The organism is Actinomycetospora sp. (genome assembly GCF_036497585.1).
GTDB lineage: Bacteria > Actinomycetota > Actinomycetes > Mycobacteriales > Pseudonocardiaceae > Actinomycetospora.
In genome coordinates, this window is record NZ_DASXJD010000111.1 from 1 (window position 1) to 56294 (window position 56294).

Here is a 56294-nt window from a genome sequence, read left to right on the forward strand (position 1 = left end):
GCTAGCGGTGATGCACGAGCGGGCCGATCATTCGGCGTCCTGGTCTGCGGGTCCTTTGCGGCTGGTCACGGAGCGCTTCGCCCACGACCCCGGCGTGCTCCATGTCCACACCCCGGGCGGGACCTCGACGCCGGTGTTGCTCGTGGTGACCCACCACGAGGTGCTCCAGGAAGTCCTGCCCAGTGGACGGGCGGCAGCGGGCTCGGCCCGCTTCGAGCTGGCGCGCCTGGCCGACACCGTCACCACCCACCATCACGTCGAGCTCGCGCTCGACCTCGGCCACACCCGCTGCGTCGTGGCAATGATTCGGCCCCGCCGTCTGGCCAGCGGCGCCGATTGGGCGGGCGAGGCGATACAGCTCCGGGATGCGGTGGCCGTCGCCGGGCTGACCGCGGCGATCTACCCGAAGTGGGCGCCGTGGCGCCCCCCGACCGTGGCGGTGGTCGGCGCCGGCGGCACGGTGGTCGTGCCCGAGGAACTGCGTCACGCCGGGCCGTTGGCGCTGGAGCTGGCCGTCGATGATCCGTGGGCGCCGGTGGTGTGGCCTCGATGGCCGCGCGAGGAGGCACTGTGGGTCCCCGCCGCCGGTTATGTCAGCAGCGATGATCCCGACGAGACGGCGCTGTCGCGGTTCGCGGCGGGTTTCGGTGAGTTCCCGACCAAGGTGAGTAATCTCGGGAGGTGCTGGGAGTTGCTGCTCCAGGCGCCTCGCCTGTATCGGCGGCTGCAGGCCGATCCTGTGGTCGCTTGCTGTGCCCGTGCGCTTCGGTCGCGCCCGCAGGACGCCGTCACCGCCCTCTCCGAGCTCGGGCTCGGGTCCGATGCTGTCATCGCGGCCCTGATCGAGTCGGGGCTGGTCGCCGTCGGGTTCACCGGGGACGCGGACGTCGCCGCGAAACTGTGGGTCACCAGCCCGGCGCTGGGGGCGCTGATGGGCGGCCTCGGCGAGGACACGGTGCGCGAGGCCGCCTTCGAGCGATGCGGGCCGGTGCTGGAGACCCTGCTCGACACAAGCGTCGACCCGCACGCCGCGGTCGGCCGGTTCGGACCTGAGGCGATGGCCATGGCTGCCATGCAGCCCCACCAGATCGACGGACTGTGGGACGCCGCTCAGGTGGTGCCGCAGTCGATGCTCGACCCCGACACCCGCGCGGTGGCCGCGCGACGGCTGTTCGACCGGCGCATCGACCCAGGGGTGCTGCGGGTCAGCGGCTCGGGCGCGTTGATCGTGGGGGATGCGACGAGGGTGCTGACCGGCACGCGACACCTTCGCGGTCAGGTCGAGGCGCGGCGGGGCGTCAACGGCCCGGACTGGCTGTCGCTGCCGGCCGCCTCGGCCGCACTGGCGATCCTCGCGCGGCTGGCGGCGCGCGGGCACCCCGAGGCTGCGCGACTGGCGCAGCGCTTCCGCCGCCAGTGGGTGCACCTCGCCCGCGCCGCACCGGATTTGGTGAGCATCGACCTGGTCCTCGCCGAACTGCTCGTCCGCTCCTCGGACACGGAGTCCTACTAGGGCGTGTCTGGCGGATCATGAGAGCCAGTCCAGGGTGGCGTTCAGGGTGATCCCGCCGGCGTAGTTGATGGCGAGTTTGTCGCTGCGTTGGGCCAGTCCGCGCCACTGTTTGAGCGCGCCGAAGCCACGTTCGACGACGTTGCGCTGCTTGTAGCGCTCGGCGTCGAACTTCGGGGGGCGCCCGCCGCGGGACCCGAGCTTGCGGCGTCGGGTCTTCTCGTCCTGACGCTCGGGGATGGTGTGGGGGATGCCGCGCTGGCGCAGCATCGCGCGGTGGCCCTTGGAGCTGTAGGCCTTGTCGGCGAGCAGGTGATCGGGTCGGGTCCGGGGCCGTCCCGGCCCGATCCGCTCGACCGAAAGCTGGTCGAGCAGCACCGGCAACAGCGGGCTGTCGTGGGCGTTTCCGCCGGTCAGGGTGATGGCCAGCAGCCGCAGGTGGCCGTCGACGAGGGCGTGGACCTTGGTGTTCAGCCCGCCACGGGAGCGCCCGATCCCGTGGTCGTCGGGCTCGTGCTTCCCGGCCCGCGCGCGGACTTCAGCTAAAGATCCCGGACGGGCCCCCTATATGGACCCCAGCGACCGCGACGACGTCCTCCCGGTCCGCGTCATCGGACTCGGGGTCATCGGCGGGCTCGCTCGCGACCGGCTCGGCGGTGGCGGCGTTGCCGGCCAAGCGGCGCAGCGTGGCGCCGTGCTGGTGAAGCTTCGCCGCGGTGGAGTCGGCCGCGACCTGCCAGTCGATCTCACCCCGGGCGTCGGCCTCGGCCTGAGCGCGGGCCAGCAGCCGGTCGAAGGTGCCATCGGCGCACCAGCGGTTGAACCGGTCGTAGACGGTCTGCCAGGGCCCGAAGCGCTCGGGCAGATCACGCCACGGGGCGCCGACGCGGAACCGCCACACCATCGCCTCGAGCATGGTGCGGTGATCCCGCCACCGGCCCCCGCGGCGCGGGGTGCGGTCGGGGAGCAGCGGCTCGATCCACTCCCACTTCTCCTCGGAGATCTCCTGCCTGATCACAGCAAGATCTTCCCCCACGAACCCCTATCGATCCGTCAGACACGCCCTAATCCGTCCTATGACACGGATCAGTGCTCACGAGCGCGGAGCGCACCTACTCGGCGTGGTGCGAGGGCTGCAGCCCGTACACCGGGGTGTCGAGACCCTCCTGGCGCGCCTTGAGCTGCAGCGCCAGGTAGAGCGAGTAGTGCCGGCTCTGGTGCAGGTTGCCGCCGTGGAACCACAGGTTGGGCTGCTGGGTGGGCTTCCACATGTTGCGCTGCTCGCCCTCCCACGGCCCGGGGTCCTTGGTGGTGTCCGAGCCCAGGCCCCACACCTTCCCGACCCGCTCCGCCATCTCGTCGCCGATGATGTCGGCCACCGAGGTGATCATCGAGCGGTAGCCGGTCGCGAGGACCACCAGGTCGGCCTCGAGCTCGGTGCCGTCGTCGAGGCGGATCCCGGTCTCGGTGAACTCCGCCAGCTGCCCCTTGACCAGCTTCACCTTGCCCTCGGCGACCAGGTCCGCGGCGCCGACGTCGATGTAGTAGCCCGAGCCGCGGCGCAGGTACTTCATGAACAGGCCGGACTCGTCGTCACCGAAGTCGAGGTCGAACCCGGCTTCGCGTAGCCGCTGGTAGAAGTCGGCGTCGCGGACCTTGGCCTCGTCGTAGGCCGGCTTCTGGAAGTCGGCCATGATCCGGTAGGGCAGTGAGGCGAACGTGAGGTCCGCGGTCCGGGTGTCGACCCCGGAGCGGACCGCCTCCTCGGAGTACAGCCCGCCGAGCGCGAGCTCCATCAGCGTGTCCGACTTGATGATGTGCGTGGACGAGCGCTGCACCATCGTCACGTCCGCGCCGGCCTCCCACGCCGACCCGCAGATGTCGAAGGCCGAGTTGTTCGAGCCGACGACGACGACCTTCCTGCCCTCGTAGCCCTCCGGCCCGGGGTGCTCCGAGGAATGCTGGATCTCGCCGCGGAAGCGATCCATGCCCGGGAACTCCGGGCGGTTCGGCTTGCCGGAGACGCCCATCGCGAAGACGAGCTGCCGCGGCCGGAGCACGACCTCCTCGGGCCCGTTGCCGCGGTCGCGCTGGAGCTTCACGGTCCAGCGGCCCTCCGCCTCGTCGAACTCGGCGGATTCCGCCGTCGTCGAGCCCCAGTAGTTGATCTCCATGACCCGCGTGTACATCTCGAGCCAGTCGCCGATCTTGTCCTTCGGCGCGAACACCGGCCAGTTGTCCGGGAACGGCAGGTAGGGCAGGTGGTCGTACCAGACCGGGTCGTGCAGGGCGAGGCTCTTGTACCGCTTGCGCCAGGAGTCCCCGGGCCGCTCGTTGCGCTCGACGACGATCGTCTCGACGCCGAGCTGGCGCAGCCGCGCCGCGAGCGCGATGCCGCCCTGGCCGCCGCCGATCACCACGACCTCGGGCTGGCGCGAGTAGCCCAGCTCCTCGGCCTCGCGCTCGCGGCCCTCCTTCCAGGTCTCGCGGTCGGGGTCCGCGCCGTGGAACGTGCCCTTCGGCCGGTTCTCCCCCTTGCTCTCCTCGTGGCCCTTGAGCTCGTCGAGGCTCGTGAGCAGCGTCCAGGCCTTGCCGTCCTTGAGGCGCACGTGCCCCGTGCCGCGCCCGACCGCGGTCTCGAAGCGCAGCCACGCCTCGTCGACCCCATCGGCGCCGGTGGCCTCGCCGCTCACCGCGAACCCGGTCGGGTCGATCCCGTCGAGGACGCTGCGCAGCAGGTCGGCGACCTCGTCCTTGCCCTCGACGGTCTTGATGTTCCAGGTGAAGGAGACCAGGTCTCGCCAGTAGCACTCGTCGGCGAACAGCGACACCGCGCGGTCGACGTCGCGCGCAGACAGCGCCTCCTGGAACGACGACACCCACTGCTCGACGCGGGCCCCCACGTCGCTCCCGGGACGGTCCAGTGTCTGGGTCACGGCGCACCTCTTCCTCACTTCGTGCGGGCCCGGGGGCCCCGCAGGCTGTCGGTGACCACCGTCACGCCCGCGCGCGCACGCGGCAAGGGTTGCAGCGGTGTTGCGACGACATGCGGCACACCGAGGACACCGGGAGCGGAACAGCGTCCCGGATCACACTGGACGTCGAGCGCACTCGAGGTCCTAGCGTGAAGGCCGTGACCGACTCAGCACCCCTCGCCACGACGCGCCGTTGGTGGATCCTCGCCGTCATCGGCGTGGCCCAGCTGATGGTCATCCTCGACAACTCCATCGTGAACATCGCGCTGCCCTCGGCGCAGGCGGACCTCGGGTTCAGCGACGCGCAACGGCAGTGGGTCGTCACCGCCTACGCCCTGGCGTTCGGCAGCCTGCTCCTGCTCGGCGGGCGGCTCTCCGACCTCTTCGGGCGCAAGGCCGCGTTCGTCGTGGGCCTCGTCGGGTTCGCCGTCGCCTCCGCGCTGGGCGGGCTCGCCCCGGGCTTCGGGCTGCTGGTCGGGGCCCGCGCGCTGCAGGGCGCCTTCGGTGCGCTGCTCGCCCCGGCGGCGTTGTCATTGCTGACGACGACGTTCCCGGCCGGTCGCGACCGGGCCCGCGCCTTCGGCGTGTTCGCCACGCTCGCCGGCTCCGGGGCGGCGATCGGGCTGCTGCTCGGCGGCACGCTCACCGAGTACGCCGACTGGCGCTGGTGCATGTACGTCAACGTCATCTTCGCCGCCGTCGCGCTGGTCGGCGCCCTGGTCCTGCTGCCCGCGCACCCGCGCCGGCAGCGTCCCCACCTCGATCTCGCGGGCACCCTCACCGCCTCCGGCGGGCTGTTCTGCATCGTCTTCGGGTTCGCGACCGCCGAGACCAGCGGCTGGACCTCGTGGGTCGTCTACGCCTTCCTCGCGGGCGGGGTGATGCTGCTCGGCGCGTTCGTCGCGATCCAGCGGGGTGTCAAGGCTCCGCTGCTGCCGCTGCGCGTGCTGCTCGACCGGCACCGCGGCGGCTCCTTCCTGACGATCCTCGTGCTCACCACCGGCATGTTCGGCGTGACGCTCTTCCTCGCCTACGTGCTGCAGCAGTACCTCGGGTTCACGCCGGTGATGACCGGGGTCGCCATGCTGCCGATGGTCGCCGCGATCATGTCGGCGTCCACGACGATGCCCTCGCTGCTCCTGCCCCGCGTCGGCCCGAAGCCGCTGATCTTCGTCGGGCTGCTCCTCGGGGCCGGCGCCCTGTTCTGGTTCTCGTTCCTCTCCCCCGGGTCGTCCTACGCCGGGAGCGTCCTCGGGCCGCTCATCGTCATGGGCCTCGGTATGGGCACCGCGATGTCGACCTCGATCAACACCGCGACGCTGGGCGTGGACCCGCAGGACGCGGGCGTGGCCTCGGCGACGGTCAACACCATGCAGCAGGTCGGCGGCTCGGTCGGGACGGCGCTGCTGTCCTCGATCGCCGGGACCGCGACCGCCGCCGCGCTCGCCGTCGCGGGCACCTCGCAGCGCACGGCCGCCCTCGCCGGCTACGACCGCGCCTTCGTCGTCGCCTCGGTCATCTTCGTCGTCGGCGCCGTGGTGTGCGGGCTGCTCGTGCCCGCGGGCCGGCCGCACGCGACGCCGTCGTCGGGACCCGCCCGGGCGACCGACGACGGACAGGCCGCGCGGGAGCTGCCCGCGGGCGCCGACGCCGACGGTGCCTGGGGCGGCCCGGACACCGTGACCACCCCCGTCCCGGCGACGGTGGGCGCGCGGGCGAGCGGCGGGCTCGTCGGACGGGTCCTCGACGGAGCCGGCTCGGACCGCGGCCAGCGGGCGGCCACGGTGACGCTCATCGACGCGACCGACGGCGCCCAGGTCGGGCGGGCCCGCACCGAGGCCGACGGCTCCTACGCCCTCGCGGTGCCCCGCCCCGGCGACTACCTGCTGGTCTGCTCGGCGCCGGGCAGCCGTCCGGTGGCCGAGCGGGTGCGGGTGGCGACGGTCGACCTCGAGATCTCCCGCGACCTCTGGGCCCCGGCCGGCTGACCCACCGGCCGCTACTCCGGGTCGTTCGGCGTGTCCGACCCGGCCCGGTAGGGCGTCGTCACGCCCTCGTACATCAGATGCGCGACGAGGCCCTGCTTCGGGTGGGCGAGGTTGTGGCAGTGGTCCATCCAGAGGCCCGGGTTGTCGGCGACGAACGCGACGTCGAACGTCGTGCCGTCGGGCACGTCGAGCGAGTCGATCCACCAGGGGCTGCCGGTCGCGGGGACGCCGTTGCGGGCGAGCACCACCGCGTGGTGGCCGTGCAGGTGCATCGGGTGGACCTCGCCGGAGGTGTTGCTGATGCGCATCCGGACCACGTCGCCCTCGCGCACGACGAACATCGGCACGTCCGGGTAGAGGTGGCCGTTGATCGTCCAGTACAGCCCCGGCACCCCGCCGATGAAGCCGGGCCGCCGCCCGATGGCGTAGTCGAACACCCGTGCCGGGGTGGTCGGGCCGAAGCCGATCGTCGTGGGGTCGAGTGGGGTCGGGGTGCCGTAGGTGAGCAGGTCCACGACGGCGTTCGGGGCGGGCGCCGGGGGTGTCGTGGGGTTCCCGACGACGACCGCCACCCCGCCCAGCTCGATGCGCGCCGGCGCGGTGACCTCGAGGTCGGCGCGGCCGCCCGCGGTGACCTGCGTCGCGGCGCCGACCACCGGGGTCGGGCCCCGGACGTCGGTCCCGTCGACGGCGAGGACCCGGTAGGGCGAGGCCGACCACGCCCGCATCGGGCCGCTGTCGGTGTTGGTCACCCGCACCCGCACGGCGGTGCCCGGGGCCGCCCGGACCGCGAGGTCGCCGTCGACGCCGGAGACGGTGCGCCGGCCCTCGTAGAGGTGCACGAGTGCGGAGACGTCGGTCGGTGACGGAGCCGCGGACGTCCCCCGGGGGACGACGACGAGCGCCCCGAAGAGCCCGCCGCGAACCTGGTCGTCGGCGACCTGGTGGGAGTGGTACCAGAAGCTCCCGACCTGGTCGGCCCGGAAGCGGTAGACGAACTGGCCGCCGGGCGGGACCGCGTCCTGGGTGACGCCCGCGACGCCGTCGTCGCCGGCGGGGACGTCCACGCCGTGCCAGTGCAGGGTCACCCCCCGCGGGACGTCGGCGTCGACCAGCCGCACGCGCACCGTCTGGCCCTGGACCGCGCGGATCTCCGGACCCGGCGTGACGCCGTTGAGCGTGTAACCGGTGACCGTCCGGCCCCCGGCGAGCCGCACGGTCTGGGCGCGCGCGACGAGCGTGACGTCGACGTCGGCCGGCCCGTCGGGCAGGCGCAGGGTGTCCACGGACCGGCCGCCCGCCCCGGACATGCCCGCCATGCCCGCCATGCCCGCCATGCCGGGCTGGCCGGCGGTCGACGCCGGGCCGCCGCCGTAGTCCGGGTAGCCCATGTCGGCCACCGAGTAGTCGCCCGCCGGGAGGCTGGTCGCCCAGAACCAGGCGATCGGGGCGAGGACGACGATCGTCGCGAGGACGGCGACGAGGGTGCGACGACGGCCGGGGCCGCGGCGGGCGGGGGCGGGAGGGGGTGCGAGCGGGGGCGCCCCGCGGGCGTCGTCGGTCCCGAGCACGTCCGTCCTCCCGCCCCGCGCCGGTCTGCCGGGGGTCGGCTCAGACCTGGGCGGCGTGGGCGCCGGTCGACGTGTCGGCCGGGGCCGCCACGGGCGCCGAGGCCTTCCGGGCCGCGACCAGCGCGACGACGAGCAGCACGAGCGCGACGGCGCCGTGGAGCAACCCGAGCGCGGGCACCGAGTGCGAGAAGATCCCCAGGGCAACCTGGACGATGACGGTGCCGAAGGCCGCGCCGGCCCACGCCACCGCACCGGGGAAGCGGGCGAAGAACGACACCACGAAGAGCAGGAGCCCGACCACCGGGACGATCATCTGGCCGTTGAGGCCGTGGATCATGAAGCCGGCGACGCCGTCGAACACCAGGGAGTCGCTCTCCATCCCCGCCTTGTCGAGGACCCCGCCGTTCTCGATCCACGTCGAGAGGCCGAAGAGGGCCCAGGCGATGGCGGCGGCCTGCACGACGACCTCGAGGGCAAGCAGGTAGGCCAGGACACGATAGATGGCGCGCATCGGGTTACCCCCGGGATCTCACGTGCGGTGGTGGTCGCGCGGCCGCCACGGATCCTCTGGCCCAACGCCGTCGGGACGTCTCACGCGTGTGGTCACTCTAAGTCCACCAGTGAGGGGAGGTCTTAATTCTTTCGAGTGAGAAGTCCGGATCGCGACTCCGCGCCGCGATCTGTGGGATTCGCCGCCCCGGGCCGGGCACCACCCATGAGCCCCGGCCGTGGTGGGTACCGTCGGGTCATGGCCGACAGCCTCACCGACACGACCTCGGTCCCCGAACTCGTCGGGCTCGCCGCGGCCGACGCCCACGACGCCGCGCTCGACGCGCGGCTCCTGGCCGTCCCGCAGAACGCCGCCCACACCGGCGCCGGGCGCAGCACCGTCACCAACCAACGCCCGCGGGCGGGCGCCTCCGCCACTCCGGGCGACACCATCTCGATCTGGGTCGACGACCCGGCCGCCGGGCCCCCGTCCGACGAGGGCCCCGACGACGACGGCTCGGGCGGCGGGGGCGGCGGCTCCCGCGTCCCCGAAGGGCCGAAGCCGACCCCGACCGCCGGCGCCGCGTAGATGCCCTCCGGGCTCGTGAGCACATGCGCGAAGCGCACCTAGTGCACGAACTGCAGCCCGGAGCGCACGGCGACCCGCGGCTTGATGTGCTCGTCGATGATCGCCCGGTGCTCCGGGTGGTCCCGATAGCGCTCGTAGGCCTCCTGGTCGACGAACGTGGCCGACACCCCGTACGCGGCATTGCCCGCCGCGAGGCCGAGATCCGTCCCCGCCTGCCACGACTCGAGGCCCTCGAGCCCCTCCCCGCGGTCGACCCAGGCCTGCAGGCGGGCATGGATGTCCGCGACCGCCTCCGGCGTCGTGTCCTCGGTCCAGGTGAACGTGACGACGTGCGTGACGGCCATGTCGGTCATCCTGCCAGCGACGTCATCCCCGGCACCGGTCCCGCGAGCGCCGAGAGCTCCGCGTCGACGAGGATCCGGGCGAGCTCGGGCACGAAGGTGCGCGGCCGCCACCCCAGCTCCCGCGCGGCCCGGGAGGCGTCCCCGACGAGCGCGTCCACCTCGGCGGGCCGCAGCAGGCGCTCGTCGAACCGCACGTGGCGGGTCCAGTCGAGCCCGACGTGGGAGAAGCACGCCTCGGCGAACTCCTCGACGGTATGGGCGGTACCGGTGGCGAGCACGTGGTCGGCCGGCTCCGGCGCCTGCAGCAACGACCAGCGGGATTCACCCGAGGCGGGGGCCCGAGGGGACTCAGCCGGCCGGCGGGGCCGGCGGCGCCGCGACCTTCCCCGTCGAGGACACCAGCGAGATCGTCTGCCCCTGGATCGCCTGCCCGCTCCCGCCGGCCGGGGTCTGCCCGACGACGGTGCCCGCGGGCGCGCGGCTGTCGACCGTCGACGTCGTCACGACGAACCCGGCGTCACGCAGGTCCGCGGTGGCCTGCGCGAGGGGCTGCCCGATCTCCTGGGGCACCGCGATGCGGTGGCCGCCGGTGACGTAGCGCGGGTCGGTCGGGGGCAGCGGGAGCACCGGCTGACCCGCCAGGTACTGGTTCATGGCCTGGTAGAAGGTCTGCGCGGGGGTGTTTCCACCGAAGAGGTTGCCGGTGGAGCAGGACGTCGGCGGTCTCCCGTTGCAGATCGGGCGCGGGCTGGACGAGTCGTCGAACACGATCGACGCGGCCGAGATCTGCGGGGTCGCGCCGACGAAGGCACCCGACTCCGAGGTCTCGGTGGTCCCCGTCTTGGCCGCTGTCGGCCGGTTCCACCCCGCGGCGCTCGCGGCGGCGGCGGAGGTGCCCCCGGGCTGGTCGTCCTTCGACATGCCCGTCATCAGGGTGTCCGCGAGCGGTGCGGGCAGCGCCTGGTGGCACGCCGTCGACGGGATCGTCACCGGCGACCCGGTGGCGTCGGTGACCGACAGGATGGGGTTCGGCGGGCACCAGGTGCCGTTGGATGCGAGCGTCGCGTCGACGTTGGCGAGCTCGAGCGGGCTCGTCGGCGTCGGTCCGAGCGTGAACGACGCCTGGTTCTGCGCCTTCATGGTGTCCGCGATCGACGGTTCCCCGGGCCCCGCCGACTTCGCCAGGGAGGTCATGCCCAGGTTCACCGCCATGTCGACGACCGGCGCCACCCCCGTCGTCTCCTCGAGCTTGACGAAGGCGGTGTTGGGCGACTGCGCGAGCGCGTCCTGCAAGCTCAGCTGCCCCGGGTAGTTGCCGTCGTTCTTCACGACGAAGCCCGGCGAGAGCGGCGAGGCGTACCCCGACGGCGGGACCGGCAGGATGTTGGAGATGCCGCCACCGCCCATGAGATAGGTGGCCGAGGTGAAGATCTTGTAGACCGACCCGGCGCCGAGGTTCTCGGGCTCAGCGGGCAGGTCGTAGGTGGTCTGGCCCTGCGAGGCGTCCAGCCCGTAGCCCCGGTTCGCCGCGAGCGCGAGGACGGGGTGCGCCGTGGCGCCGGGCTGCACGACGGCGAGGGTGTCCGCCACGTGCGGCTGGGTGGGCGGCACCTGCGCGTCCACCGCCTGCTTCGCCGCCGCCATCGCGGCCGGGTTCAGCGTGGTCTTCACCGTGTAGCCCCCCGCGCGCAGCTGCTCGGGGGTGATGCCCGCCTGGTCGAGGTAGTCCAGGACGTAGGAGCAGAAGAACCCCTCGTCGCCGGCGCCCACGCAGCCGTTGGAGACCCCGTGCAGCGGCGCCTGCACGCCCAGCGGCGCGGCCTGGGCGGCGGCGGCCTGCCCCGGGCTGAGCTCGCCCTGCTGGCGCATCTGGTCGATGACGACGTTGCGCCGACCGGTGGCGGCCTGCGGGTGGTTCACCGGGTCGTACGCCGAAGGGCTCTGCACCATGCCGGCGAGCAGCGCGGCCTCCGGGATCGTCAGGCGGTCCGGGGTGGTGTTGAAGTACGTCCGGGCGGCCGCGGCGACCCCGAACGACTGGTTCCCCAGGTACACCACGTTGAGGTACCGCGTGAGGATCTCGTCCTTGGACAGCGTGTGGTCGAGCTGCTCGGCGACCCGCGCCTCGCGCAGCTTGCGGCCGAGCGTCGCCTCGGTGGCCTTGAGCTGCTCGGCCGGCGTCTTGGCCGCCACGTACTCGTCGTAGTTCTTGACGTACTGCTCGGTGAGGGTCGACGCGCCCTGCGTCGAGCCACCGGATCCGTTGTTGAGGACGGCCCGGACGATGCTGCGCGGGTCGAGCCCGGATTCGGAGAAGAACCGTCGGTCCTCGATGGCGACGATGGCGGCCTTCATCGCCACCGAAATCTGCTCGGAACGGACGATCTGACGATTCTGGTCATACAGGTACGCGATCGGCGCGCCGGCGTCGTCGGTGACCGTCGTGATCGAGGGCATGTCGCCCCCGAGGACACCCGGAGAGGTGTCCTGCGCACCCTCGATCGCCTGGTTGGACAGCAGTCCCACGCCCCCGACCAGCGGGAACGTGATCCCCGCGACGAGGATCCCCGCGATCACCGTCACGGCCAGCAGCCGCACCTTCGCCGTCATCGACCCCAGACCCGCTCAATTCGGACAATGCCGTGGTGGCCCGCGCCGCCGCGTTCCGTCCAGTGTCCCCGCCGAACGCGTCAGCTCCCGTGAGGGGCCGGTGCCGCCTTCCTCACGACAACCCCGGCGAGCCTCGCACGTCACCAGCGCACGGGCAGTGAATGCTCTCCGTACACGGCCATCGTGTCGCGGAACGGGATGTCCTCGAGCGCCGCGTCCACCCGCAGGTCGGGGAAGCGCCGCAGCAGCGCCGAGTAGGCGACCTGCAGCTCGTGGTCGCCCCCGGGCTGCCCCCGGCCCTGCGCCAGGGCCGGCTGGGCGGGTCGCAGGCCGGGCAGGTGGTGGGCGTGCTCGTCGTCGTCGGCTTCCTCGGGGCCGCCCTCGTGATCGGGTTCGCCGCCGCAGCGAACGTCGGGTGAGTTCCTCGTCCGTTCGGGTGGTGCTCGTAACGACCGGATGCCGCAGCACGACGACCCGGGCGACACGCTTCGTCGGGGAGCGTGCAGAGTTCGGGGGGACCACCATGATCGGCACCATCATCGTCGGCAGTGCTGCGCTCGGCGCCTGGCTCGCCGCGCCCTTCGTCGCGATGGCCCGCCAGGGCACGCTGGACGACCGGACCCGCGCCGCGATGCGCGAGGAGGGTCGGCGCGCCGAGGCGATCCGCCGGGCCCACCACCGTGAGACCCTCGTCGTCGCCGCCACCATGAGCATCCCCGCCCCGCGCGGCGCCGAGCACGACGAGCTCCCCCGGCGCAGCGCCCTCGTCGGCGTCTGACGGCGGGGCGGCCCCGCTCACCGGCCGCGAGCGCCCCGCAGCGACCGACCCGGCATCGTCGGCACCGCCGGGGTGCGGTCAGGGGGATGATCGGGGCGATGCGTGCTGACCTGGTACTCGAAGGCGGCGGGGTCAAGGGGGTCGGCCTCGCCGGGGCCGTCGCCGCCGTCACCGACGCCGGCTATGTGCCCCAGCGGATCTCCGGGACGTCCGCCGGGGCGCTCGTGGGCGCGATCGCGGCGGCCGGGGCGCGCGGCGCGCAGCTCGGCGACATCATGCGCCGCCTGGACTTCCACGCCGTCGCCGACCGACACGGGCTCGGCCTTGTCCCGCTGATCGGCCCGGGCCTCGCGCTGCTCTCGGGCACCGGGCTCTACCGCGGCGAGTACCTGCTGGAGTGGATCACCGACGAGCTCGCCACGCTCGGGGTCCGCACGTGGCGGGACCTGCGTCTCGACGACCCGTCGCTCCCGCCCGAGCAGCGCTACCGCCTCGTCGTCACGTGCTCGGACCTCACCCTCGGCCAGCTGGTCCGGCTCCCGTGGGACTACCGCAGCGTCTACGGGCTCGACCCCGACGCCCAGCCGGTCGCCGAGGCGGTCCGCGCCTCGATGTCGATCCCGTTCCTCTTCGAGCCGACGACGCTGACCCACGCCGACCCGTCGGTGAGCTCCACGCTCGTCGACGGCGGCCTGCTCTCCAACTTCCCCATCGACTCGCTCGACCGCACCGACGGCGCCACGCCGGCCTGGCCGACGTTCGGGGTCACCATCACGACGGCGCCCAAGCCGGGTATCGGCGACCGGGTCGCCCTCTTCCACTCGCGGATGTTCGACTGGCCGCAGCCGACCGCCCTGCGCCTGCTCGAGCAGCTCCTGACGACGATGATCCTCGGCCGCGACCAGGCCTACCTGAACCGGCCGTGGGTGCAGGCGCGCACGATCCACGTCGAGGCGGGCGAGGTCGGGCTGCTCGACTTCGGCATCACGCAGGCCCGCCGGGACGCGCTCTACCGGCGGGGGTACGACGCGGCGTCGGGCTTCCTGGCGGCGTTCGACTGGGACGCCTACCGGGAGCGCTTCCGCAGCGAGGTGCCCGCGCGCTCCTAGCTCTCCCGGCCGGCCGCGCAGCGTGGCTGGTCGTCGGTGCGCAGCCCGAACACCGTCAGCGGCTCGAGCCACGGCTCCGGGTCGCCCGCCCAGCGCCACGCGCGCATCTGGTCGACGCTGCGGCGGCTGAACACCGCGCGGAAGAACTCCCACGGCGCCACCTCGACCGCCGCCACCGGGCCGTCGTCGCCGGTGCCGCCGGTCCACTCGTCGTCCCCGCAGCGCACGGTGAGCGTGCCCGGCCGCTCGAGGCCCCGGACCTTGCCCCGGCACAGCAGCCGCGCCGCGTCGCGCCATCCGTCCTCATGGGGCACCGGGTCGGCGAGCGCCTCGGCGATGTCGCCCTCGTGGACCAGGACGTCGGCGGCGGCGGGTGGCGGGATCGTCCGGGCGTCGAGACCGGCGGCGATCGCCTCGACGTGGGGGGCCCACTCGGCGAGCACCTCCTCGACGGGGACACCGAGGCGCTGGTCGACCTGCCCGGCGGTCCACTCGTCGTCGGGAACACCGCCCAGGCGCCCGGCGACGATGTCGGTCGCGATGCCCGCGAGGTGGGAGACCACGCCGTGCACGGTCCATCCGGGGCACGCCGGGACCTGGGTGTCCAACGACGACGGGTCCGTGGCGGCGAGGGCGCGCAGGCGGCCGTCGAGGCGGGAGTACCCGCCGCGGTAGGCGTCGCCCAGGGAGACCGGCATGCCGCGCAGCATGTCACTCGCCGCGCAGCGCCGGCGCCACCTCCCGCGCCAGCAGCTCGATCGAGCGGACCGCGTACTCGGCGGGCATGCCGGGCCAGTCGGTGCGCAGGACGAAGTGGTCGACCCCGAGGTCGAGCCAGCCCGCGAGGGCCCTGGTGCAGTCGTCCGGGGTGCCGATGACGAAGCGGTCGTCGGCCAGGGCCTCGAACCCCATGCGGAAGGACTCCTTCCCGGGCATCACGCGGTCCTGCCCCCAGTCGGCGTACACGTCGTACTTGGCCTCCAGGAACGGGCGGGCCCGCGCGAGGGCCTCCTCCCGGGTGTCCGCGCAGAACACCTCGCGCATCAGCGGTCGCGCCCTCGCCGCGCCCCGCCCGTGCGCCGCACGCTCGGCGTCGAAGAGCCCGAGCTGGCGGCGCACCGTCGTGGCGGTCGCGTGCGGGTTGATCAACCAGGCGTCCGCGAGGCGGGCGGCCCGGCGCACCGCGGCGTCGGCGTTCGCGGTGATCCAGATCGGCGGGCGCGGGTCGGCGGCGGGGCGGGTCAGCAGCCGCGCCTCGTCGAGCCGGGTCCACGGCAGGTCCCGCGTCACGGCCTCGCCCCGCCACAGCGCATCGACGATGGCGAGGTTCTCGGTGAAGCGACGCACCTTCTCCCCGGGCGGGACCCCGAACGCGGCGTACTCCTCGGCGCGGTAGCCGAGCCCGACCGCGAACACCGACCGTCCCCGGCAGACGACGTCGAGGCTCGCGTAGGCCTCTGCGGTGTCCACCGGGTGGTGCACGGCCAGCAGGTGGCAGCCGGTCCCGACGGTCATCTCCCCGGCCTCGGCGGCCAGCCGCGCGAGCCAGGGCAGCGGCTGGATGTGCGCGAACGAGTCGGCGAGGTGGTGCTGGCCCGCGAACACCGAGTCGAGCCCCTCGTCCCGCGCGACCCGCACCAGCCCGAGCTGCTCGTCGAGGGTGACGACGGGGTCCTGCTCCGGACGGCGCTGGTGGGTCAGGTGGATTCCGACCTGCACGTTCGGCATGGGCTCCCCTTCGACGGCGACCCATCGTGGTGTGCCGACGGACGCTACGCACAGGGCCGACCGGCCGCCCACGCCCCGGTCACCCTCCGTGCCTACCCTGGGGTAACGAGTGAACCTCGGGCCTCCGCAGACCCGGACGGCCCTTCCGGCTCGAAGATCTCCCGAGGTGCGACGCACAATGCGGGTTCGACGTCGGGGGACGGACGGACACGGGAGCCACTCGATGACGGTGGACGCCGGCCCGCGACCCGACGCGGGCTCGCCCCTCGCGCACGCGCTGCACGTCGCGGACAACGAGCACGCCCAGCGCGTCGGGACGGCCGCGTGGGTCGACCGGGAGCTCGCCTTCGGTGCGAAGGTCTACTACAAGGGCTGGCTCGGTGACGACGGCCGCGTCGAGAAGCACTGGATCGCGGGCCCCGAGGGGACCCGGCGCACCCGGGAGGCCCTGCGCTCCGGGCAGCTGGAGTTCCTCGACTTCCCGACGCTGATCGAGCGCTGCGCGGAAGCGCCCGAGGGACTCACCGCGGGCCTGCACCGCATCCAGGCCGAGGAGCTCGACCGCGCCCTCGCCGAGGGCTGGCCGTCGGTGGCCATGACGCAGGAGAGCTCGCGCCGGGAGCTCGCCGACGACGCCGAGGTCGCCGAGTTCGCCCGCCAGGAGGGCGGCTACGACACGCTGGTGGGCCGGGCACCGCTGCGGGTGCTGTGCCAGCTGAACTCCTGGGTGGAGAACGAGGTCCACGTCTTCGAGTCGCTCGGGGTGCACCATCGCCGCGTCGTCGACGTCGGGTGGGACGTCGCCCTCGAGGACGGGCGCTGGCGGCTGCGCGGCGACCTCGACGCCCACGTCGCACGCCGGTTCGGCGGGGCGCTCGCCGGGGCCCTGCGCGAGAAGGTCACCGGGGGCGACCTGCACATGGACCTCACCGAGGTCGGCTTCGTCGACGTCGCGTGCGCCCAGCTCCTGGTCCACGCCGCGCGGGCCGAGCCGGAGTGCCGGCGCATCGTGCTGCACGACCCGCCCCGGCTGCTGCGCCGCCTGCTCGACGTCCTGCAGCGCCCGGCGTCGATCGAGATCGTCGACGGGGACAGGCCGTGACCCCGGAGCCCGACGCCGGCGAACCCGACGGCGGGGAACCCGCCGGCCTGCTGCACGCGGCGGTGCTGTCCGGCGACCCCGACGAGCTCGCCCGCCGCGTCGAGCCACGGGTGCGCGCGACGCTGGCCGCCGGCGGCTCCGTGCGGATCGTGCTGGACCGGCGCGGTGCCCGCGCCTTCCGCGACGTCCTCGGCGACGACGGCGACCGCGTCGACTTCCCCTCCCCCGCCACCGTGGCCTCGACACCGCCCGCCCGCCGGCTCGCGGGACTCGCCGGGACCGCCCGCAGCCTGCTGCTGGGCCGGGTGTGCGCGGACGACCCGGGCCCGGACGGCGAGCTCGGGGAAGAGGCGATCACCCTCCTGCTCGGCGACGAGCCGGCCACCGTGCTCTGCGTCTACGACCCCGCCGACCGGGACCAGCGTGCCCGGGCGCTGCGCACCCACCCCTGGCTGCTGACCGACGACGGCCTGCGCCGCAACCCGGACTTCCGCCCGCCGTCGTCCACCTCGCCGGTGCCCGTCGGCCTGCTCGGCTCGTCGGTGGCGACGTTGCCGGTGCCCGACGGCGCCGCGCTGGCGGCTCTGCGCGAGCGGGTGGCGGCGGTCGCCCGCGAGGCCGGTCTCGAGCCCGAGCGCGCCGAGGCGATCGTGCTCGCGGCCCACGAGGCGATGCTGCTCGCCTCGGGGGCGGACCTGCGCTCCGACCTGCCGCCCGGACAGCACGTGCTCGACGTGCGGGTGACCTCCGCTGCCCTCGTCACCGAGTGCCGCGGGACACCGCCGTCGGGAACCCGGATGGGCCCGGCGCCGGGCGAGGACCCGCGCTTCGCGCACCTGCGGCGGTTCTGCGATCGCGCCACCGTGCACGCCGAGGCCGACGGGCGTCTCGTGCGCGTGCTCACCGGCACCCACTGACGCGGCCGCGGTCCCGTCGTGCAGCTCCGGGTCGTCGCCGCCTCGGTCCTGCTGGGCCTCGCCGCGGCGGCGGTGGTGCTGGCGGTGGTGCCGCCGGAGCCGGAGGTGCGCCAGGTCCACCACGCCGCGGCGGGGGTCGACCCGGCGGTCCTCACGACGGCCCCGGGGCTCGACGCGGACGCCTCGGCCCTGCTTGGCGGCCGACCCGACGCGGCCGGGATCGCGGACTCCGTCACGGCCGGCGAGGGGACGCTCGAGGTGCGGTCGCGGGCCGAGACCACCGCCGACGCCGTCGTGGTCGCCGGGGCCGTCGGCACGGTGCTGTCGCGGCGGGCGGCGACGGGCCCAGAGGTGGGCCGCACGACGGCCGGCCCGAGCGCCGGCCCGGTGGAGGACCTGGGGACCCGGCCACCCCCGGGCGCCGTGCTCGGCGGTGGCGCCGCGGTCGCGCTGGTCATCGGCGTGCTCGCGGGTGGCCTGGCATCGCGGACAGTCTCCTCGACCGAGTCGCTGGCCCGGCGCACCGGACGCCCCGTCCTCGGCCGGGTCCCGGCCCGCGGGCTGCCGCGCGACCCGGCCGTGCTCGCCCCCCCTCCCGGAACGCGCCCGCCGTCGCGACCCGGTACGCCGTCGGGCGGCGGCGGTGCGGGAGCTGGCCGGGGCGGTCCGGGAGGCGGCGCGCGCGGCCCGTGTCCTCGTCGTCGTCGCAGTCGAGCCGCAGGCGACCACCGTCGCCGTCGCGACGGACCTCGCGGTGGCGCTCGCGCGGGACGGAGAGCGGGTCCTGCTGGCGGAAGGCGGGCCGGGCTCGGCGGGCTCCCCGGTACAGCGGGTCGCGGACCCGACTCCGGGCGTACGCGAGATCCTCGCCGGCTCGGCCAACCTCGGGCGGACGGTGCAGCGTGGTCGCGGGGCGGGATCGACGTGCTGCCGGCCGGGGCCTCCGCGCACCGTGGGGCACCCCCGCTCGACGGCGACGACGTCGCCTCGGTGCTCGGGCGGCTGCGGGACCGCTACGACCGGATCGTCGTCGACGCGCCGGGCGACCCGGGCGCGCGGGCCGCCGTCGAGCCCGCCCGGGCGGGCGAGGTGACGGTGCTCGTGGTGCGGCGCCCCGGCCGCCGACGAGGCGACGGCGCTCGACGCGGCCCGGGGTCGAGGTCCGCGGGACGGTGCTCGCCGGGGCGTGAGGCGGAGCGGCCGCCGGGTTCGGGTCTCGAACCGTCCTTGGCGGACGCTTCGACGTGCCGTCAAACTCTCACACAGCTCCCGCCCGGCTGGTCGCAGAACGGGGTGCGCACCGAGGTGACCTACGGCGCCTCGCACGCGCCGCAGCGGACCAACCATGTATCGACATCGACGTGGTCGAGAAGCGCGGCCTTGTGAGCAACCCACCGTCGGATCGCTCGGCGCAATAGCGCGACCGTTGATCGCGTCACGGGCGCCGTTCGGCGATTTCCACACGATCAGGCATGCCCTAAACGGATCCAACTCGTCGGTAGCAGTGACGCCGATGGCCTCGCACCCGATATAACCTCACGTCAATCGGAGATGCAAGCCCCGGGGACTGCTCGCGGTCCCCGGCGACTCGGTCTTCTTGCTGGCCAGGCCTAATGAGGGGGACGACGGAACGTGCGCATGTTGAGCGGCATCGGCAACTACGGGATTCCGGCTGTGCTTGGCCGCGAGGTCCCGGTACGGATGCCCGGGGGCGGAGCGTCGGACCGTGCTCGACACGAAACTGCTCTCCACCCTCAGACCTCGATCCTCGGACTCCCGAGGACCGACAGGATCGTTCATCTTCCTGGTGGAGGCGCCGCGGTTCGGCGGGCGCCCGGGGGCGGCGCCTGAGGTCAACGACTCCTAGGCAGGTCGCCAGACCAAGGCCATGCCATGGCCTGCGAGCATCCAAACTTGCAGGTCCACGTTGGCCACCTCGTCGGAGGTCTGCCACGTCGGGGCCGCTGCTTCGGAAGAGATCGTGAACGGCTTCACCATGAACCTCAGTTCACGATCGGACGCGAGGTCGAAGGACTTCGTGTCGAAGCCCATCCGCTCCACGAAGCACGGGTAAGGGGCCTGCCACCAGCAGAATCCGTCTTCGATCAGCTGCAAGGTCGTCGAGCGGAGCGTCATCCGCTGGATCAGCTCCATCCCGGTCCGCTGATCGGCGAGGCCCAACAAGTCGATCTTGAAGATGCGTAGTTTGTCCAGGTAGAGCTGGCGGTCGATGATCGAACCCTGGGTCGTGTCTCGTCCGAAGAACGTGAGGTAACGACTCCACTCACCGACTTTGACCTCGCGAATGTGACGTCCGGGATGACGAGCCGGAACATCATGAATCTTGCCGCGCTCGTCGACGTACTCGATCCCGACGTTCACCGAGTCTCTCATACTCTCCACTGAATCTTCGAAGAGAGTGCTCGATTCGTCCTCGCGAACGAACCAAAGTTCGAAGAGAGGATATCGGCAGCCCGCCACGATAGAGTCGCGAAGCGTCGCATCTGACGTCGCGAAAACGATCAGTTCCCGCGCGGGAACACGGTTGCGAAACGAATACCGAGTTTCCATGACGAGATGGTAGTTTGAATCGTCCACCCGGGTCAGCGTGTAGTCAATCTCGGTGTGCTCGCTGATCGTGAGGTCGGAGCCGACATTCGATGCCCCTTCGCCTCCGAGTAGCGCCGTGACCACCGTGTCATTGAATGGCGACACCCCGTATACGCGTTCGAGCAGACGCTCCGCGACGCGGCGGGGAGGTAGGACGTCCAGGAGTCCCCTTTCCACGGCCTCGTTCACGAACTCCGCGTGCCTGCGCAACTCGCGTCTCACGATCCCCGCCAAGACTGCGGTCACGAAGCTCAGGGATCCTACGAGCACCAGCACCGAACCCAGGGCAACGTTCGGCCACCGCGGTGGTGGTAGGACCAGAACGAGCGTTCCGACAGCCGCGACGAGTAGGCCGCCCGCAGCCCACCGAGGCAGGTGCAAGCGCCCAAAATCAACTTGGCCGATGTTCCCCCCAGTCACCACCACATCCTGTGTGGCTGAGGTGGTCGTGACAACAGGCTCGGCCTCGAACGCCTACTCAGAGCCGTGGAAGTCGCCCTCGTACATCGGCCGGTCTTCGACGTCGATGAAGGTGGACAGGCCTGCGAGCAGCGAATCGGACTCTGGCAGACCGTCCTCGCTGCGCCGCTTCCGCGTGATGCCCTTGTAAAGCCCCAGCAGGTGGCTCGTCATGGACAGTCGCGCTCCAACCTCATCCTGGCGTCGAATCTGCATCGCCACTTGCCGGTGATCCAGTGCCGACCTGTCGTGCACCTCGGCGCTGGTGAAGCTCTCCCGACGCCATTCCTTCACCAGCGGTGTGAGCATGCCGTAGAGAGTTTGAAGGTATCCGTTGCCCGACGCATCGATGATCGCCTCGTGAAACTCCTCGTCCGTCGCCAGCAATGCTTGGGTGTCGTGATGGTCCGCGGCCTGGTGGGCCTTGCTGAGCTTGAGGATATCGTCCCTCTGCCCGGCTGACGCGCGAGCAGCGGCCAGGCCGGCCGCCGCTCCTTCGAGCGCGATCCGTACCTCCATGACGTCCCGGATGTCGAACTCCCGCGCCGCCACGCGCTCCTGCATGAGCTCGGCGGCGTCGCGGGCGGATGACGACGAGACGAACCAGCCGCGGCCACGCTCGACCGCGACCACCCCCTGGGCCTGCAGACGCTGCAGCCCGGAGCGCACCGAGCTCCGGGCGACCCCGAACCGACGGGCGAGCTCGGGCTCGGTGGGCAGGCGCTCGCCGGGAGGGATGGTGCCGGCGCGGACCAACTCCAGCACCCGGTCCGCCACCAGCGCTGGGATGGGCTTGCGGGAATCGGGCAGCGTCCACGGGTCCTCGCCGTCGGACGGCGTGGCGTCCTGCTCATCCGCGACCATGACCTGATCCTCGCGACGCGCTGCTGGTTCGGCGACCCGCCGCCCGGTGGTCGGACGACGGACAACAAACCGTAGCACGGACGGACAAGAGTTGTCCGACAGCAGAACAGTGTTGACAGACATCAGGCTACCCAGGAGGCTCTCTCCTGTCTGACAACGCTATCTCGGGGGAACGACATGGCGGGTGTGACGGCAGGGCAACTGGTCACGGTCCTGGTGATCGTGATCTTCCTGATCATCGTGTTCTGGCGGATCGCGATCCCGCTCCTCGCGGCGTTCGTGCTGGCCAAGGTGGTGGTCGCCGTGATGAGCACGATGGCGGCGATGCAGGGGGCGGGAGCGCCGGCGGCGGCGGTCTTCCTCCCGCTGCTGATGTGAGGAGTTGTCGGACAACCCCGGCAACGGACCCGACGGCGTCAGGCGTGGCTCGTCATCACCTCGATGAGCCCCGCCGGCGCGTCGGCGCGGAACGCGATCTCGAGGTTCGCCGCCGACTCCCCCGCCGCGGCCGCCGCGCGGGGGACCATCGCGGTCTCGTACTCGGCGAAGGCCGCGTCCACCGCCTCCGGCGACCCGATCCCGTAGGCCACCAGCGCGGACGCGAGCTCGGCGCCGTCCTGCATCGCGAGGTTCGCGCCCTCCCCCGCGAAGGGCGACATGAGGTGCGCGGCGTCCCCGATCAGCGTGACACCCGGGGAGCGGGGCCAGGAGTGCCCGGTCGGGAGCATCGAGATCGGCCGCGGCACGTACTCGTCGTCGGACCCGGCCACGAGGGCCCGCAACTCCGGGGCCCAGTCGGCGAACTCGGTGAGCAGCAGGCCGCGCAGGTCATCGACCCGCACCGCGGCCTCGGCGGTGCGCAGCGCGGCGTAGACCTCGATCGTCGCGTCGGGCTCGCGGTGCGCGAGGATCCCCTTCCCGGCGGACAGGGCCATCAGGCTCCCGCCCCCGACGACGGCCGCGGCCGCCGGGTGGGCGCGGTCGACGTCGTGCAGCCGCGTGGTGACCAGCGCGGTCCCGCTGTAGGACGGCACCGCGCCGGAGACCAGCGGGCGCACCCGGGACCAGGCGCCGTCGGCCCCGACGAGCACCGTCGAGACGACGACCTCGCCATCGGCGAAGGTCAGCTCGTGCCACCCGCCGCGGACCGGGCGGACCCCGACGAGCTTGCGCCCCCACCGCACGGTCCCCGGCGCGAGCGAGGAGAGCAGCAATCGGCGCAATACCTCCCGCGCGATCTCGGGCCGCCCGCCGTGCCCGTCGTCCTCCTCGACCAGGTGGGCCCTTCCGTCGCGGTCGACGACCCGCAGGGCCTCGCCGCCGGGCAGGACGTGCTCGCGGAAGGCGTCGTACAGCCCGGCGGCCCGCAGCGCGGCCTGACCCGACTCCTCGTGCATGTCGAGCATCCCGCCCTGCAGCCGGGCCTCGGGGCCGGCGTCGAGGTCGTACGCGGCGACGCGGACACCGTGCCGCTGCAGCACGCGGGCCAGGGTCAGACCACCCAGGCCGGCGCCGATGACGGTGACGCTGCTCATGAGCTCTCCTTCGCGGGGCGGGGGGTGGTGAGCGTCCCGGAGAGCAGGACGTCGACGAACCACCGGGTGCGCTCGGGCCCGCTGCCGGACAGCAGGTCGTCCCCGAGGGCAGCGATATGGGAGTGGACGGTGGAGTCGGCCTCGGCGAGGGCGGCGACGAACTCGTCGTCCTCCGCCGGCGCGGACGGTGCCACGTCGCGCGTGCCGTGCTCCGCGGCGGTCGCCGTCGCGACGAGCAGCAGGACGTCGACCACGAACACGTTCGTCGCGAACGTGTTCGTTGCTTCCCCCGGACGCCGTCCACCAGTGGTTGACGAATTCATGTTCGTCAACCCACAGTGGACGCCATGAACGCTTCTCTCCCGGACCCGCCACCAGTCCGGCTCGACGACCTCATCCGCGCGATCACCACGGTCCACGACGACGCCCTCGACCAGCTCTCCGACGCCGTGCTCGCCGCCGAGCACCTCGGCGAGGTCGCCGACCACCTCATCGGCCACTTCGTCGACCAGGCCCGGCGCTCCGGGGCGTCCTGGACCGACATCGGCAAGAGCATGGGCGTCACGAAGCAGGCGGCCCAGAAGCGCTTCGTCCCCAAGGGCGCGGCGTCCGACCTGGCCATGGAACAGGGCTTCAGCCGTTTCACCCCCCGCGCGCGCAAGGTCGTCGTGGCCTCGCAGTCGGAGGCCCGCGCGGCCGGCAACCTCGAGATCACCCCCGGCCACCTCGCGCTCGGGCTGCTCGCCGAGCCCGAGGGGCTCGCCGGCCGGATCATGACCGCGCAGGACGTCTCGCCCGAGACCGTGCGGCGGCGAGTCGCCGGCACGCTGCCCGCGGCCGCCGAGACGCCGTCGCCCGAGCTCATCCCCTTCGACGGGGCCGCCAAGAAGGTCCTCGAGCTGACGTTCCGCCAGGCGCTGCGGCTCGGGCACAATTACGTCGGCACCGAGCACATCCTCCTCGCCCTGCTCGATCACGAGGACGGCGACGGCGTGCTCACCGGTCTCGGACTCGACCGGGCGGCGGCGGAGGAGACCCTCGCGGGCCTGCTCGAGGAGATCACCGGGTCGGCCGCGCAGGAGAGCTGATCCGGAGGACGGTCACGGAGTGGGACCCCGGCGGCTGCGGTGGCCGCCGTGAGGGTCCACTCGGCGGTGGCGACGCGCGCCCGGGCTCAGCCGGTCGCGTCGGCGGAGCCGTGACCGTTGCGCCGCCCCGGCTGCATGCCCCGCAGGTCGAAGACGGGCCGGCCCGCGCCGTCCCCGACGGCACCGTTCCGCGCTCCGTTCTCGGCGACGGCCGTGGCCGCTCGCGGCGCCCCCGAGCCCGGCGACGTCGAACACCGCGATCCCGATCGGCAGCGCGGGCCTGCGCCGCCGCCTGCGCGTCCGCGAGCTGGGCCTGCCGTAGCGCGACGGGCTCTTACGAGCGAAGGGCACCTTCGGTCGAATAGATCGGCCGTGGGCGCCCCTCGCCGGAACGCCGTGCCTCACCCCGTTTCGAGCGAAGGGCACCTTCGGTCGATCTAGTCGACCGAAGGTGCCCCTCGGTCAACTCGACCCTCAGCCCGCCACCCGCTCCTCGCGCGTGGAGCGGAACGACCGGCGGTAGTGCTGGGGCGTCGTCCCCGTCCGACGTCCGAAGTGCTTGCGCAGCCCGGCCGCCGTCGCGAACCCGCACCGCGCCGCCACCGCGTCGACGGGCAGGTCGGTGCCCTCCAGGAGCTCCTGGGCGCGGCGGACCCGCTCCGCGGCGAGCCACTGCACCGGGGTCTCGCCGGTGACGTCGCGGAACCGGCGGGCGAACGTCCGCGGGCTCGTCCCGATGGCGTCCGCCCACTCCCGGACCTCGATCGGCCCGTCGAGCCGCTCGCGGGCCCAGTCCAGCCACGCGCCGAACGGGGTCGGCGAGGGCTCCGGGACCGGCGTCGGCACGAACTGCGCCTGCCCGCCGTCGCGGTGCGGCGGGACGACGCTCCACCGCGCCGTCATCCCGGCGACCCGGCTCCCGTGGTCGAGGCGCACGAGGTGCAGGCACAGGTCCAGACCCGCGGCCGAGCCCGCCGAGGTGAGGACATCGCCGTCGTCGACGTAGAGCACCGCCGGCTGCACCGCGACCGCCGGGTGGCGCCGGGCCAGCTCGTCGAGCGAGTTCCAGTGCGTGATCGCGGGCCGCCCGTCGAGCAGCCCGGCCGCGGCGAGGACGAACGCACCGGTGCAGATCGAGGCGATGCGCGCCCCCCGGGCGTGCGCACGGCGCAACCCGTCGAGCAGGGCGGGCGGGAACGTCCCGCGGCCGTCGCGCGGTGGCGGCACGAGGATCGTGTCGGCCTCGTCGAGCGCCTCGAGTCCGTACGGCGTGTCGAGCGTGCCCCAGTCCCCGAGCCGGAGGGGCCCGTCCTCCCCGGCGCAGATCCGCAGGTCGTACCAGGGGATGCCGAGGGACTCACCCCGGCTGCGGCCGAAGATCTCGACGATGGTGGACAGCTCGAACAGCGGCGCGCGATCGGTGACGGGCGCGGCGACGACGTGCATGGCAGCAATGTATCCGAAGGTGACGTTCCTGCCACTCGTTCTGAGCCACCGACCGCCCGACGATGACTCCCATGACTCAGTTCTGGGACGCGCTCCGGACGTGGTGGGACGAGCAGCAGTACGCGTGGGAGGTCCTGGCGCGGACACAGCGCCCGTGGGAGCAGGAAGGTCCGCTGCGGTGGGTGCGGCGGCTGGGCACCGGGTGGGAGCTGCACGGGTCGACGCTGCCGTGCGAGGAGCCGGCGGTCGGGTCCCGCTGAGGTCGCTGCCCTATCGGCGCCGGGTGCTCCAGAGCAGCCCGAGCGCGACGAGGACGAGCACCACCGAGAGCAGATCTGCGGTGGTGACGGCGTGGTTGCGGGAGAGCACCAGCAGCTTCGGGCCCTCCACCGGCTGGTTGAGCGGCAGCCACACGATCGCCGCGAGCACGAGCACCGCCGCCAGCACCCGCTGCCCGTCCTGCTCACGATCACCACTCCACCACGACCCACCTCGGGGTGACGTGAGCGCCCCGCCGTCGGGAGGTGTGATCGATCATCCAGGTCCGTCCATCGACGACCTGCCCGCGGACGCGAAGAAGGAGGCCGACCGGATCGTCGAGACCGCCTTCGGCTCCCGACGCGACCGCGGTCTCGCCATCCCGACGACGGACATCGCGGCTGTCGCGGGGACGGCGTCGGGCGTGCTGGTGCGCGGGTCGGCGGACGCCGACCTCCTCGTCGTCGGCCACCGGGGACGCGGCGGCGCTGCGAGCCGACTCATCGGGTCGGTCGGGCTCAGCTGCGTCGTGCACGCCGCCTCCACCGTGATCGTCGTCCGCGGCTGAGTACGCCGGCCGTCAGCCGGCGGACTCCGTCACGGAGTCGGTGTCTCGCCCCGAGCGGCTCGACGGCGTCGAGGTCGGCCGGCCGGGCGGTGAGCCGGTCGGGGAACCATCGACGGCGTTCGACGTCAACGTGTTCGGCGTGATCGAGGCGGGCGTCAGCCGGGGGGACCCGACGCGGGCCGCGCGGGCGATCGCCGAGGAAGCGCTCCCGGGGGCAGGGCCCGGACGACGGCCGCGGGGTCGGTCGCCGTCGTGATGCCGCCGATGGCGACGATGGGGAGCGTCCCCTCCGCGAGGGTCACCAGGGCAGCGAGCCCGTCGAGCCCGATGCCCTCCCCGGCGTCGGGCCTGGTCGCCGTCGTGAACACCGGCCCGGCGCCTTCCGCGGGCCGCGCAGGTCCGTCGGCGGGATCGAGGACGAGGTAGACCGTGGGGTCGACCCGGGCCATGGCCGAGTCCTACCCGCGCGGCGGGCCCGCCGAGTCGTCAGCCGGGCGCAGCGGCGCATAGAGAAAGCCCTCGCCCTCGACGACGTCCCCGACGACGACGTCGACCGGGTTCGCGAAGCCCGGCCCGTCGGTGACGAAGGTGTGGAACTCCCCGTTCTCGCCGCACGGGTCGACGCCCTGGGGGAGCTCGCGCAGCAGGTCCTCGTCCCACCACCGACCGGCGATCTCCGCGGGGGCCTGGGCGGGGTCGACGCACACGATCACCGCCCGCAGGCCGGCCGCCACCATCCGGCGGGCCAGCTCGGGGGTCGGGCGCTCCCAGAGCGGGAACCGCGGCGCGAGACCTGTGCCCGCCAGCGAGCGCTCACGGTAGGCGCGGATGTCGGCGAGGAAGAGGTCGCCGAAGACGACCTCGTCGGCCCCGTCGCGGCGCAGCTGCGCCCAGGCCGCGCCGGTGCGCTGCTCGTAGACCTCGTTGGGGCACGGCCAGGGCAGCTCGACGAGGTGGACCGGCAGGTCGAGCGCCGCGGCCTGTCGTCGCAGCAGCTCGGTGGGCACTCGGCTCATCGCGACCGCGTCGGCCGACGCGTCGAGCGTCGTCAGCAGGCCCGCGACCTCGACGTCACCACGGGCCCGCACGGTCGCGAGCGCGAACGCCCCGTCCTTGCCGCAGGACCAGCTCACCCACGCCCGCCGTCGTGCCACGGTGGGCACAGTAGGACGCCGTCAGGACCCGATGGCCAGGTGGCTGCCCATCTTCGAGGTGCACCAGCCGCCGCCGTCGCTCGCCGTCGAGCAGGTCCAGGAGTACATGGTCCCGGCCGAGCCTCGCCGTAGCCCGGCGCCGTGCCCGGCGTCGCCGGGCCCCGACCCTCAGGCCACCGTCGCCGCCGTCCGCGCCTCGGCCCGGCGCTGCGCCCGCCCCTGCCGGGCGTACCACGCGCTCATCACCGCGGCCGCCGTCGCGAGCTCCATCAGGGCGCCGGTGGTGCTGGCCCTCGAGGTCGGCGGAATGTACGCCGGCCGCGCCTAGGGGGCGTCGAAGTCGTGCAGCACCCGCTCCAGGGGCGCCGGTTCGACCGCGACGTCGCCGGCGAAGGGGTGGTCGATCGCGACCGAGACGAACAGCAGGACCCCGACCAGCGCGGTGAGGCTGGCGATCATGAGGGTGTGCAGGAGGGTGCTGCTCATCCCGAAGATCATCGCGAAGCCGATGGTCACGACCGCGCCGACGATCAGCGCCGTCCACAGCACACCGGGCACGCCCTGCCCGACGAAGTCGAGGCGTTGCGAGCGGGCCGTCACGAGGTCGTTGAACCGGTCGGCCTCCACCGAGACGTACTGCTGCTGGGTCGGGGTCGCGGTGGGGAGGGCGGCGACGTCCCGGGAGAAGGTGTCGAGCACGGCGCCCACCGCGGGATCCCCTTCCTCGCTGCGGCTCATCGCCGGCCACTCGCGCTCGACCGCGGTCGCGGCGTAGTCGTGGACGTCGGCGTGGATGCGGTCGCGGACCTCGGGCGGGTAGACCGTGCTGTCGCGGTAGATGTTGCGCAGCGCGCTCGCCTCCTGCCCGACGACGCCCTCGGCCCCGCTGAAGTTCTCCCAGCTGACGATGACGACGAACGCCAGCAGCACCGCGTAGATCACCCCGACCACGGCGATGATGAAGCCGGCGACGTCGTTGTGGTCGCCCTCGCGCAGCGCCGCGAACCGTCGCCGCAACGCGATCTGGACCGCCACGGCGATGGCGGGCAGCACGAGCACCAGCAGCAGCGCGGTCAGCCAGATCGGGAGCGCGGTCATCGGCGTACGACGATGCGCCGGGTCGCGTGGCCCTCGCATCGACCGATCGGCCCAATCGCGACCCGCCGTGGGACCGGGGCGGGGTCCTCTACCGTCGCCGTCATGTCCTCCGCGCCACCGCCGCACCGTCCGACGTCGGACCCCGACCTCCGCAGCGCCGTCGACGCGGTCCTGCCCGATGCCCGACGCGACCTCGAGGCGCTGGTCCGCATCCCCAGCATCTGGGCCGACCCGGCGCACGCCGAGGACACCCGCCGCAGCGCGGACGCCGTCGCGACGCTCGCCCGCGAGGCCGGCGCGGCCGACGTCGCCGTCATCGCCGCGGCGGGCGGCGCACCCGCCGTCGTCGCCCACTGGCCCGCGCCGGAGAACGCCCCGACGGTGATGCTCTACGCCCACCACGACGTGCAGCCGACCGGCGGGGACGAACTCTGGACCAGCCCGCCGTTCGAGCCGACCGAGCGCGACGGCCGGCTCCACGGTCGCGGCGCGGCCGACGACAAGGCCGGCGTCATGACCCACCTCGCGACGCTGCGGGCGTTCGGCGGGCGGCCGCCGGTCGGGGTGACGCTGTTCGTCGAGGGCGAGGAGGAGTCGGGCTCGCCCACCCTGTCCGCCCTGCTCGCCGAGCACGCCGACGCGCTCGCGGCCGACGTCATCGTCATCGCCGACGCCGCGAACCCCGCCGTCGACGTCCCCGCGCTGACGACGAGCCTGCGGGGGCTGACGAACGTCGTCGTCGAGATCTCGATGCTCGAGCGGGCGGTGCACTCCGGCATGCTCGGCGGCCCGGCCGGGGACGCGCTCACCGCGCTGTGCCGGCTGCTCGCGACGCTGCACGACGACAAGGGCGAGGTCGCCGTCGCGGGGCTGGTGCGGGGCACGCCGGACGCCTCCGACGGCACCACACCCGACGTCGGGGAGGAGACCTTCCGCGGCGACGCCGGACTCCTCGACGGCGTGGAACTGCTCGGCACCGGCCCCGTCACCGAGCGGCTCACCCACCGCCCGGCGATCGCCGTGCTCGGCATCGACGCTCCCGCCGTCGACGGGGCCGCCAACGTCCTGCTCCCCCGCGCCCGGGCGATGATCAGCGTCCGGCTCGCCCCCGGCGACACCACGGCCGGCGCGCTCACCGCGCTGACCGAGCACCTGCAGGCCCAGGTGCCGTGGGGCGCGCACCTCGACGTCGGCCTGGACGCGTCCGGGGAGCCGTTCGCCCTCGAGCCCACCGGCACGATCTACGACCTCGCCCGCGCCGCCCTGTCCGAGGCGTTCGGGAACACCGCCGTCGAGATGGGCATGGGTGGGACCGTCCCCTTCATCGCCGAGTTCGCCCGCACCTTCCCGGGCGCGACGGTGCTGGTGACCGGCGTGGGCGACCCGGCGAGCCGCTGGCACGGGATCGACGAGAGCCTGCACCTCGGGATGTTCGGGCGGTGCGTGCTCGCGGAGACGGTGCTGCTGCGGTCGTTGGCGCCGGATCGGTTCAGTCCCTGATCGGGAACGAGGCTCCCCGACGCCGGGTCGGCCCCACCGACCAGGATGAAGATCCATCACGCTGCGGCGTCACGGCTGCCCCCAGCGTGCTGCCGCGACCGACGATGCCCTGCACGGGCCACGCTCCGCCGCTGAACCGATCACTACCGACCGTTGTGTTGTGCAGAACAAGATCGCCGTACTCAATGGTAGAGGTTCACACTCCCGCGCAACGACGCACGAGAACTGGAGCGCTCATGACGATGATCGGCAGCCCCTGGGACGTCGAGACCGGGATGGAGTGGAGTGCCGAGCAGCCCCAGCGTCCGGAGTGGTTCGACGAGCTCGTGGAGCTCCACGTCCTGAGCGCCCACGGCGACGACCATGCCGCCCGGGACATGGCCCAGTGGTCCGCCGAGGACCCCCAGGTCGCCCTCTTCTCGACCCAGCTCCACGCCACGCACCGGTCGCTCTCCGAGCACTGATCCGGCGGGTCGGTCACGCCGCCTCGGCCGTGCGGGCGGCGTGCCCGGCGCCGTGACAACGACGCGGGACGGCCACATCATCCGTCGGCACACGCACCGTGACTCCGAAGGATCATGGCTCGGCGATCGTGCTCGCCGCGGAGGGCCGTTCTACACCGTGCAGGTCGAGCTGACCCGCCGCGACGGCGCTCTGCTCCTGACGACGTCCGTGCGCTGGCACGTTGCGGCCGGCTGGTCCGGCAGCTCGGCTCACAACTGCACCGCCTCACCGCCCGCTGACCCGAACGGTCGGCACAGGTCGCCGCGGGGCGGTCCGCACCGACCTGACCGGGTCACGGGAGTCGCACCCGGGCGAGCAGGGCGCGGTGGTCGCTCCCGGGGAGGTCGAGGATCCGCAGGGCGGTCGGACTCGCGCCGCCCCCGCCGAGCACATGGTCGATCTGGACGCCGGACCAGCGTGGCCAGGTCGCGTTCCAGGTGGCGGTCAGCCCCTCCCCGGTGACCGCACCGGCGTCGAGACAGCCCTGCGTGCCGTCGCGGAACTCGCGGTGGTCGAGGCTCCCGTTGAAGTCACCCACGAGCACCGCGGGACCCGCACCGGGGCCGCACCAGCTCTGCAGCTGCGCCAGCTCGCCCGGCCAGCTCCGGATCTTCTCGGGTACCGGCGCAGAGACGTGGACCGCCACCAGCCGCAGGGCCCCGAGCCGCCCGCCAGTCAGCTCGAGCCACGGGTCGAAGCGACCCTGGTCGATCGTACGGCTGTCCAGGGGGCCCGACCAGGACGCCGTGAAGACGGTGATCCCGTTGACGTCGTCGGCGTCGGGGCGCGCTCCGAGCCAGGACCGGTAGCCGAGGTCGGGGACGGCCTCCGCCAGCAGCGTCCGGTACCGCTCGGCCGCCTCGGGCAGGACCACCACGTCCGGTCGCTCGCGGCGGATCGTGGCAGCGACCGCTGCGACGTCCGCCTCGCCCTGGTCCACATTGAACGAGAGCACCGTGAGGTACGGCCCGTTCGCGGCCGGGACCGTCCGGGGCACGGCTCGCGGGACGACGAGGGCGCCGGCCGCCACACACACCATGAGCACCGCAGCAGCCAGGGTCCGGGCCCCCCGCCAGGTCAGCATCGCCAGCGCCACCAGCACCGTCACCACGGTGAGCAGGGGCCGGAACGCGGCCAGCGCGGCGAAGGGCACCGACCGGTCGAGCCCCACCACGTCAGGCAGCAGGATCACTACCGCGAGGCCCACGACGATCGTTCCGGCGAGCAGACGCCCGACATGCCGGTCGGTTCGCCTCGACGAGCACTCCGAAGCCCTCGGTGCCACATCGACAGCACATCAGGGCACCTGTCGGATCCCCATGACGTGGTTCGCGATGGGCGGAATCCACGCGGACGTTCGGCCCATCAGATTGCTCGCTCTCCACCACCAGGCGGGTCGATCTATTGCAGAGCAATAACAGCGTTGGATCCTCGCGGGTCGTCTGGATACAGTCTGGCGCCTTCCCGAGAGGCGACATCGCGAGTGAAGGGACGGACGGTATGTCGGCCTTGGCCGGCCTCCAGCGCAATCGCCCGCGCCGTCGGCGACGGCCCGACCGCGATGTCCGCGGACGTCGCGCGCTCAGTTCACCCGCAGCGTGACCAGCGGCTTCGGGGAGGGAGGGGCGTCGCCCTCGAACGACGACCGTTACCCCGTTCTGATCATCGGCGATCATGAGCTGTTCAGCACGACGGTGGGCATCGCACTGCGCAGCCAGGGCTTCGACGCGCGCACGCTCCCGGTCGCCTGCGTAGCCGATCTCCAGAACCGACCCTCGACCCGACCGACCGGCCTCGTGGTCCTCGACCTGGATGCCAGGCAGGACGAGGAGGGAAGTCGCATCGACGGAGCCGAGCTCGTCAGAGTTCTGCGAGAACAGGGTTGGACGATACTCGTCGTGAACGGCAGCGCCGATCGGTCCGGGGTCGCCGCGGCCGTCGCCGCCGGCGCAATCGGCGCCCTACCGAAATCACGACCGTTCGAGGTGCTGCTCGGCACCGTCACCTCGGCCGCCGCGGGCGCTCCCGTGATGTCCGAGCTCGAGCGTGCGAAGTGGCTCGCACAGCACAATCGGCATGCGGCAGAGGAGTCCGGACGGGCGCTGTTGCTGTCCCGGCTCACCCGCCGCGAACGGGAGGTCCTCGATCTCCTCGCCGCTGGAATGCGCGCCGCTGCGGTCGCCGATCATTTCGTCGTCAGCCTCTCGACCGTTCGCAGCCAGGTCCGCTGCATCCTCACCAAGCTCGAGGTGAGTTCCCAGTTGGAGGCCGTGGCGCTCCTGCGCAGCATTCCACCACCGTTCAGGCCGGCGATCGGTCGCACGTCGAACTCCGCGACGGGCACGCTCTGATCCACTCTTGCTAGGTGTCCCTGAACCCCATGACCCACTTCACGCCCCCGCGCAGGACGAGGTCGACCCTGGTGTACGGCACTCGCTCGATCCGCACCTCGTTGTAGCGGAGGGCGGTCGCCCCGAAGCTCTCTTTGAAGTGGGAGAGGCGGGCGGATTCCCCCGACTCCCCGAGATGCAGTGAGCCGCAGCCGCGAGCGTGAGCCATCTCGATCGTGCTCCACTGGAGAAGCATGCCGGCGCGACTGTGGCCGGCCAGGGTCGGGTCGAGGGCGGCCCTGATGTCGTGTGCCGTCCGACCGAAGAGTGTGATGCTCGACGCCGCCGGCCGCTCACCGACGAACGCGATCTGCACCGCCATGTTCTCCCCCAGAACGCGAGCCATGGTCTGCAGCTTGTGCAGGCTGTCGCGTCGGCGCGCCCGCCATTCGGCCAACTTCTTGGGCTCGTGCTGACGGGCCGCCCAGCGCTCCACCGACGTCATGTAGAGCTGGTAGTGGAGGGGGAGCAGACGCCCCGTATGATCGATCTCGACGCGAGTGACACGCTTACGGCCCTGGCGGATGTGCTGGCGCGTCGACGCCGACATGCGAGCCAGGACGTCGTCGAGGTCGCCGGACAGGTCGAGCAGGTGCGCTCGCCGCGGGATGGTGGTCACGCTGGGCCTCGCGCTGATCGGCCGATCGGGCCACCATCGCGCATGGAGCGGGTTGGGCCGCACCCAGATGCGTCCGGCGGGCACCTGCCGGAGATCGGCGAGCACCGCGTCGACCACCTCACGGTCGGCCGCTGCACCGACGATCCCACCGATCCCCCAGGCAGCCGGGTAGGAGGTCAGCCAGCCACCGAGGCCGAGCACGCCGCGGCGGCGGACCAGAGGAAGGACGAAGCGGCGGCCGTCGGGGAACTCGTACAGCCGGCTCACGTCCGAGTGGCCACCCGCGGCGCACAGCGCGTCGACCCACGAGGGCGCGTGCTCCGGGAGCGCATCGGGGTCGAGAGCGACGATCTCCTCCCAGACATGGCGCGGTGCCGGGCTCGTCACCCGGACCGACGCGGGCACGTCGGGCCCCGCCCGCAAGCGCAGCTGTGACGAATCGTTTCGATCGCCCTCACCGACCACAGCCGTTCTCGGATGCATCAACTCATTCCCCCTCCGACACCGCGGGTGTCGTCGCCGTGTGTCGTTCATCGATTTCGTATACGCGTACGTAATCCACCAACATGGTGGCAGGAAAGACCGTCATCTTGCCGGGATCGCCCGGCCAACCGCCGCCCACTGCCGTGTTCAGTGCGAGATAGAAGGGGTGATCGAACACCCACCCCGTGTTGCCCGCTTCGGCCCTCGTCAAGGTCTCGGTCGTCCGGCCGTCGACCTGCCAATCGATTCGGTCGGGAGTCCAATTGATCGCGTACACGTGCCAGTCGGAGACAGATTGTCCCGGAGGCAGGGCGGTCGGGCCGCCGAAATCGAGTCCCGGGCCGTGCGCGTGCTGCTCGACCTGCCTCGGCTGGTCGCCCAGCGCTTCCATCACGTCGATCTCGCCGGCTTTGTCCGTCCCGGCCCACGCCAGGTTCTCGCCGATCAGCCAGAAGGCCGGCCACAGTCCCTTCCCCACCGGCATCTTGAGGCGCGCCTCGAAGTGACCGTAGCCTTGGGAGAACAGCGCGAGCTGCGGTTGACGAGTCGTGATCTTGGCGCTGGTGTACCGACAGGGCCCGTACCAGCAAGGCAGGCTCTGCGAGGCCTGGTGTGCTGTGATCGCGAGGTGCCCGGCGCCATCGAGCTGCGCGTTCGCGACATCGTCGGTGTAGTACTGCAGCTGATTGTCGCCCCAGCCGGTGCCGCCGGTGTCGTGCAGCCAGCGCAACTGCTGAGGTGGTGCTCCCTGAGGACCGTCGAACTCGTCGTCGAAAGTCATGGTCCAGCCCGTCGGTGGTGGGGGAACGCTTGCGGAACGCGGGGCCGCGCAACCGGCCCCGAGCATGGCCACGCAGACGAGCAGCACGAGCAGCCCCCGCGAGCAGGCATGCGGGAGCCGACATCTGCCGTGAAGAGGGGGGCCGGACACGCGATGACCTAGGGGATCTCGACGAGCGCGACACCACGAGGACCGTGACCGATGACAGACGCGCTTCGCCGTACGGCCCCGGACTGTGTGTCGATCCCGGAAAGGTCGTCGGAGTACATGTTCACGGTGAAGACCTCCGTCCCCTGTGGGTCCGATGCGACGGCCGAGGGCGCGGTACCGGTCGTGATCCGGTCAGGAAGAGCTTGTTGTGTCGTCGTGTCGATCACGCGCACGTCGGATGATGCTTGATCGGTGACGAACAGTCGGCGTCCGTCTGGGCTCACCGTCATCCCGTAGGGGTAGCCGCCCACCGGGATCGCCGCGCCGGCGACGCGGTTCTCCCGGGTGTCGATCACGGAGATGTCGTCCGAGTTGACGTTGGCCACATACGCACGGCTCCCGTCCGGGCTCATCACGATCCGACCGGGTCCTGCCCCGACGCCGATCGGTTCTCCCACGATCTCCTGGGTCTGCGCGTCGATCACACGCACGTCGTTCTGGTGCTGATTCGTGAGATAGAGCCACTGACCGTCCGGGGTGATCGCAAGGCCGGCCGGCCCGTCGCCGGTCGGGATCGGAGCGCCGATCATGCGAAGGCTCGAGCTGTCGTAGACGCGAACGTCGTCAGACTGTCCGTCGGCGACGAACACGCGATCCCCGGTGGGACTTACCACGACTGCGGACGGGTAATCACCGACCGTGACCGGATCACCGACGGCACGGCGATCCCGCAGGTCGATGACCTGGAGGGTGTTGGATGTCGGGCTGATGACGTAGGCGCGGCGACCGTCGGGGCTCACGGCGACCTCGGAAGGGAATCCCTGGAGCTTGACGGGGTCGCCGATCTCGGCGAGCGTCCGCGTGTCCACCAAGTGCATGTCGCCGGACATCGCGTCCACGACCACCGCATACGTTCCCGAGGGAGGCGGCAGCGGGGCAGGAGCCGGCGCGGGTGCACTGCAACTGGCCGAACCCAGCGTCGCGATGACGAGCAGGGCGAGGACTGTCATGGCGCGACGGGCCGTCCGAAGGGCAGCGACCCTGCGTCGCTCAGCGCAGGGCGCGATTCGGGTCGAGGCCTTGTTCTCGGCACGCATGGTCGTCTCCGACGGGCTCGGGGAGGACGCCGTTCGGGCGTCGGTGGTCATGGGCGCGGGAGCCGCGCGGTGAGTCGTCGAACCGCGGGCAGGTCCCCCCACCTGGCGTCCGCCCTGCGATAGAACCGCCACGCGCGGGTGGCCGCCTTCTCGCGAGAGGGCGCAACCCTGGCGTCGTCGCCGGCGAGCCAGGCCGCGAGCCGATCGACGCCCGTGTCGGCTCGCACGGTGAGCCGTGCAAGAGCGAACAGGCGGTCGTTCCGCGCGCTCAGTGCGTTCATGACCGCGCACGCGGACGTGTAGCCCGCCGCGCGTACGGCCCGGCACACACGCGGCGAATGGAAACCGTGCGGGTACGCGAAACTTCGCACTTCGCCACCGAGCGCGTCCTCCAGCTGGTGTTTGCTACGCCTGATCTCCTCGTCGACTTCGCCGGGCGGCAGGACGTCGAGCTGGGGGTGGGTGTGGGTGTGTGCGCCGACCTCCACACCGAACCCGGGCAGGGCACGCACGTCGGACCAGCTCAGCATCTCCGCCGGGGGCAGTGCCAGCCGCGGGTCTGCTCCTGACGGGCCGCGCAGCGCCCCGGTGGTGACGTACAGGGTGCTCGGCAGCTTCCGAGCCGCGAGCTCGGAAGCGGCCTCGACGAAGTCGGCGAAGCCGTCGTCGAACGTCACGAGCAACGGGCGGGGCGGCAACGGCACGTCTCCCGCCAACGCGTCGCGAAACTGCGAGACCGTCAGCGCAGTGCGCCCACTCGCCGCGATCAGATCGAGATGGCGCGTGAAGGTCCGCGGTGTGACCGTGAAGGGCGCGATCCAGGCCGGTGGCGCGGTCGACACCGAGTGGTAGAGGAGGATCGGAATGGTCGTGGTCATGGATCGGCCTTTCCCGGTGCCGCCATCGCTCCACGTGCGGCGTCCAGCGGCGCGGCAACGGCCGCGACAGTGGTGATCGTGGCGAGTACGGCCAGGCGCAGCGGTAGCGAATCGTTGCTGGCGATGGTCAGTACGGTATTGAGCAATATGGCGAGTGACACGCTCAGGGCCACGGCCAGCACCCACCGGACGACGGCTTCCCGGAGCGGCAGCAGCAGCGTGAGGGCCAGCCCGGGGCAGATGAGCACGAAGCCGAACACCACGAGCACCCGGAGCGGGAAGCCCGGCGGGAGCAACTGCCCCAGCCAGGTCAGCCAACCGGAACAGGCCAGCGCGAGCCGCCAGCGGGGGGTCACACGCACCCGGCCCCAGGACCCGCGCAGGGCCGGCATCGTCCGTGCGGGCGATCTGCGCCCTCCGGCGCGGGTCATGACGACGCCTCCGTCGTCGGACCCACCCGGGTGATCACCACGGCGTCGGGACTCTGGTACAGGAGAACGAAATCGGGCGACCGGAGCAGCGCCTGCGCGATGTGGTCCAGGCTCCCGGGCGGCATGATGCCCGTCATCTCGACGTCGAATCGCTGGGCTCGAGTGAGGACCAGATACGAATGATGATGGCTCTGCAGCCTCATCATGTCACCCAGAGTGCCCACGGGATCGGCGAGGACTTGTTGTCGAGTACGCGGGTCCTCGAGAGCGAACCGCTCGTAGTCGTACATCTCGTAGTTGGTGAAGCCCCACGGGAAGTCGCTGGTGGCGGAGACGATCTGTGAGCCTTCAGGAGCGATGCCGTACACGAGCTCCGCGGCCTGGAGCTCTTGGGGGCTGAAATAGTTGACCTCCTCCTTGCCATAGTAAGAGAAGGCGAACCCCGGCACCAGCAACAGCATGACCAGTGGCAGGGACACCCGTGCCCACCAATTCCTTCCCGCAGTCTCCCGAGGAAGGAACGCTGCAGCCGCGTAGAACGCGGCAAAAGGCAACCCGAACAGGTAGATACGGAAGATCATCTCACCGTCGTAGTCGCTGGTGAACAACAGCGGTACAGGAGTCAGCGCCAGGAGCGGGAGCGCCACCTCGCGCCGCGTGCGGAAGTGGCGCGCGAAGCCGACCAGAGCCAGCGCCACCACGGCCACGCTCAGGAGCCGATCCATCTGCGCGACCAGGACCTGACCTCGACTGGCGGTCGCCAGATTGATGAAACCAGAGTTCGCGTTGGCGCCCAGCTGCCCGAAGCTCGACCCGATGTCGGCGAGGTTCTGTGACAACCAGGGCCAGGCGAACAGCAAGTTCCATGCCGCGGTGATCCCGACCAGCAGCAGCAGGGGCAGGGCCAGACGACGCTGGCGGCACAGGAGTGCCAGCACCACGAGCGCGCCGATCAGCACGAGTGGTGTGAGCTGGTGGGTGGGCACGATCGCCGCCATCATCAGGACCACGGCGCCGAGGACGAGTGGCTGCCCGCGATCAGGTGCGACGGAGGTGTCCGGCACGAGAGCCCGGGAGGTCGGTCGACTCGAGCGGACGTATCGAATGCAGACCGCCACGATGGTCAGGAAGAGGAAGTAGCAACAGGCTTGCGGCGCGAAGTAGTCCTGACCGACCCAGGAACCGAGGAAGAAGATCCCGATCGCCGCCCAGACCAGCCGCCGGTCCCTAGTGAACGTCGAGAAGATCAGGAAGAGCGGTCCCAGGAGAAGAGCGTTGAAGAACGGCGGTGCCCAGATCGCGTAGCCCTCGGCACCTCGCAGCCCGGCAAGCTTGCTGATCATCGCGTTGGTGGTGAAGAAGCCGGGCCAGTACTGGTAGGCGCTCAGCTCCCGCAGCGACCGGTCCACCCCGGCGTGACGCATGAAGAAGTCGGTGACTCCCACGTGCTTCCACGCCCAGGAGTAGCGCAGGGTGCCGTAGAGGATGCTGGGGGTGGCGTGCAGGATCGCGATCAGCAGGAGGACATGGCCGACCAGCACAGATGTCCGTGAACGAGGGCGCAGGACCTGCACGCAGAAGCTGACGAGCAGCACCGCGAGGGCCGCCCAGAAGGTGATCGGGAGCAGCGGGACCAGGCCCAGATCACCCATCTGTCCGAGATCGATGCGCCCGAGCGACGCCAGCCACAGGACGATCGCCGCCGGCACCGCCCCGACGCGCGCCAGCAACGCCAGACGCTCTCGACGAGTCGCGGTGAGGAGATCCGGGAGAGCCGCGGAGAGGCGCAGGGACCGAGCGCGCCCGGCCAGGTAACCGCGGCTGGTGGCCGCGAGCCCCACCACCATCGCCAGCGCGCGGGCGACACCAGACCCGCGGCCCAGCGCGACCCGTCCCAGTGAGGTGACGATCCCCGAGGTGATCGTGAAGAGTACGTAGCGCAACTCCGAGCTGAGCCCCCGTCGGGCGCCGACCATCCCGCTGACCTGCGCCTTGGACACCCCCTCCGCATAACAGCGGGACCGGAAGTAGGACCAGGTGCCCCGCTGCGAGGGCACGCTGTGCCAGACCTCGGCGGCCGGCTCGTACAGCAGTACGCCGTCAACAGACTGACCGTGCACCCGGATGCACAGCTCGGTCTCCTCGCACCCCGACGGCACGGTGCCGATCCGGCCGAGCTCGTGCCGGAAGCCGCCAGCGGCTGTCAGAGCATCGCGGCGGAACGACATGTTCGCCCCGATGAAGTTGCGGATCTCGGATCGGGCGACCGGCAGTCCTCGGTAGCTGCAGCCGACCACCCAGTCGAACTCGCGTGGGAACCACGCCGGTCGACCGCCCGCCCACCGTGGGCGGACCCGACCACCGACGCCGAGCACCCGGGGATCGGCGTACGCCGACACCAGTCGGTCGACCCAGTCCCGCTCGGCGACCGCATCGTCGTCGAGGAACAGCACGACGTCGCCGGTCGCGACCTCGATGCCCGTGTTTCGCGCGCCCGACAGCCCGCGGTCGTAGCGACTCGCCACCACGGACACACCGGCGTGGGCCCACTCGTCGAGGGCGCGCTGCAGGAGCGCCGGAGAGTGATCGATGACCACCACGATCTGGTCCGGGGGCCGCGACTGGGAGAACACTGACGCGACCGCGTGCACGAGGTCCGGCCATCGCAGGACGGTGTACGCGCAGATGACGACCGATGTCGTCAAATCCGTCGCCACCGCCGTCGTCTCCGTGGTGGCGGCCGTGTCGCACGTCGACCCCGTGAGCGGGTCCGAGGGCGCCGTCGACCCGGTGGTCACGAGCGGGTAGGTAGTCATCGCTCCTCCTCTGGTAGCCAGAGGTCGCGTCGCAGGACCAGGAACCCCGCGGTCGCGCACTGGGTCAGGAGCCAGGCGAGACCGACTCCGGTCAGGCCCATCCTCGGCAGCAGCAGCCATCCCAGGCCGAGCGCGAGCACGCACTCCGCGGCCTGGACGAGGAACACCAGGCTCATCCGGCGCTGCACGCGAGCCGCGTTGACGGCGATCACGACGACGAGGTGGGGAAGTGCGCCCAGGCTCAGCAGGCGTAGCGCCCCGCTGGCCGCAGCGTATGCGGGGCCGAGCAGCCCCAGCAGGTAGGGCGCGATGACGACCACGACGAGTACCGCCGGGGCGAGGAGCCGTCCGATGTGGCTGATGACCTGGCGGCAGCACCGGGCGAGACCGGAGCGGTCACCGGCGGTCTCCACGACCAGCGACGAACCCATGTTGATGTTGACGAGGTGCAGCGAGTACGCGATGACCCAGGCAACGGCGAATCCGGCGTTCGCCTCCACACCGAGCACCTCGATCACCAGGATCGGCATGAGCGTCATCGAGGCCATCGAGCACACGGCGCCGGCGTAGCCGGTCATCACGAACCGGGCGATATCCCGGGCGGCCGGTCGGTCCTCGTCACCGCTGGGCTCGATGCGTTGATGGCGGGGGATGGCCCGTCCGAACAGCAGCCCGCCGACGATCACCACGGCCGCGAGCACCGGGACCAGCCAGGACACGAAGATTCCGTGCTCGGGCATCGCTGTCGCGAGCAGCACGACGAGCCCCACCTTGACCGCGCTGAAGGCGGCGTTCTCCACCGGCACCCAGGCGGTGCGCCGCAGTCCGGTCAGCACCCCGTCCTGGATGACGAAGAGCGTGTAGGCCGTGGTCGCGACCACGAAGGCGGCGCCGGCGAGCGGTCCGTCGAAGTACGTGACGCCGGGCGAGACGAGCGGTGCGAGCACCACGAAACCGGTGCTGATGAGCACACCCAGCCCACCGGCCGTGAGGTAGGTGTACGCCACCATGCGACGGGTGCCCGCGCCCGCGCCCGGGACGAACCGGACCATGGCGGTCGACAGGTCGAGCTGCGCGATGCCGGCCAGGAGCATCATCATCGAGATCGCGGCGGAGTTGCGGCCGACCGATGCCGGGTCGTAGCGCAGCGCCGTCACGGCCCAGTAGGCGAGCCCGATCGCTCCGGTCAGGCCGGAGCTCAGGGTCAGCAGATGCCCGTTGCGAAGGAGCGGCGTGCGCAAGGTGTGCGCGACGTACCGCGGGATGTGGCGCACCTTGTTGGTGGCCTGGGTCGTGAGGCTCATCGGAGCCACCTCGCTCCTGCGGCGTGCCCGGCCAGACACAGCAGCCGGGAGGGCACGCCCAGGCGGCCGGCCTCGGTGACCGACAACAACGCCACCAACGCTCGGGTCTCCCTCGGCCGCGCCGGAGCACGGCAGAGACAGCAGGCGCCAGGTGGGTGCCCGAGGAGCGAGCCGACGGCCTGAGCCAGGCCTGCCTGGTAGGAGGCCCGGGTCCGGCGGACACCGTGGCGGACGAGCCCGGGCTCGGCGTTGCTGGGGGCCCGGGCGACCTCCGCCATCGCCAGCATCCCGGCGTCGGCCGCCGCATCTCCCACGGCGAGGGCGAGGGGGCGTGCTGTCGCCGGCACCCGGAGCGACTCGAGCAGGCTCCGGAGCCCCGTCGACTTGTCCACTGCGGCGGGCACGAAGTCGGTCTGGCCCTCCCCGGGTATGACGCGGACGCGTTCCACCACGTCCGCCGCGACCATCGCGGCCTCGACCGCCGCAGGGGGCATCCCGCGCCGGTCGTCGGGAGTGCCGCGGCAGGCGCGGACCGTGAGCCGACGGCTGGGGTCGAGCGAGACACCCGGCACTGTGACGAGTGCCTCGCGCAACCGCGCCAGATCGTCCTGCTCCCGCTCGTCGACGAGTTCGACGACGGCGCCGGTGTCGTGGTCGTAGGTCAGCGCGCCGTATTCGGCGACGCCGCCGCGGAGCCCGTAGGTCTCGCAGCGCTCCTGCACGTCCTCGAGATGGCGGCCGGTGGCGAGCAGCGGTCGGTAACCGTGTGCGAGCAGGGACCGGAGCGCGAGCGCGCCCGCTCGGGTGGTCATCGGGCACCCGAGCGGGCTGATCTCGAGCACACCATCGATGTCCAGCGCGCAGAGCGGTCCGTCCGGGTCTGACGTGACATCGTCGAGGTAGTGCGACGCGAAGTACCGCTGGATCGCCAGGGCCCGGCGACGATGGACGGCCGCGGCCGGCATCCGGCCGGACTCGGCCTCGGCCTGGAGATGAGCCATCCGGTGGACCAGCCAGCGCTCCTCGGAGATCGGTGTTGCGGTCCGGGCCTCGTACCCCTCCCGCAGCCGTGCGGTGAAGCGTCCGCAATCGGCCTGGACGGAGGCCCCGGCGAGGTCGAAGACCGGGTCGTAGGAGAACAGCTCGCGGTTGCTGAACGCTCCCTCGGCGAAGGTCTCCTTGACGATCCGCTCGGCGACGCCGTCCGGCCCCGGATCGGCGAGACGCCACCGCTGCGGGGACATGCGACCGTCGACGATCATCGGAGAGGTGACGGTGAGCAGTCGCCGCATGATCGGGTCGACGAGCGGGATGCGCAGCGGCAGTCCCAGCCGACCGAGCACACCGCAGAGCTGCGCGGCAGCGAGCTCCCACGCGGGACTGTGCCCGGCCACGCGCATGCTCGTGTCGGCGACGGCGGGCAATGCACGGTGGCGGGCGAGCACGTAGCCCACGACGTGCTCGCCGAGTCGATCAGCGTCCTCGAAGGGCGTCAGGTCGCGGCCGGGCCCGGGGCGCGCTGAGGTGGCTTCTCGGATGAGCAGGCCATCGGCGAATCCGTGGACCACGGGGACCCAACCCGGCAGGGCGCCCGCGACCGCCACCGCGTGACGACCGAGGTAACCGACTCCCACTCCTTCGGCGACCAGGTCGCGTCGCACGGTGCTCCCGGTGACGTGGTCGAGGAGCTGAGCGGTGTACGAGGCTTCCACGTGACCACGGCCTGGGGTCGGCGTGTCCGCGGCAGGTGCGCGCGTCTCCAGCCGCAGGAGCTCGTCGGTGGGCGGCAGCACGCGGCGGAGAGCTTCTGCGACCCTGTCCGGCCGCAGGACGCGTGCAATGTGCCAGTCCGGCCCGTTCAGGCTGACCTGGGCGTAGCGGCCCAGCACGGGCAGAGGAGCGGGCCGCTCGTCGGTCCGGGCGAGGACGGCGACGATCGCCGCCGCCGGAAGTCCTTCCCGTTCGAGCTGCTCGGCGACGGCGGCGATCGAGGCACCGGTGACGGGCGGGTCGTCGAGGACGAGGGCCAGTCCCCCTCCCCGGGCCACCTCCCGAACCGCCTCCGACTCGCCGCGCAGCAAGGGGTCGCCGGGGCGAACCGTCAGTTCGGCCACCTCCTGGTACCCGAGCTCGCTCAGAGCTGCCGCGCACAGTGGCGCCAGGTAGCTGCCGGAGGTGCGCACCCCGACCACGACCAGCGGCTTCGTCCGGTCAGGCCGGCGCAGCGCGAAGCGCCTGGCCAGGGCCCGCATGTCCTCGGGGTGCTGATCCATGCTGCGGAAACAGGCGGGCAGGCGCAGTACCTGGCTCTGCAGCTCCGCGGGGGTCTCGGCGAGCGTGCTGGTCCAGTCGGCCTTCGCGCGGTCGGCCCTCTTCCGGGCCCAGGAGATACGCGCCGCGTCCCCGCCCAGGACGAGGGAGGCCAGCGCCGCGGTGAGTGCCGTGAGCGCGACGCGGTGGTTCTCGAGGGCACGCCCCGACGCGAGCAGCCCGGCCAGTCGATCGAGCGTCGTCGCCGCCGTGCGCGTGACCGCCGCGAGCGTCGTCGTCCCGGGGGCGTCGCAGGAACGCAGGAATGTCACGCCGCGTCGCATCGTGGCGCCCCAGCGCCTCCGGTGGTCGTCGAGGATCTGGCTGGTGCCGGCGGCGAGGAGGAACGCGTCGAGCCACCGCTGGTGCTCCAGCTCGACTCGCAAGCGCGCGCTCAGCAGCTCGAAATCGTTCAGCAGATCCACGGGGGCGAACTCGCCCGGTCGATCATGACCGGCCGACGGCGAGCGATCGATCAGAGACCTGTGCGGCGGTCGGGATGCGCTGTCGGTGGTGGGCTCGGGAAGACTCATGCCGCCACTTCCGAGGGCCTTGCCGCGCCTCGAGCCCGCCACCGGCTGACGAGGTAGGCGAAGGGACCGAAGATCATGCCTCGCCGTTCCAGTCCGACGAATTCGCTGGGCCAGTCCTGGTATCGGTCCGCGTTGCTCGCCGACGACCGGCGCGCGGCGAACGCGACGCCGCCGGGTACACGGCGGAGCAGTGCCGGGAGCATGGCTGGCTCGTGCGCGATCGCACTGGCGAGGTACGCGCCGAATCCGACCCCGTAGCCGTAGGCCTGGTTGCCCAACGAGGCGAGGTCGCGGTGGTGGCGATGCCACACCAGGGCTCCCGGCTGGTACACCAGGCGGCTCCCAGCCACGAGGACCCTGAAGAAGGCGGTGAGGTCGTCCCCGCCCCGGGCGAACGTGCCGGTGCCGATCGCCGGATCGAACCCACCGAGTCGCCGCAACAGGGAGGCGTCGAAGGCCATGTTCGCGCCGGAGCCGAATCGACCCGACCGGAACGGGAAGAGCGGGTCCGCCGGGCGATGACCACGACGATCGAAGATCTGCAGGTCGAATCCCTTGCCGAAGCCCCCATGACGCTCCAGCAGCACCTGCGCCGGGGTGTCGAGCTGGGCCGGGAGGATCAGACCCGTCACACAGCCCACGTCACCGGTGACCGCGAAGCCTTCGGCGAGCGCCGCGAGCCAGTGGCGATCCACGACGACGTCGTCGTCGACGAACGCGATGATCGTGCCAGAGGCCTCGGCCACTCCCCGGTTGTGCGCCGCGCCCAGGCCACGCCGGGACTCGCGCAGGTAACGGATCTGCCCGGGGAAGGAGTGCTCGACCATCTCGGCCGTCGCCGCTGTGGCGGGATCGTTGTCGACCACGATCACCTCGAAGCGCGGGTACTCGCTCGCGAGCAGAGACGACAGGCACCGACGCAGGCTCTCGTGTCGCTCGCGCGTCGCCACCACGACCGAGACGCACGGGGCCTGCGCCAGTACCGTCCTCCGCCGGTCCTGGCAGCGAGTGAGGCCATCCGGCAGGGGCTGCACCAGGTCCTCGGCGCGGACGAGCCGGTCGAGTCCGTCGGAGGCGAGGTGGCGATTGATCGCGTCGCCCAGGGCGGACCAGATGGTCCCGACGTGGGCTCGCCTGGACAGCCCGCGCCGACCGTCCAGGAACACCACCCCGAGCGGGGCGCTGTGCAGCCGGACCAGGGTCATGACCTTCGACGCTCCGTCGCCCGCGCCGAGGAGCTCCAGCGTGCCCGTCGACGAGGCCAACTCGAGTTCCGCCCGCGCGACGGGTAGGTCCGCCACGCTCAGCTCGTTCCAGAGAACACCGGTCCCCGCCGGTGCGGCGCTCGCCGCCCCGCCGCCGTTCATGGTGCCGGCTCGCAGCCGCGCGGACGCGAATGTCCCAATAGCGCTCATGTCGTCACGCCCTCCCTGCATGCAGATGCACGCACGCCCGACGGAACTGTCCGTTTTGCCGACCGGGACGGAACACGGTTCGGATCTGCGCCGGGTGCAGCATCCGTCACCCGGCGCATCGATCTCCCATGTCCGGGGCGCCGAGTGTGGGGCACCGGACACGAGGTCATGGCGTACTGTCTACCGACCGGGCCGTGCTGCGGCATCATCAGGATTGACGATGCGTTCACCTCCCGTTCCCGGAACAGTCACTTCCGTACAGGTGCAGCTCGCGGCGACCCGTGATACGTGCTGGACACCCCGGGATCTGCTCGCCGGCTGGACCGACTGATCATTTTGTTCGGTGCGGGAGACACACATGTCTGATGACCATTACGACGGAGCGCTCGCGACCGTTTCCGGCGTCGAGGCGCCGCTGATGCCCGACGATTCCGTGACGGATACGTCACCAGCTGGAATCGCCGCCGGTACCCGATATGTGAACGGGACGGACGCAAGGGGGGTTCGGTCCGATCCGCCCCCCGCGGAACGCGCCCCGACCGTGGCACTCATCATCCCGGCCAAGAACGAGGCGGCGAACATCTCCTGGGTCCTCGAGCAGGTCCCCTCCTGCGTCGACGAGGTCGTCCTCGTGGACGGGAACTCGACCGACGCGACGCTGGTCACCGCCCGGTGCGCCAGGCCCGACATCCGCGTGCTCGTCCAGGAGGGCACCGGCAAGGGAGACGCCCTGCGCGCCGGGTTCCTCGCCACCGAGGCGGACATCGTCGTGATGATCGACGCCGATTGCAGCATGACGCCCCAGGAGCTCCCACACTTCCTGCACTTCCTCTCGAACGGCTACGATTTCGTCAAGGGGTCACGATTCATGGCAGGCGGCGGCTCGCACGACATCACTCGTCTGAGGCGGTGGGGAAACCGTGCCCTGGTCTCGATGGTGAACGTCCTGTTCGAGGTACAGATGACGGATCTCTGCTACGGGTTCTGCGCTTTCCATCGACGTTATCTTCCGTTCCTCGACCTGACGTCGGCCGGCTTCGAGGTCGAGACCAGACTCACCTTGTCGGCCCTGGCAGCTGGCTTGCGCGTCGCCGAGGTCCCCAGCCTCGAGATGCCCCGCCGGTACGGACGATCGAATCTCCGAACCTTCCCCGACGGCACCCGGGTCCTGCTCTCGATACTCCGCAGCCACCGTCGCGGAATTCGCGTCGCTCACAACTCGTGAGAAGAACGGCGTGAACATCGACAGTGCGCATCCTCGTCGCCCGTGACACCTGAGCCTCTTCAGAGATGCCCTCCGCCGACCGACCGCCGGAGCGCCTCATCGAGGTATTGGTCGCGCAGGCCCTCGACGACCTCGACGAGCACCGCCTCGACGTGGCCACTGCGCTCGACGTGGTCGCTCGGTTGGCCTGGGCTGCGGCGTACGACCGCCGCTCGGACGCGGCCGAGGATGCCGCCGTCCGCTCCGAACGGGAGGGATGATGGTCACAACTCCGGCAATCCGACCCGTCCTGCACGGCATCGGCTCGCAACGACGGCACGCGCGTGTGTGCACCGCGCACTGTCTCTGGGCGCTTCTCGCGAGTGCGGCCCGCACCGCGGACCGGTTCGGGGCGGGCCGTTGGCTGCAGAGCCGGCGGGGTCGCCGCCACGCCGACAGCGTCCACGGCGAGTTGCTGCTCGCAGGCGCCGAGCTCCTCGGTCCCGCCGGGCGCGCCGACGCAGGGCCCCCGGGCGTGTCCCTGCGAACCCTGCCCACTCTCTGCGACGTGTCCGTCGCGATCCTCACGGCGGCGGACGGCTCCACACGGTTCGTCCTCAAGGTCGCCCGATCCGAGGAGGCCGCCGCCGAGCTCCGCCACCAGCGCACGGTGCTGGACACACTCCGGGCCGATCCGGCACTGCGGGGGTTGCGAGACATGCTCCCCGAAGTACTCCGCCTCGAACGGAGTCGCGACGGCGCTCCCGTCGTCGGCGTCGAGACGCTCCTGCCCGGGACGACGCTCGAAGCACTGCTGTCGACCGGTCCTGAGCCTCCGACACGACTTCTCACACCCACGATCGAGACGATCCGCACCCTCCACGAACGCAGCGGGCGGGTCGAGACGATCCGCACGGCGCATCTCCGCGACTGGGTCGACGCGCCGCTGGGGCGGCTGAGAGGCACGTGCCGCACGCTTGCGCCCGCGTCCGTCGACGCCGTGGACCAGCTCGGGCGTCAGCTCCACGACGCCCTCACAGGCCGCCGAGTCCTGGTGAGCTGGACCCACGGCGACTTCACCCCCGGGAACGTGTTGCTCGACGAAGGCAGCCACCACGTGACCGGGATAGTGGACTGGGCCGGAGGGCGGCCCCGGCAGCTCGCTCCGACCGACGAGCACACGATGCTGCTCGCCGCCGAGGCCCTCCGACGACGACGGAGCATCGGCGCGGTCGTCACCGAGCAGCTCGGTGGCCTCGCTCCCGGGGACGGTCTCCTGTCACTCCAGGACGATCCCCGGTCTCGCCCTGCGCGCGCACAGGGCCTCGACGTACGCACCCTGACCCTGCTCAGCTGGCTTCGCCACGTCGAGGAGATGCAACGCAAGTCCGTGCGCTACCGCGCGCACCGCGTCTGGTGGGCGCTCAACGTCGAGCCCGTCCTGTGGGCGGTCTCCGTGGGACCGCGCCCGAGGCACGCAGCCGGCTAGCGCCTCAGCATGTCGAGGACGTCCCGGCTCGCGCGCCAGTCGAGGACCTTGGCGATCCGTGAGGCGTCGGCGACGACGCAGGCCGGGTCGCCTCGGCGTCGCGGCGCGATCCGGTAGGGAACCGGAGCGTCCAGCACCCGCTCCGCCGCCGCGATCACATCGAGGACGCTCGTCGGCTCGTTGCGGCCCACGTTCAGCACTCCGGGCGACGGCCTGGCGTGGTCGAGTAGCGCCTCGGCCGCGGCCACGTGAGCATCGGCGAGGTCCTCGACGTGCACGTAGTCGCGGAGGCAGGTCCCGTCCGGGGTGGGCCAGTCATCGCCGAAGACGCTCAGCGGCTCGCCCGCCTCGGCCGCCCGCATGACCAGGGGCACCAGGTTGGTGGCGCCCCGGTCGGCCAGGCGCTCCGACGCGGAGCCTGCCACGTTGAAGTAGCGCAGGGCGGCCCAGCGCAGGCCCGTCGCCTCCGCGTGACGACGCACCACCCACTCGCCCGCGAGCTTCGTCTCGCCGTAGGGACTGGTCGGCAACGTCGGGTCGTCCTCGGTCACCGGCTCGGCGCTCGTCTCGCCGTAGACCGCCGCGCTGGAGGAGTACAGGACCCGTCCGATCCCGGCCGCCGTCGCTGCCCGCAGCAGCGCGACGCTGCCCCCGACGTTCTGCTCGTAGTAGTACAGCGGCACGGCGACCGACTCGGGCACGGACTTCTTCGCGGCCAGGTGCACCACACCGTCGATCGACCGCCGATCCGCCAACGCGGAGAGCACCGCGTCCAGCCGCGGGTCCAACAGGCTGGCGTGGACGAACTCGACGTCGGCGGGCAACCGTCCACGGCTCCCTGTCGACAGGTCGTCGAGCACGACGGCGGCGTGTCCCGCAGCACGCAGACCGCGCACCACGTGCGATCCGATGTAGCCGGCTCCGCCGACCACCAGCCACGTCGGTCGTGAGTGCATCCTCGATACCTCGCTGATCTCGCAGGACGGGCCGAGGCCCCGAACCTCACCGCCGGAGCAGCGCCACAGCCTCCAGCTGCGAACCCACCTCGAGCTTTCCGAGGATCGAGCGGATCTGGGTCCGCACCGTCGCCATCGTGACCACGAAGTGCTCTGCGATCGCAGCCGCTCGCATCCCGGTGCTCAGGAGCTCGAGGACCTCGCGCTCGCGCGGGGTCAGACGCGACAGCAGGTGCGACATCTGCTGCTCCTCGGCCTGGTCGCGGCGGTACCGGTCGAGCCACACCTGACGTTCGCTCTGCGTCATCAGGATCGAGCCTTCCGCGGCCGCCATCACGCGGCGGAGCAGGACGTCGAAGGAGTGCCATTTCGGCACGTAGCCCATGGCGCCGGCGGCGACAGCTGCAGCGACAGCGCCCTGAGCTGGACCGCCCGTGACCACGAGCACCTCCCACCCTCGCATCCGCAACGGCGTGACGAGGTCGACGCCGTCGACCTCACGGCCCTCGGCGTCCCGGTCGAGGTCCAGGTCGAGCAAGGCGAGTCCTCGGGGGCCGCCAGGGGGGCGGGCCAGGAAATCCTGCAGATCGTCGACCTCCAGCGTCGACGCGTCGAGACCCTCTTCGCGCAGCGCGAGGCCCAAGGTGGTGCTGAACAGCTCGTGGTCGTCGATGATCAGGACGGGGTAGCGACGAGGGTCCGCGCCGGGGCGCCCGTCCTCGGTCGAATCACCGGTCACGGCATGGGGCACGGGGCAACCTCTGCGGCGAGTGCGGGTGCGGCGGCCCGGTGCCCCGGCAGGTCCACCACGACGGTGCACCCGGACTCCTCCTGCGGGTGCGAGCGCACGACGATGGAACCGTGCTCCGCCGCCAGCAACCGACGACAGACGTGCAGACCGAGGCCTGATCCGTGTGCGCGGACCTCACGGACGCCTGTCTCGAACACCCTGTCCCCGAGAGTCGGCGCGATCGCCCGGCCGAAGTCGCGGACCCGGATGACGACTCGGTCGTTCCAGCGCATGGCCGTGACCCGCACGGGGCTCCGAGGCGCGTGGCGCTGGGCGTTGGCGAACACGTTGGTCATCACCTGGGCCAGCGCCTCGGGTGACCCGACCGCTCGCAGACCGGCGTCCACTTCGAGGCGCACGTCCATCCCCGAGACGCGCCGAAGGGTCACCAGCCCCTGCAGGACGGGCTCCACGTCGTAGGAGGTCGCAGGGCGCTCGTGCGACGTCTCGACCGGAGCACGCAGAAGGCCCTCGAGCCGGCGGATCTCGGCTGCCAGGAGCGCATCGAGAGGGGTCGTGTCGCCGCTCCCGGGTTCGCGGCCGCTCCCGAGCAGTCGCGTTGCACCCTCCAGACCAGCCAAGCCGGTCCGCAGCTCGTGGTCCCGCTCCGCGGTGCGCTCGAGACGCATCGCCGCCAGGCGCAGCTCCTCCTCCCGGGTGTCCCGCTGCGTGTCGATCCGTAGCAGCGCCCGCCAGATCAGGCGGAGCGTCCCGACGAGGACCAGGGCGACAGCGAGGAGCCGCCCCGTGGAGGTCAGCGCGTTCACGTGGCGGGCCAGCCCCGGGAGGAGCAGCTCGGCGAGGTGCACCACGCCCAGGAGCGCAACTCCCGCTCCGACCAGCGCCGTGGCCCGCTCGTGGCGGTCCAGGGCCGTGACGACGACCGCGAGCGCGAGGCCCGCCCAGAGCGAGGACAGGGACAGACGGAAGCTCGTCGCCTCCGACAACGCCGCCACCGGTACCGGAAAGGCCGTTCCCAGCGCCCCGGTCGCCGTCGTCACGAGGACCACGGCGAACACCGCGGCGGCGACACGCCGACCGCTGACCGGCCCCACGACGGTCAGGGCGGCCAGCAGGAACGACGCCACCAGACCGGGGATCAGCAGTGCGATCACACTCAGTACCGGGGACTGCGCCCGCGCGGCCAGGCCGCCCTCTACCAGCACGACGACGACGCCGCCTCCAGCGGCCACACCTAGCCACGCGGGCCTGCTGTCGGCGCCGAGCCGTCCGGCGAGCGGTCCCATGACCGCGGCGGCACTCCCGATCGCGGCGGTCAGCAACGCCAGGATGGCGATCATCGCAATCGCCGATCTACGTCGAGAGAGCAGTTGTTGCGCATTGTGTCCAACTCACCCCCACCGATCACGAGTCGACCACGTTTGGCCCCCTCGACGACAACTCTCAGGAGATCTCGAGACCGCTATCTGGATACGATGACCCCTGATCGAGTGAACCCACGGTATGGATGACGGAGACGAGCGGCATCGCCCCCGTGCATCATGAGTCCTGGTCGGATTGAGGGAGCCGTGATCCCGGTTTGATCGAGATGGAGGCGCGGGCCGTGGTTTCGAAGCCGTTCTCTCGCGCTACTCGGACGGCGTCGAGCCGACTGTGCGCGCCCAATTTGTGCAGAATTCGATTCGTGTGCGAACGAACTGTGTTGGCCGCGATGTCGAGGTGCTCGGCGATCTCCGGACCGTCACGACCCTCGACCAGGCACAGCAGCACATCGAGCTCGCGCTCGGTGAGCGAGGCGAGAGGCCCGCTCCCGACGCGGCGATCGGGGATCTCGGCGAGGAGACGCTGTAGGACTTCTCCGAGCACCATCGGCGGGTAGAAGGCGTGCCCCGCGCCGACCCGTTGCAGCACCTCGATCAGGTCTGCGGCCGAGGTCCGCGGTTCCAGCCACGCCGACACACCCCGAACGGCGGCCTGGACCGCATCGTCCGCATCGACCGTGTCGGCCAGGACCACCACGGGGACATCCGGCGCGACCGATGTCACCGCGTCCACGAGGGCCGACCAGTGCCCGGGCACCGACGCGGCGTCGACGACGAGCAGGTCCAGGCCGTGGGTGTGCACGGCATCGAGGACACGTGCGACCTCTCCCGGGCTCTGTCGCGCCAGGAGACCGAAGGGTTCCTGCGCGAGCCGCCGGGTGAGCGCGTCGGCCAGCATTCGATCATCGGTCACGAGCTGGACCCGGGTGGGTGCCACTGGACGACATTTACAGCACATCGACCTCGCGCGCACAGGTCGGGACCTTCGGTCCGGAATGTCCTCCGGACGTTCGGGCAACGGCCCCTCCGTTCAGAGAGCTGTCACCGGCCGACGTGTGCGGATCGTTATCGACCTGTCGCCGCAGGCAGTTCGATCTCGCTACACTTCCCGATCGCGCCGTCGGGGGCGGGCGAGTTGATGGCGTGCGCTGCGCCATGGTCGGCAAAAGCAGCCGGAGCAGGGGGAAAAATGATCGACATCCTGGTTGGCGACACCCGTTTCCTGTTCGTCGAGCTCTTGTCGTCGTTACTCACCGAGCGCGGTTACGCCCCGGTAGACACCGTGGAAGACCCGGATGACCTCGTCGCCGAGGTCAGTCGACGGCATCCCCGACTGTGTCTGGTCGATCACCGAGCCCTCGGCGGAGCCAACCCCCTCCGGTTCCTCGACGCGCTGATCGCCGCGGCCGATGGATGCACCAAGATCGTCGTGATGAGCAGGGGCCCGGCGCCCCCATCGCCCGCCGACACCGCAGATGCGCTGGGCGTGGACGGTGTCTTCGACAGGCGCGCGAGCCTCCAGACCCTGCTCGACGGCCTGCGCACGGTCCTCGACGGGGAGATCGTCACCGGGCCGCCGGCCCAGGCGGGAGCACCCAGGCCCGACGTCTCCGCACGGTTCCGGCAGCGAGCGACCTATCTGACTCCGCGCGAACGTGAGTGCCTCGCCCTGCTCGTCGAGGGCCAGACCACCGACCAGATCCGGCGCACCCTCTCGGTCTCCGTGATGACCGTGCGCAGCCACGTCCGGTCGGTGCTCCGCAAGCTCGGCGCCCACTCACGCCTGGAGGCCGCGTCGATCGCTGTGCGCCACGACCTCGTGGCCGACGATTTCGCCGCGTCGCGCGCGGGGTGACGGCCGGCGGGAGGCCATCGAACCTCAGGGTTCCGACCGATCCGTGGTGCGGCGAGCGGCGCGTGTCGTGAGGTGTCCGCATCACCTCTCGAGTCGCCACGGCACCCGTCGCACCGCCCACCGCAGGGACCTCCCTGCCCACCGTCGAACCTCGTCCTCGCCCGGCCCTCGGCACCCGATTTGCCTAGCGTAATGATCAGACCTCCGCTCCCCAGCACAGGCCGTGGCGCACCGACGTCGAGGCTCGAGGACCGACCGATGTTCAAAGGATTCAAGGACTTCCTGCTCCGCGGGAACGTGATCGATCTGTCGGTCGCGGTCGTGATCGGGGCGGCGTTCACCGACGTCGTCACCGCCTTCACGAACTCGTTCCTCAAGCCGTTGATCCAGCTGCTCTCCCCCGGGGTCGGCGAGTTCGCGGGCACGATCCGCGTCGACAGTGTGGTGTTCGACTACGCCACCGTGATCAACCAGACGATCACGTTCGTCATCACCGCGGCGGTCGTCTACTTCTGCGTGGTCGCACCGATGAAGGCGATCCAGATCCGCCGGCTGCGGGGTGAGGAGTCCGGGCCGGTCCAGCCCACCGACGTCGAGCTCCTCACCCAGATCCGCGATATCCTCGAGGCCCAGCAGACCCGGACCGCCGGCGCTGCGACCCCCGAGCACCTCGACGCGACGGCGGAACCGTCGCCCGACGAACGGGTACCCGCTGGGGTTGGCGCCGTCGCCGACTCCCGCACCACCAGCCCCGTCCTCCCGCCCGCCGGGGCACCCGCGCCCGCCGCCATGCCCCGTTGGGCACGCACTCCGGCCGACGCCGCGCCGCGCGCCCCGGTCCGGCCCGCCCCGCCGAGGACGTCGACGCCGCCGCGGCCCTACGCCGAGGTGCCCGCCGGCCATGCGTCAGAGGGCCGCCACAGCCGCATGTGAGCACCCGGTGCGGGTCAGCCCGATGCCGCCCTCTACGGCGGAGGCTGTGACGCCGGCTCGGCGCGCAGCCGCGCATGCATCAGGGAGACCCCGTAGGACCGGTACTGGGACATCGTGAACCAGATGTCCGGCCCGTCGTTCCAGCGCGGGGTGAGGTAGGGCGCGTAGGCCTCGGGGTGCTCGCGGGTCGTGGTGACGACCTGCGGCCCGCTCCACGGACCGGTCGGCGACGGGGCGGTGCGCAGGACGATCTGCCCGGTCGGGTCGTCGAGGTACATCATCAGCCAGGTGCGGTACCAGGAGCTCCAGCGCACGGAGAGCTCGCCTGCCGGCCCGTGGACCAGCGGCGCGGCGTCGTCCTCGCGCGCCGACCAGCCCCGGCCGGTCCAGTACCGGTAGGCGGACCGGTCGAGCAGCCGGTCGGCCGGGACGCGGGCCAGGGAGACGTCGCCGTAGCGCCCGCCCGGCACGCCGTAGACGTAGATCGAGGGGTCGGGCCCGCTCGGAAGCACCGGCACATAGCTCAGCAGGCCCGGCACCGGCATCCGGTGCGGCGCGAACGGGTCGTCGGCGCCACCGGGCCGGACGTAGGCGACCTGCCCGAACCGGGTGTCGCCCGGCCACACCGCGCTCGCGGGCCGCTGCCAGGTGTGCCCGCCGTCGTCGGAGTACGCCACACCGGCGTCGTTCAGCGGCCAGTGGCCCGGCGGCGTGGTGAAGGTGCGCACGGACATGTAGTGCAGGAACATCCGCTTCCCGACGGCGATCCCGTAGGTCGGGATCACCGTCCACTCCACCCCCTCCTGCTTGCGCGAGCCCAGGAGCTCCTCGGCGTGCCCGGGCCGGTCGGTGACCATCCCGCTCAGCGCGAGCCCGCCGGCCGGCGACGCGGGCGGGTCGATCCAGCCCAGGACGTTGCTGCGCCAGTCCGGGTGGCGGATGCGGAAGAAGTGGTCGATCGAGATGCCGCCGTAGGTGTCGCCGAACGCGATCGCGAGCCGTCCGTCGACGGTGAACATGTGGCCGAGGTCGGTCCCGGCCACCCCGAACCGCGCCTCGGTGTCGCCCCCGGCCGCGCGCGGGCCGGTCAGCTCGGAGACCTGCCGGGTCGCCGACGGGTCGACCACCCACCGCGGCGGGGCGGGTGGCGACGGGGGTGGTGGCGCCGCCGACGGGGGTGGGGCCCGGCCGACGTCGAACAGGATCGCGACGACGGCGACCACGGTGACGACGAGCAGGACGGCGGCCGCGCCGAGCGCGGGCGGCGTCGGCCCGGCGCGGATGCGGGGCGCCGCGCGCCGCGGTCCCCGGGCGTGGGTACTGGTGTCGATCACGGCGGGGCATCGTAGGAACGCGTCGACCCCGACGACACGGCCCCCGCCCCGTGTGTCCGGCATGACGGATGTGCATCCCGACACGGCGCCGGGTCGGACGGCCACCGATCAAGATCACGACGTCGGTGGCGACACGCCCCCCGGCGGTCGCCCGGACACGCCACACGAGTCGTGATCTCCGGCGGAACCCGAGAACCGGAGCCACGGCGTCAGAACGGCGCGTACGTGAGCACCTTCCGGGCGCACACGTCCCAGAGGCTGCCGGCGAACAGCGCCCCGTACCGGGCCAGGCCCGCCGCCTCCGCCTTCAGGGTCGGCCCCGACGCCCGCGCGCCCACCAGCTGGGAGGCGACGTCGCGGAACCCCATCCACAGCAGCCCCGTCCCCAGCTCCGGCGCGTCGTCGTCGGGACCGACCCAGCCGTCCAGGATCCGGCACGACATCGTCAT

54 protein-coding genes and 2 pseudogenes (1 of these 56 running past the window's edge) are annotated in these 56294 nt (G+C 72.0%); 22 read left to right on the forward strand and 34 right to left on the reverse strand.

Annotated features, from left to right (window positions below; translation table 11 throughout):
• Window positions 1-1513: hypothetical protein (locus tag VGH76_RS10545; protein ID WP_331556633.1), on the forward strand; the 1513-nt coding region annotated here is incomplete at its 5' end.
• A 15-nt stretch (window positions 1514-1528) separates the two neighbouring features.
• On the opposite strand, the pseudogene VGH76_RS27975 reads toward VGH76_RS10545, so the two are convergent.
• Both VGH76_RS27975 and VGH76_RS10560 read right to left on the reverse strand, forming a co-directional pair.
• Window positions 1529-2528: pseudogene (locus tag VGH76_RS27975) on the reverse strand (IS5 family transposase).
• A 94-nt stretch (window positions 2529-2622) separates the two neighbouring features.
• The gene (locus tag VGH76_RS10560; protein WP_331556635.1) at window positions 2623-4446 is read right to left on the reverse strand and encodes an NAD(P)/FAD-dependent oxidoreductase; all 1824 of its coding nucleotides are present in this window, start codon (window positions 4444-4446) and stop codon (window positions 2623-2625) included.
• A 197-nt stretch (window positions 4447-4643) separates the two neighbouring features.
• On the opposite strand from VGH76_RS10560, the gene VGH76_RS10565 reads away from it, so the two are divergent.
• A complete protein-coding gene (locus VGH76_RS10565) occupies window positions 4644-6473 on the forward strand; it encodes an MFS transporter (protein WP_331556636.1) in 1830 nt (609 codons plus the stop codon).
• An 11-nt stretch (window positions 6474-6484) separates the two neighbouring features.
• Here the strand turns inward: VGH76_RS10565 and VGH76_RS10570 are convergent, their stop codons facing one another.
• Window positions 6485-8044 (reverse strand): multicopper oxidase family protein, encoded by a 1560-nt coding sequence (locus tag VGH76_RS10570; RefSeq protein WP_331556637.1) that lies wholly within the window; start codon window positions 8042-8044, stop codon window positions 6485-6487.
• Between the two features lie 40 nt (window positions 8045-8084).
• The gene (locus VGH76_RS10575) at window positions 8085-8555 is read right to left on the reverse strand and encodes a hypothetical protein (protein WP_331556639.1); all 471 of its coding nucleotides are present in this window, start codon (window positions 8553-8555) and stop codon (window positions 8085-8087) included.
• Window positions 8556-8792: 237 nt separating this feature from the next.
• Between VGH76_RS10575 and VGH76_RS10580 the strand changes: the two genes are divergently transcribed.
• Window positions 8793-9122, forward strand: a complete 330-nt coding sequence (locus VGH76_RS10580; RefSeq protein ID WP_331556640.1) for a PASTA domain-containing protein — start codon at window positions 8793-8795, stop codon at window positions 9120-9122.
• Window positions 9123-9160: 38 nt separating this feature from the next.
• Here VGH76_RS10580 and VGH76_RS10585 read toward each other — a convergent pair whose 3' ends face one another.
• From VGH76_RS10585 to VGH76_RS10595, 3 genes are read right to left on the reverse strand one after another with little or no spacing between them, the layout of a single operon-like run.
• The gene (locus VGH76_RS10585; RefSeq protein ID WP_331556641.1) at window positions 9161-9466 is read right to left on the reverse strand and encodes a Dabb family protein; all 306 of its coding nucleotides are present in this window, start codon (window positions 9464-9466) and stop codon (window positions 9161-9163) included.
• Window positions 9467-9471: 5 nt separating this feature from the next.
• Window positions 9472-9774, reverse strand: coding sequence for a GDP-mannose 4,6-dehydratase (locus VGH76_RS10590; RefSeq protein ID WP_331556642.1), 303 nt, complete (start codon window positions 9772-9774; stop codon window positions 9472-9474).
• Window positions 9775-9814: 40 nt separating this feature from the next.
• Window positions 9815-12076, reverse strand: coding sequence for a transglycosylase domain-containing protein (locus VGH76_RS10595; protein WP_331556643.1), 2262 nt, complete (start codon window positions 12074-12076; stop codon window positions 9815-9817).
• 161 nt (window positions 12077-12237) lie between these two features.
• On the opposite strand from VGH76_RS10595, the gene VGH76_RS10600 reads away from it, so the two are divergent.
• The 3 genes from VGH76_RS10600 to VGH76_RS10610 all read left to right on the forward strand — a co-directional run bounded on the left by VGH76_RS10600 (window position 12238) and on the right by VGH76_RS10610 (window position 13963).
• Complete coding sequence (locus VGH76_RS10600) at window positions 12238-12495, forward strand: hypothetical protein (protein WP_331556644.1); 258 nt, start codon at window positions 12238-12240, stop codon at window positions 12493-12495.
• 104 nt (window positions 12496-12599) lie between these two features.
• Window positions 12600-12854 (forward strand): hypothetical protein, encoded by a 255-nt coding sequence (locus tag VGH76_RS10605; protein ID WP_331556645.1) that lies wholly within the window; start codon window positions 12600-12602, stop codon window positions 12852-12854.
• A 98-nt stretch (window positions 12855-12952) separates the two neighbouring features.
• On the forward strand, window positions 12953-13963 hold the full coding sequence (locus VGH76_RS10610) for a patatin-like phospholipase family protein (RefSeq protein WP_331556646.1): 1011 nt from the start codon (window positions 12953-12955) through the stop codon (window positions 13961-13963).
• Here VGH76_RS10610 and VGH76_RS10615 read toward each other — a convergent pair.
• Window positions 13960-14661 (reverse strand): maleylpyruvate isomerase N-terminal domain-containing protein, encoded by a 702-nt coding sequence (locus VGH76_RS10615; protein WP_331556647.1) that lies wholly within the window; start codon window positions 14659-14661, stop codon window positions 13960-13962. The genes VGH76_RS10610 and VGH76_RS10615 overlap by 4 nt on opposite strands.
• Before the next feature lie 13 nt (window positions 14662-14674).
• The gene (locus VGH76_RS10620; RefSeq protein WP_331556648.1) at window positions 14675-15691 is read right to left on the reverse strand and encodes an LLM class flavin-dependent oxidoreductase; all 1017 of its coding nucleotides are present in this window, start codon (window positions 15689-15691) and stop codon (window positions 14675-14677) included.
• 223 nt (window positions 15692-15914) lie between these two features.
• Here VGH76_RS10620 and VGH76_RS10625 point away from each other — a divergent pair, with 223 nt between their 5' ends.
• The 3 genes from VGH76_RS10625 to VGH76_RS10635 are packed head-to-tail and all read left to right on the forward strand — an operon-like array spanning window position 15915 to window position 19096.
• Window positions 15915-16793: an STAS domain-containing protein gene (locus tag VGH76_RS10625; protein WP_331556649.1), complete on the forward strand. Its 879-nt coding sequence runs from the start codon at window positions 15915-15917 to the stop codon at window positions 16791-16793.
• Window positions 16790-17710 carry a hypothetical protein gene (locus VGH76_RS10630; protein ID WP_331556650.1) on the forward strand — a complete coding sequence of 307 codons (921 nt, stop codon included), beginning with the start codon at window positions 16790-16792 and terminating at the stop codon, window positions 17708-17710. Before VGH76_RS10625 ends, VGH76_RS10630 begins: the two co-directional genes overlap by 4 nt.
• An 18-nt stretch (window positions 17711-17728) precedes the next feature.
• Window positions 17729-19096 (forward strand): hypothetical protein, encoded by a 1368-nt coding sequence (locus VGH76_RS10635; RefSeq protein WP_331556651.1) that lies wholly within the window; start codon window positions 17729-17731, stop codon window positions 19094-19096.
• 477 nt (window positions 19097-19573) lie between these two features.
• On the opposite strand, the gene VGH76_RS10640 is transcribed toward VGH76_RS10635, so the two are convergent.
• Window positions 19574-20596 (reverse strand): hypothetical protein, encoded by a 1023-nt coding sequence (locus VGH76_RS10640; protein WP_331556652.1) that lies wholly within the window; start codon window positions 20594-20596, stop codon window positions 19574-19576.
• Window positions 20597-20794: 198 nt separating this feature from the next.
• A complete protein-coding gene (locus VGH76_RS10645) occupies window positions 20795-21643 on the reverse strand; it encodes a FadR/GntR family transcriptional regulator (RefSeq protein WP_331556653.1) in 849 nt (282 codons plus the stop codon).
• A gap of 177 nt (window positions 21644-21820) precedes the next feature.
• On the opposite strand from VGH76_RS10645, the gene VGH76_RS10650 reads away from it, so the two are divergent.
• Complete coding sequence (locus tag VGH76_RS10650) at window positions 21821-22021, forward strand: hypothetical protein (RefSeq protein ID WP_331556654.1); 201 nt, start codon at window positions 21821-21823, stop codon at window positions 22019-22021.
• A gap of 38 nt (window positions 22022-22059) precedes the next feature.
• Here the strand turns inward: VGH76_RS10650 and VGH76_RS10655 are convergent, their stop codons facing one another.
• Together VGH76_RS10655 and VGH76_RS10660 are read right to left on the reverse strand one after the other, a co-directional pair.
• Complete coding sequence (locus VGH76_RS10655; RefSeq protein ID WP_331556655.1) at window positions 22060-23178, reverse strand: NAD(P)/FAD-dependent oxidoreductase; 1119 nt, start codon at window positions 23176-23178, stop codon at window positions 22060-22062.
• On the reverse strand, window positions 23175-23438 hold the full coding sequence (locus tag VGH76_RS10660; RefSeq protein ID WP_331556656.1) for a hypothetical protein: 264 nt from the start codon (window positions 23436-23438) through the stop codon (window positions 23175-23177). The genes VGH76_RS10655 and VGH76_RS10660 overlap by 4 nt, the downstream gene beginning before the upstream one ends.
• Before the next feature lie 87 nt (window positions 23439-23525).
• On the opposite strand from VGH76_RS10660, the gene VGH76_RS10665 reads away from it, so the two are divergent.
• The gene (locus tag VGH76_RS10665) at window positions 23526-24266 is read left to right on the forward strand and encodes a Clp protease N-terminal domain-containing protein (RefSeq protein ID WP_331556657.1); all 741 of its coding nucleotides are present in this window, start codon (window positions 23526-23528) and stop codon (window positions 24264-24266) included.
• A gap of 474 nt (window positions 24267-24740) precedes the next feature.
• Here the strand turns inward: VGH76_RS10665 and VGH76_RS10670 are convergent, their stop codons facing one another.
• A complete protein-coding gene (locus tag VGH76_RS10670; RefSeq protein ID WP_331556658.1) occupies window positions 24741-25712 on the reverse strand; it encodes a helix-turn-helix domain-containing protein in 972 nt (323 codons plus the stop codon).
• A 71-nt stretch (window positions 25713-25783) separates the two neighbouring features.
• Here VGH76_RS10670 and VGH76_RS10675 point away from each other — a divergent pair, with 71 nt between their 5' ends.
• Window positions 25784-25972 carry a hypothetical protein gene (locus tag VGH76_RS10675; RefSeq protein ID WP_331556659.1) on the forward strand — a complete coding sequence of 63 codons (189 nt, stop codon included), beginning with the start codon at window positions 25784-25786 and terminating at the stop codon, window positions 25970-25972.
• A gap of 10 nt (window positions 25973-25982) precedes the next feature.
• On the opposite strand, the gene VGH76_RS10680 is transcribed toward VGH76_RS10675, so the two are convergent.
• The gene (locus tag VGH76_RS10680) at window positions 25983-26159 is read right to left on the reverse strand and encodes a hypothetical protein (RefSeq protein ID WP_331556660.1); all 177 of its coding nucleotides are present in this window, start codon (window positions 26157-26159) and stop codon (window positions 25983-25985) included.
• A 55-nt stretch (window positions 26160-26214) separates the two neighbouring features.
• Between VGH76_RS10680 and VGH76_RS10685 the strand changes: the two genes are divergently transcribed.
• On the forward strand, window positions 26215-26538 hold the full coding sequence (locus VGH76_RS10685; RefSeq protein WP_331556661.1) for a universal stress protein: 324 nt from the start codon (window positions 26215-26217) through the stop codon (window positions 26536-26538).
• A 155-nt stretch (window positions 26539-26693) separates the two neighbouring features.
• Here the strand turns inward: VGH76_RS10685 and VGH76_RS10690 are convergent, their stop codons facing one another.
• Together VGH76_RS10690 and VGH76_RS10695 are read right to left on the reverse strand one after the other, a co-directional pair.
• On the reverse strand, window positions 26694-26987 hold the full coding sequence (locus VGH76_RS10690; protein ID WP_331556662.1) for a thiamine phosphate synthase: 294 nt from the start codon (window positions 26985-26987) through the stop codon (window positions 26694-26696).
• Between the two features lie 9 nt (window positions 26988-26996).
• Window positions 26997-27692 (reverse strand): ATP-binding protein, encoded by a 696-nt coding sequence (locus VGH76_RS10695; RefSeq protein WP_331556663.1) that lies wholly within the window; start codon window positions 27690-27692, stop codon window positions 26997-26999.
• A 31-nt stretch (window positions 27693-27723) separates the two neighbouring features.
• On the opposite strand from VGH76_RS10695, the gene VGH76_RS10700 reads away from it, so the two are divergent.
• Window positions 27724-28020, forward strand: a complete 297-nt coding sequence (locus VGH76_RS10700) for a hypothetical protein (RefSeq protein WP_331556664.1) — start codon at window positions 27724-27726, stop codon at window positions 28018-28020.
• Here VGH76_RS10700 and VGH76_RS10705 read toward each other — a convergent pair.
• Window positions 28017-28790 (reverse strand): DUF4239 domain-containing protein, encoded by a 774-nt coding sequence (locus VGH76_RS10705; RefSeq protein ID WP_331556665.1) that lies wholly within the window; start codon window positions 28788-28790, stop codon window positions 28017-28019. The genes VGH76_RS10700 and VGH76_RS10705 overlap by 4 nt on opposite strands.
• 102 nt (window positions 28791-28892) lie before the next feature.
• Between VGH76_RS10705 and VGH76_RS10710 the strand changes: the two genes are divergently transcribed.
• Both VGH76_RS10710 and VGH76_RS10715 read left to right on the forward strand, forming a co-directional pair.
• On the forward strand, window positions 28893-30290 hold the full coding sequence (locus VGH76_RS10710; protein ID WP_331556666.1) for a dipeptidase: 1398 nt from the start codon (window positions 28893-28895) through the stop codon (window positions 30288-30290).
• Between the two features lie 236 nt (window positions 30291-30526).
• The gene (locus VGH76_RS10715) at window positions 30527-30754 is read left to right on the forward strand and encodes a hypothetical protein (protein WP_331556667.1); all 228 of its coding nucleotides are present in this window, start codon (window positions 30527-30529) and stop codon (window positions 30752-30754) included.
• A 332-nt stretch (window positions 30755-31086) separates the two neighbouring features.
• Here VGH76_RS10715 and VGH76_RS10720 read toward each other — a convergent pair whose 3' ends face one another.
• Window positions 31087-32001 carry an endonuclease/exonuclease/phosphatase family protein gene (locus tag VGH76_RS10720; protein ID WP_331556668.1) on the reverse strand — a complete coding sequence of 305 codons (915 nt, stop codon included), beginning with the start codon at window positions 31999-32001 and terminating at the stop codon, window positions 31087-31089.
• A gap of 391 nt (window positions 32002-32392) precedes the next feature.
• Here VGH76_RS10720 and VGH76_RS10725 point away from each other — a divergent pair, with 391 nt between their 5' ends.
• Window positions 32393-33145 carry a LuxR C-terminal-related transcriptional regulator gene (locus VGH76_RS10725; RefSeq protein ID WP_331556669.1) on the forward strand — a complete coding sequence of 251 codons (753 nt, stop codon included), beginning with the start codon at window positions 32393-32395 and terminating at the stop codon, window positions 33143-33145.
• Window positions 33146-33155: 10 nt separating this feature from the next.
• Here the strand turns inward: VGH76_RS10725 and VGH76_RS10730 are convergent, their stop codons facing one another.
• The 9 genes from VGH76_RS10730 to VGH76_RS10770 all read right to left on the reverse strand — a co-directional run bounded on the left by VGH76_RS10730 (window position 33156) and on the right by VGH76_RS10770 (window position 46001).
• Complete coding sequence (locus tag VGH76_RS10730; protein ID WP_331556670.1) at window positions 33156-34190, reverse strand: GNAT family N-acetyltransferase; 1035 nt, start codon at window positions 34188-34190, stop codon at window positions 33156-33158.
• Between the two features lie 100 nt (window positions 34191-34290).
• On the reverse strand, window positions 34291-35067 hold the full coding sequence (locus tag VGH76_RS10735; protein WP_331556671.1) for a glycoside hydrolase family 16 protein: 777 nt from the start codon (window positions 35065-35067) through the stop codon (window positions 34291-34293).
• Between the two features lie 158 nt (window positions 35068-35225).
• Window positions 35226-36227 carry a YncE family protein gene (locus VGH76_RS10740; RefSeq protein ID WP_331556672.1) on the reverse strand — a complete coding sequence of 334 codons (1002 nt, stop codon included), beginning with the start codon at window positions 36225-36227 and terminating at the stop codon, window positions 35226-35228.
• Window positions 36228-36361: 134 nt separating this feature from the next.
• Entirely contained in the window at window positions 36362-37192 is an 831-nt protein-coding gene (locus VGH76_RS10745; RefSeq protein WP_331556673.1) for a polysaccharide deacetylase family protein, read from the reverse strand.
• The gene (locus VGH76_RS10750; RefSeq protein ID WP_331556674.1) at window positions 37189-37548 is read right to left on the reverse strand and encodes a hypothetical protein; all 360 of its coding nucleotides are present in this window, start codon (window positions 37546-37548) and stop codon (window positions 37189-37191) included. The genes VGH76_RS10745 and VGH76_RS10750 overlap by 4 nt, the downstream gene beginning before the upstream one ends.
• Window positions 37549-37619: 71 nt before the next feature.
• Entirely contained in the window at window positions 37620-40421 is a 2802-nt protein-coding gene (locus tag VGH76_RS10755; RefSeq protein WP_331556675.1) for a glycosyltransferase family 2 protein, read from the reverse strand.
• A gap of 14 nt (window positions 40422-40435) precedes the next feature.
• A complete protein-coding gene (locus VGH76_RS10760; protein WP_331556676.1) occupies window positions 40436-41743 on the reverse strand; it encodes a hypothetical protein in 1308 nt (435 codons plus the stop codon).
• Window positions 41740-44478, reverse strand: coding sequence for a hypothetical protein (locus VGH76_RS10765; RefSeq protein ID WP_331556677.1), 2739 nt, complete (start codon window positions 44476-44478; stop codon window positions 41740-41742). The genes VGH76_RS10760 and VGH76_RS10765 overlap by 4 nt, the downstream gene beginning before the upstream one ends.
• A 104-nt stretch (window positions 44479-44582) precedes the next feature.
• Window positions 44583-46001 (reverse strand): glycosyltransferase family 2 protein, encoded by a 1419-nt coding sequence (locus tag VGH76_RS10770; RefSeq protein WP_331556678.1) that lies wholly within the window; start codon window positions 45999-46001, stop codon window positions 44583-44585.
• Window positions 46002-46359: 358 nt separating this feature from the next.
• Here VGH76_RS10770 and VGH76_RS10775 point away from each other — a divergent pair, with 358 nt between their 5' ends.
• The 3 genes from VGH76_RS10775 (at window position 46360) to VGH76_RS10785 (ending at window position 48694) form a co-directional block, all read left to right on the forward strand.
• Window positions 46360-47226 carry a glycosyltransferase family 2 protein gene (locus VGH76_RS10775; RefSeq protein WP_331556679.1) on the forward strand — a complete coding sequence of 289 codons (867 nt, stop codon included), beginning with the start codon at window positions 46360-46362 and terminating at the stop codon, window positions 47224-47226.
• A gap of 65 nt (window positions 47227-47291) precedes the next feature.
• On the forward strand, window positions 47292-47486 hold the full coding sequence (locus VGH76_RS10780; RefSeq protein WP_331556680.1) for a hypothetical protein: 195 nt from the start codon (window positions 47292-47294) through the stop codon (window positions 47484-47486).
• Window positions 47487-47773: 287 nt separating this feature from the next.
• Entirely contained in the window at window positions 47774-48694 is a 921-nt protein-coding gene (locus VGH76_RS10785) for an aminoglycoside phosphotransferase family protein (protein WP_331556681.1), read from the forward strand.
• On the opposite strand, the gene galE is transcribed toward VGH76_RS10785, so the two are convergent.
• From galE to VGH76_RS10805, 4 genes are all read right to left on the reverse strand, one after another.
• Window positions 48691-49650, reverse strand: coding sequence for a UDP-glucose 4-epimerase GalE (gene galE, locus VGH76_RS10790; RefSeq protein WP_331556682.1), 960 nt, complete (start codon window positions 49648-49650; stop codon window positions 48691-48693). The genes VGH76_RS10785 and galE overlap by 4 nt on opposite strands.
• A gap of 46 nt (window positions 49651-49696) precedes the next feature.
• Window positions 49697-50470 carry a LuxR C-terminal-related transcriptional regulator gene (locus tag VGH76_RS10795; RefSeq protein ID WP_331556683.1) on the reverse strand — a complete coding sequence of 258 codons (774 nt, stop codon included), beginning with the start codon at window positions 50468-50470 and terminating at the stop codon, window positions 49697-49699.
• Complete coding sequence (locus VGH76_RS10800) at window positions 50386-51741, reverse strand: HAMP domain-containing sensor histidine kinase (protein ID WP_331556684.1); 1356 nt, start codon at window positions 51739-51741, stop codon at window positions 50386-50388. The genes VGH76_RS10795 and VGH76_RS10800 overlap by 85 nt, the downstream gene beginning before the upstream one ends.
• A gap of 199 nt (window positions 51742-51940) precedes the next feature.
• The gene (locus VGH76_RS10805) at window positions 51941-52660 is read right to left on the reverse strand and encodes a response regulator transcription factor (RefSeq protein WP_331556685.1); all 720 of its coding nucleotides are present in this window, start codon (window positions 52658-52660) and stop codon (window positions 51941-51943) included.
• 252 nt (window positions 52661-52912) lie between these two features.
• Between VGH76_RS10805 and VGH76_RS10810 the strand changes: the two genes are divergently transcribed.
• On the forward strand, window positions 52913-53578 hold the full coding sequence (locus VGH76_RS10810) for a response regulator transcription factor (protein ID WP_331556686.1): 666 nt from the start codon (window positions 52913-52915) through the stop codon (window positions 53576-53578).
• A 258-nt stretch (window positions 53579-53836) separates the two neighbouring features.
• A pseudogene (mscL, locus tag VGH76_RS10815) lies at window positions 53837-54211 on the forward strand (large conductance mechanosensitive channel protein MscL); the annotation flags it as partial.
• A gap of 332 nt (window positions 54212-54543) precedes the next feature.
• Here the strand turns inward: mscL and VGH76_RS10820 are convergent.
• Both VGH76_RS10820 and VGH76_RS10825 read right to left on the reverse strand, forming a co-directional pair.
• Complete coding sequence (locus VGH76_RS10820; RefSeq protein WP_331556687.1) at window positions 54544-55845, reverse strand: DUF4185 domain-containing protein; 1302 nt, start codon at window positions 55843-55845, stop codon at window positions 54544-54546.
• A gap of 209 nt (window positions 55846-56054) precedes the next feature.
• Window positions 56055-56294 carry the end of a patatin-like phospholipase family protein gene (locus tag VGH76_RS10825; protein WP_331556688.1) on the reverse strand. It continues 1257 nt past the right edge of the window, so 240 of the gene's 1497 nt are visible here — the last part of the coding sequence; its start codon lies beyond the right edge, outside the window — the gene reads right to left on this strand; its stop codon occupies window positions 56055-56057.

Coding starts and splice junctions, on each gene's coding strand:
- VGH76_RS10600 (WP_331556644.1), top strand. CDS start 12,238: ATGCTCTCCGTACACGGCCATCGTGTCGCGGAACGGGATGTCCTCGAG.
- VGH76_RS10735 (WP_331556671.1), bottom strand. CDS start 35,067: ATGACTTTCGACGACGAGTTCGACGGTCCTCAGGGAGCACCACCTCAG.
- VGH76_RS10770 (WP_331556678.1), bottom strand. CDS start 46,001: ATGAGCGCTATTGGGACATTCGCGTCCGCGCGGCTGCGAGCCGGCACC.
- VGH76_RS10620 (WP_331556648.1), bottom strand. CDS start 15,691: ATGCCGAACGTGCAGGTCGGAATCCACCTGACCCACCAGCGCCGTCCG.
- VGH76_RS10610 (WP_331556646.1), top strand. CDS start 12,953: ATGCGTGCTGACCTGGTACTCGAAGGCGGCGGGGTCAAGGGGGTCGGC.
- VGH76_RS10740 (WP_331556672.1), bottom strand. CDS start 36,227: ATGACAGTCCTCGCCCTGCTCGTCATCGCGACGCTGGGTTCGGCCAGT.
- VGH76_RS10760 (WP_331556676.1), bottom strand. CDS start 41,743: ATGAGCCTCACGACCCAGGCCACCAACAAGGTGCGCCACATCCCGCGG.
- VGH76_RS10690 (WP_331556662.1), bottom strand. CDS start 26,987: ATGGCCCGGGTCGACCCCACGGTCTACCTCGTCCTCGATCCCGCCGAC.
- VGH76_RS10665 (WP_331556657.1), top strand. CDS start 23,526: ATGAACGCTTCTCTCCCGGACCCGCCACCAGTCCGGCTCGACGACCTC.
- VGH76_RS10700 (WP_331556664.1), top strand. CDS start 27,724: ATGGCCAGGTGGCTGCCCATCTTCGAGGTGCACCAGCCGCCGCCGTCG.
- VGH76_RS10625 (WP_331556649.1), top strand. CDS start 15,915: ATGACGGTGGACGCCGGCCCGCGACCCGACGCGGGCTCGCCCCTCGCG.
- VGH76_RS10810 (WP_331556686.1), top strand. CDS start 52,913: ATGATCGACATCCTGGTTGGCGACACCCGTTTCCTGTTCGTCGAGCTC.
- VGH76_RS10780 (WP_331556680.1), top strand. CDS start 47,292: ATGCCCTCCGCCGACCGACCGCCGGAGCGCCTCATCGAGGTATTGGTC.
- VGH76_RS10585 (WP_331556641.1), bottom strand. CDS start 9,466: ATGGCCGTCACGCACGTCGTCACGTTCACCTGGACCGAGGACACGACG.
- VGH76_RS10650 (WP_331556654.1), top strand. CDS start 21,821: ATGGCGGGTGTGACGGCAGGGCAACTGGTCACGGTCCTGGTGATCGTG.
- VGH76_RS10645 (WP_331556653.1), bottom strand. CDS start 21,643: ATGGTCGCGGATGAGCAGGACGCCACGCCGTCCGACGGCGAGGACCCG.
- VGH76_RS10745 (WP_331556673.1), bottom strand. CDS start 37,192: ATGACCACGACCATTCCGATCCTCCTCTACCACTCGGTGTCGACCGCG.
- VGH76_RS10615 (WP_331556647.1), bottom strand. CDS start 14,661: ATGCCGGTCTCCCTGGGCGACGCCTACCGCGGCGGGTACTCCCGCCTC.
- VGH76_RS10605 (WP_331556645.1), top strand. CDS start 12,600: ATGATCGGCACCATCATCGTCGGCAGTGCTGCGCTCGGCGCCTGGCTC.
- VGH76_RS10705 (WP_331556665.1), bottom strand. CDS start 28,790: ATGACCGCGCTCCCGATCTGGCTGACCGCGCTGCTGCTGGTGCTCGTG.
- VGH76_RS10715 (WP_331556667.1), top strand. CDS start 30,527: ATGACGATGATCGGCAGCCCCTGGGACGTCGAGACCGGGATGGAGTGG.
- VGH76_RS10675 (WP_331556659.1), top strand. CDS start 25,784: ATGACTCAGTTCTGGGACGCGCTCCGGACGTGGTGGGACGAGCAGCAG.
- VGH76_RS10575 (WP_331556639.1), bottom strand. CDS start 8,555: ATGCGCGCCATCTATCGTGTCCTGGCCTACCTGCTTGCCCTCGAGGTC.
- VGH76_RS10670 (WP_331556658.1), bottom strand. CDS start 25,712: ATGCACGTCGTCGCCGCGCCCGTCACCGATCGCGCGCCGCTGTTCGAG.
- VGH76_RS10710 (WP_331556666.1), top strand. CDS start 28,893: ATGTCCTCCGCGCCACCGCCGCACCGTCCGACGTCGGACCCCGACCTC.
- VGH76_RS10775 (WP_331556679.1), top strand. CDS start 46,360: ATGTCTGATGACCATTACGACGGAGCGCTCGCGACCGTTTCCGGCGTC.
- VGH76_RS10655 (WP_331556655.1), bottom strand. CDS start 23,178: ATGAGCAGCGTCACCGTCATCGGCGCCGGCCTGGGTGGTCTGACCCTG.
- VGH76_RS10595 (WP_331556643.1), bottom strand. CDS start 12,076: ATGACGGCGAAGGTGCGGCTGCTGGCCGTGACGGTGATCGCGGGGATC.
- VGH76_RS10580 (WP_331556640.1), top strand. CDS start 8,793: ATGGCCGACAGCCTCACCGACACGACCTCGGTCCCCGAACTCGTCGGG.
- galE (WP_331556682.1), bottom strand. CDS start 49,650: ATGCACTCACGACCGACGTGGCTGGTGGTCGGCGGAGCCGGCTACATC.
- VGH76_RS10800 (WP_331556684.1), bottom strand. CDS start 51,741: ATGATCGCCATCCTGGCGTTGCTGACCGCCGCGATCGGGAGTGCCGCC.